Origin of the sequence: Tardibacter chloracetimidivorans (assembly GCF_001890385.1) — a bacterium.
Taxonomy (GTDB): Bacteria; Pseudomonadota; Alphaproteobacteria; order Sphingomonadales; family Sphingomonadaceae; genus Tardibacter; species Tardibacter chloracetimidivorans.
Genome location: NZ_CP018221.1, coordinates 3,289,950 through 3,347,031, shown reverse-complemented (window position 1 = coordinate 3,347,031; position 57,082 = coordinate 3,289,950). Strand labels below are relative to the sequence as shown.

Sequence of the window (57,082 nt, the reverse complement as noted above, 5' to 3'; positions counted from 1 at the left end):
CCTTCCCGCCAGAAATGGTTGCACCCGCGATCGTATGGCTCGGGAGCGATGCCTGTGACGTCACCGGCCAGACGTTCGAGGTCTGGGGTGGTCTGGTCAACCGATATGTCGTCGGAGGCGGCCGAGGGTTCGTCGATCGCGCGCTGACGCCGGAGGCGATCGTCGCGCACATGAAGGAGATCACCGGGACCGACGAGCTCTACCAGCCGGTCGATGCGTTCGATGGTATGGCGCACTGGCAGGCGAACCTAGGCGTTGGCTAAGAGATATGCAGGCATTCTCCGTATGATTCTTCGCCTCGCGAAAACATCTACGAGAACGAGAGGATCGGCATGACGGATCGCGAGGCCATACAGCAGCTGATGTCTACATATGTCTTTTGCCTCGATGCCCGGGACTATTCCGGGATTAAGAGCTGCTTGCACGAGGATGCGATCTTCGAGCATTCCGGCAGTGATCGATCGTATGAAGGCGATGCCGCGATCGCAGACCTGCTTAAGGCTGTTCTCGATCCGCTGGACGCCACGCAGCACATGCTGGCCAATTTCATTATCGAGATCATTGACGACTGTGCGTCGCTCACATGCGATATAGTGGCACACCATGTGCGGTTGGATTCGGGAGTCCCCCGGCGGTATACGGCCGGCGGCAAATATGCCGTCAGACTGAAGCGAGGCGGTGGCGATTGGCGGATTGCACGCCTGACCGCGCGGCCCATTTGGAGTGATGGCGATGCGCGTGTCGTCTCGCCGGACTCCTAGAGTGCAACGTAACGCCGCGGTCGGGGATCATCCGCTCGATCGCTCGGTCGCCGGCCGTCTCGGTCGTAAGCAGCGCTGCCAGATGCTTGCCGGGGCATGCTCATGACACCGCAGGTCAACAACGGGCCGCTCGCCGGGCTGCGCGTAATCGAATTCGCCGGCCTGGGACCAGGGCCTTTTTGTGCGATGATGCTCGCCGACCACGGCGCCGAGGTTATTCGCGTCGACCGACCCGGCCCGTTTACCTCGGTCGGCCTGGTACCGGCGCCTGAACTGGACTTCGTCACGCGATCGCGCCGTTCCATCGCCATCGACCTCAAGCAACCCGAGGGTGTGCGACTCGCGAGGCAGTTGGCGAGCGGTGCCGATGCCATCATTGAGGGCTTCCGGCCGGGCACGATGGAGCGTCTCGGACTTGGGCCGGAAGATCTCTTCGCCGAAAATGCCAGGCTGGTCTACGGTCGCATGACGGGGTGGGGACAGCATGGCCCATATGCAGCCGTGGCTGGCCATGACATCAATTACATCGCCCTCTCCGGCGTGCTGAACGGGATCGGAAGGGCAGGCGAGAAGCCCGTCCTGCCCATGAATCTGGTCGGCGACTATGGCGGCGGCGCGATGATGCTCGGGTTTGGCATGCTGGCCGCAATCCTTCATGCGCGCACGACCGGCGACGGGCAGGTCGTCGATTGCTCGATGGTCAAAGGCAGCGCCCTTCTGATGACCGCCATCTATTCCAAGCGCGCCGCAGATCAGTGGTCGGATGAGCGTGGCGTCAATCTGTTCGACTCCGGCGCCCCCTTTTACGATGTCTACGAGACGTCAGACGGGCGCCATGTCGCTGTCGGGGCTCTCGAACCAGCTTTTTTCAGGGAATTGGTCCGCCTTCTTGCCCTGGATCGGCATCCGGCGTTCGCGCAGCAATATGACAGGGAGTCCTGGGATGCGCAACGCGAAGCCCTGACTGCGGTCTTCCGGTCGCGCACGCGGGCCGAGTGGGACGAACTTCTGATGCAGACTGACGCTTGCTACGCGCCAGTGCTTTCGATGGCTGAAGCGACCCATGACCCCCATAATCGCGCGATCGAGACTTTTGTCGACGTCGCCGGCCGCTCCCAGCCGGCGCCGGCTCCAACCTACTCACGCTCGGTTCTCGGCAGACCGTTCGACATGGAGTCCGGAACCTCTACCACGCACGCCGTGCTCAGCGATGTCGGCTTTGATCCGGTTGAGATTGCTGCGCTTGAGGCGCGTAGGATCGTCGTCTAGCCCACACAACATATGGACGAGGCTCGGCTTGGCGAGTGCGGTGAACGCGCGTCTGGCGTCCTCATTTCGTGAGCATCAATTCGACTGATAGGCGGCATTGAAACACGGTATTTGTTCCGTCCTCTGCCTCGTGCTTGCTTCGCGGCATGATTCTTCACCGACTTCTTCGCGATCTATCGTCCCTGACATCTGGCGCGCGCGATGATTGACGAGGCGGTGCGGCAGGAGATCGGGCGCCTGGAGGGGCTACGCTGCGAGGCGCTGATGGCAGGCGACGTTGGCACGCTCGGCGGCTTGATGGCCGACGACCTCGTGCACATTCATGGAACCGGGGATATCGAGGACAAGGCCACCTATCTGTTGGGTGTACAGGATAAATATTGCTTCCATCGGGTCGAGCGCGGCGCTCTCCAGATGCGCGCTTATGGCGACGTCGTCGTCGTGAACGGGCCGCTTCGTCAGACTATATCGCTACGCGGGACCAACCAGCGTCGTGAGGTGGACGCGGTCGTGATGCAGCTTTGGATTCGCGTCGAGGATGGCTGGAGGCAGAACACCTGCCACAACGCCTTCCTCGCGAAACCCTGATTGCGCTCGGAGGACACATGCCGCTGGTATCCTTTCAGCTCGACGGCCGGCCGCATCTCGGCAAGCTGTTCGGTGATCATGTGGTGGATTTGGCGGCGCTGGGTCCCCAGATGCCCAGCACGGTCATAGACTTTCTTGCGGCTGGATCCTCTGCGCTGACGGCGTTCCAGGCGCTGGAAGACGCCGGGCTGCCTCATGTCGCCCTACGGGATCTCCACTTGCTGCCGCCCGTCCCGAACCCGGAGAAATATCTCGGCATTGGCCTGAATTACCGCGACCATGCGTCCGAGGCCGCAAAAGCCGGGCTTCAGGCGCCATCGTCGCAGCTCTGGTTCAACAAGCAGGTCTCCTGCATCATCGGGCCATTTGATGGGGTCGTAAAACCCGCCGTCTCGCAGCAGCTGGATTACGAGGTCGAGTTGGCTGTCGTGATCGGGCGCCGCTGCCGCAATGTATCCAGCGCGGCGGCCCGCGACGTGATCGGCGGCTATATGGTGGCAAACGACGTGTCGGCCCGCGACTGGCAGTTCCGGAGCGCGACCATCACGCTCGGCAAGTCCTTCGACACGCACGGCCCGACGGGCCCATGGCTGACGCTCGCTCACGAGATCGATGATCCCCATACGCTCGACATCCGGATGTTCGTCAATGGCGAGCAGCGGCAAAGCAGTAATACACGTCACATGATCCATAACATCTTCGAACAGATCTCCTATCTTTCGACGGTCATGACCCTGAAGCCCGGCGATATCCTCGCGACCGGGACCCCGGCCGGGGTCGGAATGGCATCCGATCCGCCTCGTTTTCTGAGCATAGGCGACGTCATGCGGGCGGAAATCTCCGCTATAGGGTTCATCGAAAACATCGTGGTGGCAGATGAAAACGCCGAGCAATCCGCAGACTAGGTCGGATCGACGCCGGGCGTGGTTTCAAAGGAATTCAAGAAGACATGAAGAATAAGGTCATCATTTCTTGCGCCGTCACCGGTTCGGCACACACGCCGACCATGTCGGAAGCATTGCCCGTCACGCCACAGGAGATCGCGGACCAGTCGATCGCGGCGGCGGAGGCGGGTGCCGCCATTCTCCATCTGCATGCGCGCAACCCGGAGACCGGAGAGCCTACCGGTGATCCAGGCGTAAATGCGCGGTTCCTCCAGCAAATTCACGGCGCGACCGACGCCGTCATCAACATCACCACCGGTGGAAGCACCCAGATGACCGTCGAGCAGCGACTGATGGCGGCCGAACGGTTCCGGCCCGAAATGTGCTCGCTGAACATGGGAAGCATCAACTTCGCGTTCTTCAATGCAGGCAAGCGTATCTCGCAATGGAAGCACGAATGGGAGGAACCCTATGTCCGAAATTCGGATTCATACATCTTCCGCAACACCTTTCGCGATATCGCTTATATCCTCGAGAAAATGAGCGAACACGGGACAAAATTCGAGCATGAATGCTACGATGTCGGTCACCTCTACAATCTTGCTCACTTCGTCGAGCGAGGTCTGGTAAAGCCCCCATTCTTCATTCAGCATATCTTCGGGATTCTCGGCGGGATCGGCGCTGATCTCGAAAACTTGATGTTCATGAAGCAGACGGCCGATCGGCTGTTCGGCGCGGAAACCTATTCCTGGTCGGTCCTTGCTGCCGGGCGCCATCAAATGCCCTTCATCACGCAGGCCGCATTGCTTGGTGGCAATGTTAGGGTCGGCTTGGAGGACAGCCTGTTCATCGAGCCGAGCAAACTTGCGCGCTCCAACGCCGAGCAAGTCGCAAAGGCGGTACGCATCCTTGCCGAGATGGGCCTCGAGCCAGCGACGCCGGCCGAGGCCAGGGAAATGCTAGGCCTAAAGGGAAGGGCCGGAATCTCGGTCTGATCGGGGAGCGCTCGCCTCGGCTGACCGACGTTTCGCGACCACGTCGCCTCAGAGGCCTTGAGGCTCGAGGATGCCTATGGTGCGACCTTGGCCAGCAGTGGCGTGGAGGTCCATCGCGGCCGAGCGGTCATCGCTGGACCACATCTGGTTCTCGTCGGAGAGCGCGAACTAACCGCCCGAGTCATCCTCGTTGCGACAGGCGCGACGCCCACATGAAGAATGTCCTCGCCGGTCGCGAAGAGCGCGCTTTGTACAAAATGGTCATTCATCCCTAAAATGACGTGGTTCTTGGCGTGCATATGATCGGTCCCGACGCTCCCGAGATGCTCCAGCTGGCGGCGATTGCCGTCAAAGCGGGTCTCACCGAGCAGGATTTCGACGACACCATCGCCCTTCATCCGACGATGGCAGAAGAGATGGCGCTTATGCGTTAGGGCCGCCGCAGGCTTTGCGACTCGCCGAAGAATAAATCCGCCTGATGCACCGCATAGAACATAAAGATTTGTCTGATCGAGGCTCAAGGTGAAAACAGGCATCGTAGCTTGATTGGTCAGCAATGCTCGTTTTCGCGAGCCCGGCGTGACCGAAGCGCAAATGGAAGAGGACCATAGCAGCCTGGATCGTGCGGGAAGTGCAACCACCGCGCCGCAGCTGCGAGGCGGCCATCGCGACCGCGCCGCGGATTTATGGTCGCTCTTGAGATTTATCGAAGGCAGGCCGCTGCCGCCTGGTTGACAGCGACCGGCTCGGAACAGTCATCGCGCCATAAGCGCGGGAAAATTGGGAGGGAATACGATGAAAATGATGTTCGCCTGTACGACTGCAGCTTTGGCCCTCTCAGTGCCCAGCCTCGCAGAGGCTCAAACAACGCCAGCCTCCTCAACGGAAACTGGGCCGACGTCGTCGCCTGCCAACTCGGCGTCGACCACCGACGTCGGACTCCAGGAAATCATCGTCACCGCGCAGAAGCGCTCCGAAAATCTGCAGACGGTGCCGATTGCGATCACCGCGGTGTCGGGCGAGAGCCTCGCATCGCGCGGCGTTTCGAACACGATGCAGTTAGGTGCTGCCTCGCCCGGTCTCAACATCAACGAGACGGCTGGTGCTTTTCAACCATCCATCAGAGGCATCGGCACGTCGAGCTCGCTTGCGGAGAATCCTGTCGCCCTCTATGTCGATGGCGTCTACATCCCGCAGCAGAGGGATGGCCTGCGCGAGTTCGAGGACATCGAGCAGATTTCGGTGCTTTATGGTCCGCAAGGCACATTGTTCGGCCGCAACGCCACTGCGGGCGTGATTCAGATTACAACCAAAGCGCCAAGTTTCGACTTTAGCGGCAGGGTCCATGCTGGCATCGACAGTTATCTGACGGCAAAGCTCGGTGGTTACGTGACCGGCGGATTGAGCAACAATGTCGCCGCGAGTCTTTCGGGTAGTTTCACCAAGCAAGGCAAGGGTTGGGGAAAAAACTTGGTCACAGGCCTCGATACCTACCGTATCGAGCATGACTGGCAGGTGCGCGGAAAGCTTCTCTTTCGCCTCGGTGAAAATACGAACGTGACCCTCGCCGGCGATTACATCGACTGGCGTCGCCGCATGGCCGAACTCAGTCCGACGCCGGGCACTGGACTGGGCGTGCCAAATCCCTACACTGCGAATCCGCTGAAATCGGTTTACGATTCCTACTCGGCGGTCGAGAACTTTGTTGCTCTGAAGGGCGGTGGGGCCAGCCTGACGATCGATCACGACGGCGGCGGGGTGAAACTCGTGTCGATCACCGCTTATCGCCGCGTAAAGAGCACCTACCAATCAGATGGGCTACCGATCGGGCAATTTGTTCTTGTGCCAAATTCGCCGAACTCACCAAGCCGAAGCATCAGTCAGGAATTTCAGGTCCTGTCCGATAATTCGGGACCGCTGAGTTGGGTTTTCGGTCTTTATTATTTCAACTACCGCAACGGTGTAGAGCCACTCAATCGCAATTTCGGCGGCTTTTTTGCCCCGTTGCCGACCAGCGTCGTTCAGCGGCAGACGTTTGCGACTGAGAAAACCGAATCTGTTGCGCCATTTGGTGAGTTCAAATGGGAATTCATGCCCGATACCCATCTCATCGGGGGCGTCCGTTATACATATGAGCGTCGGTCGCTCGAAAATGCCAGGAACGTCTTTGTCACGGCCGCAGGCACGTCGACGACGACGTTTCATCAGGGCTCCGTATCCTATAGTGAACCGACCTTCCGGATCGGTCTGGATCATCAAATCGCCGATGAAATTATGGGCTATGTGACATTCAATAAAGGCTTCAAGAGCGGCGGATTCAACATCGGCTCTCCGCAAACTGCCCCTTATCTGCCCGAGAAGCTCAACGCTTACGAGGTCGGATTGAAGTCGCAATTGTTCGATCGCAACGTACGCCTCAACCTTTCGGCCTTCTATTATAATTATTCGAACCTTCAGGTGACACAGTTTGTCAATTTGATCCAGACGGTCACCAATGGACCAAAGGCAAGGATATATGGCCTCAATGCCGACCTCGAAGCACGGATTTCCAGTTCGCTGAGATTGAGCGGTGGTTTCGAGCTGAAGCATGCGACGTTCACAAGCTATCCCAATGCGGTCTTCGGTCAGGTCGGGCCCGGGGGAGTTGGTGCGACCTTGGTCCCGGGTGACGCTACCGGCAATCGGCTGCCGCAGGCGCAGAACTTCAGCGGCACCCTGGCTGTCGACTATCATCATGAGATGTCGGCCGGTTCGATCGATTTCAACGCCACCGCAAGCTACAACGGCGACTTCTATTTCACGGCCGACAACCGGATCCGTCAAGCACCCTATACGATCCTGAATTCCTCGGTTACGTGGACCTTGCCCGGCGACCGCGTGACCCTGAAAATCTGGGGCACAAACCTGGCAAACGAACGTTACGCCACCACCGCGCTGGAAACGACTTTGGGCTTCGTGAGCGGCTACAATTCGGCACCTCGGACAGTGGGCGGCACCGTCAGCTATAAATTCTGAATCAAGCGCTCGCCACTAAAGCACTGGCATGCGTCAAGGAGGATACTAATGTTCGAAGCAATGGAAGCGATTGAGTTGGAGCACGGAGGCACATTGTTGCGAGGATATGTGGCCAAACCCGAAGGAGAGGGTCCGTTCCCGACCGTTCTGGTAATGCACAGCGCGCTGGGCATGAACCATAAAGTTATCGAACCGACGGCGAAAAAACTAGCCCAGCTCGGCTATATGGCCATATGTACCGATATGTTCGGTGCTCATCTCGAAGGTGCGTCCCAGGCCGAGTGCGGCGCGGCCCTTGGCGAGTTGATGATTGAAAATCCCGCAAAGCAGCGCGCGCGGACGGTTGCGTGGTTCGATCAAGTTGCGGCACGGTCCGACGTCGATGCCGGCCGCATTGCCGCGATTGGATTTTGTTACGGAGGAACCACCGTCCTCGAGCTTGCGCGTAGCGGCGCAGATCTGAGAGCCTTCATCAGCTATCATGGCGGTCTCGCCACCCATGTAAAAGCCAGCCCAGGTGCTTTCAAGGGGCACGTCGTCGCCTATTGCGGGGGAAGCGATCCGTTCGTGCCGCAGGAGCATGTCGAAGCTCTCCATCAGGAAATGATCGATGCTGGGCACAGAGACTATCAGATCACCGTCTACGGCGCCGCCGACCACGGCTTTACCGACCCCGATTCAGCGGCGCTAAATATGGAAGGCGTCGCCTTTCATAAATTGTCAAACGACCTTTCGTGGGGGGGGACGCTGATCTTGCTGGAACATGTGTTCGAACGCTGAGAGTATGCGGAACGCTCACGATGATCGTTCTGCTCCACTGAGGGAGGAGCACAGCATCTCAAACGCGAACCCTCCCGGCAGCGCGCCGGCGCCTTGCGCACTTGGTGCTATGGTGAACGGGTCGCCAATGGCACTACGTGGAAGTTACGTTCGCCTGATATTGCAGGAGTGGCGGCAAGGCTGGCGGCCGGGACTTGCGGCGGTGATCGGCTACTCGCTCGGCTATGGGTTCTGGGTAACCATTTCGAGCATCTTCGTCGAACCGCTACAGAACGAATTCGGATGGTCCCGCGGCGAAATCGCCCTGGCCAATTCTGCGGGTCTGGTTACCGCCTTCGCCGCGCCGCTTGTCGGCCGGCTGGTGGATAGGGTGGGCGTGAAGCCGGTCTTGATCGTTGGTCTGATCCTGATCTCCCTGAGTCATGTGGCGTTGTCGCAGCTAAACGGTTCGCTTTTCTACTATTATACAGCTTACTTCCTGCTGATCGCCTTCAGCACGACGACGTCGAGCATGACCTTCAGTCGAATCATCGTAGGGGCATTCTCAAGGACGCGCGGTACGGCCCTCGCCCTCCTGCGCATAGGGAGCGCGCTGTCTTATTCCGCAATGCCGCCGCTGCTCTATCTCGTGATCGGCCTGTTCGGCTCGACGGGCGGGTTTCTGATGCTTGCCGCCTTAAACGTCTTTGTGTCCCTGCCGGTTATCTGGTGGCTCGTTCCGGGAAAAACTCTCCCGCCCAAAGGGGATGCGGGCACGATCGTGCAGGAAGTGCCAAAACCTTGGCGGCTTCTCGTCTTGGAGCCAAAGATCATCGTCCTTTGCCTGGCGGCGGTGCTCCATATCGTGCCGATCGTTGCGATCGTAAGCCAGCTCCAGCCGCTCGGTGTGTCGATCGGGCTGAGTCCGGCGGCGGCGGTGGGCGCGGTTTCCACGCTTGGCTTCGCCAACGTGATCGGGGCCCTTATCGCCGGTGCGTTTGTCGACCGATTCTGGGCGCCCGCCGTCGCATTCACAATGTGTGTCGGACCGATGATAGGTTGCCTCGTGCTCGTGCTGCTCGGCAACGACGTCTCGGTCGCCCTGTTCTACGTGTCGGTGGTCCTGCTTGGCATCGGCCTGGGGGCCGAGGGCGATATCATCGCGTTCATGGTCGCACGCTATTTCGGGCTTCGCAACTATGCCACGATCGCCGGATTGGTGACGCTCTGGACCGTCATCGGCATTGCGATCGGGTCTTCTCTCATCGGCCAAGTGTACGATGCGTTCGGAAATTACCGAATCGCCCTGATCGCGGCGGCGGCAAGCTTTACGTGCGCCGGATTCGCATATCTGATGATGGGCAAATATCCGGAAGAGGCAATCTCTGATTGATTCGCTGAATGCGCTGACGATGTCAGGCCGATACCCCCGCGGACGATCGGCGCGAGGTCACTCCGATCAGTCCCCGTCAGGGTGGTATTCCAACTTTGTCTGCCAGATCGGTCCGCTGGATCGCAACTGTGACGTGGCAGTCGTGCATAGATTCAACTGATACTGAGCATCGATAGTCGGTATTTGAATCGATGAGGCCGCTGTGGTTGCGTGAGCTACCGGATGGCACCCGTAAAGGCCGAGATTCAGAAAGATATTCGGCACGCAGTGGCGCCGAAGCTGTCGCCGATCAAGGCTGCAGCTGCTTCATTTTCAGATTGGGAGAGGTCCAAGATGTCGCAACGATCCAAGCTTAACCAGCCACGCATTGACATCCATTCTCATGTGATGCCCGCGGCGGTCATGGGGAAGGCTGGGAGCCACGGCCCGGAACTTCTCTTCGAGGACGATGGCACGATGGTCATCCGTGTCGGCAAATATCGCCTGCGGGCCGATATCGTTGGCAAAGAGGCGGAGGCCGCGGCATTGGGGCCAAAGGCTTGGCGCGAGCAGCAGTTGGCGGCCTTTGGCGATCCCACGCGACGAGTGGCGGAACTCGATGCGCTGGACATCGACGTGATGGGCGTGACCAGCCCCCCACTCTTCTACATGTACACTGTCGAGCGCGATACCGCCGTCGCGTTCGCGCGCGCTGCCAATGACGCGCTCGCCGATTATTGTGCCATCGCGCCGAAGCGGCTGTTTTATATGGCGTCGGTCCCACTCCAGGACATCGGCGCGTCGATCGAAGAAGTCCGGCACAGTGTGGGGAGAGGCGCCCGCGGCGTGAACATGGGCGGCCGCGACCTAGCGGGCAAGCAGATCTATAGCGAAGAAATGTGGCCGCTTTTCGAGGAGATCGAAAAGAACGACCTCCCGCTCTTTATCCACCCTTATCCCAGTGAAATCGAGGATGGAAAGGTTCCAGACTTCTACACACCACTCATTCTCGATTATCCCTTTGAATGCACGCGCGCTGTGAACAACATGATCCTTGGGGGCGTGTTTGACGCGTTCCCCGACCTCAAGGTGTATGTCAGCCATGGCGGCGGCTTCATCCCCTATCAGTTCGGCCGTATCGAGACGTTCGCGACGCTCAACAAGCATGTCCGGTGCAAAAAGCCGCCGCGCGAATATCTCAAGAACTTCTATTTCGACACGCTGATCCACGATCTGGCCGCGCGCAAATATCTCGTGGAGTGGATGGGCGCGGACAACCTCGTCGTGGGTGACAATCATGGCGGCATGGATTCGGTCGATGGTTTCGCTTATGTTGACGAGCTCGGTCTCGATGAGGCGGAGGCCGGCAAGATCAAGGGTCATAATGCCCGAAAGCTCTTCAAGCTCGACGATCACCTTGCCTGATCGCGAACGCAGCCTGTTTGGAGAGAAGCGGTGACCGCGATCGTCAACCAGCTCGCTTTCGTCGATATCGACGTGGTCGACCTCGACGCCTGGGCAGGATTCGCGCGCGACATTCTCGGCTTCGGGACCGTCCGGGAGGGGGGCGTTCTGGATCTTCGAATGGATGAGCGCCCGTTTCGCTATCGGTTGCGCGAAAGCACTCACGACGGGCTTCCCACCCTTGGATGGCAGGCGCCGGATGAGGCTGCGATCGAGCTTCTTGGGCAGCGGCTGACGGGCCGGGGCCTGAGCTTTTCGCCTCTCGACGTAACGCGCCTGCGCGATCGGGGGGCCGACGCTGGCTTGGGTTTTGAGTGCCGCAATGGCATCCGGCACGAAGTCGTATCCGGGCTGAAACCCGGTCCGGCCTTCGAGCCGGCGCCGGCTGTTTCCGGCTTCGTGACGGGGTCTGGTGGTCTTGGCCATGTCGTGTGGTCAATTCCCGATGTCGCGGCAATGGACGAGCTGCTCCTCGATGTCTTCGGGATGGATCTGCGTGAAGATATCGCTACCCCGGCCGGCCCAGGTCATTTCTATGGCTGCAATCCGCGCCACCATAGCCTTGCAGTCTTCTGTGCCCCCTCGCTGCGCCTTGAGCATCTCATGGTGGAAATGGGAGAGATCGACGATGTGGGATGCGCCATGGACCGCGCCGAGGACGAAGGGGACATTCTCATGCAGCCACTCGGGCGGCATCGCACCGATCAGATGATATCCTTCTATGTGCGATCGCCGAGCGGCTTCGGGATGGAAGTCGGTTGCAACGGCTTGCTGTGCGGTGATGATTGGGAAGAGGTCCGGGACAGCAGCAGAAAGCGCCCATGGGGGCATGGGGCCGCGATGCGCGGGCATCACAAGGCGCGGCCAAACGCATCATCGGCGACCAGGAAGAAAGATGCGTAACCAACCCTTTGGAGATACTCCCCTGCAGCCGCCCACTTAGCTGTAGTAGCGGATGAAATATCTTCTGCTTAAGCCCGAGTACCAAGGAAGACGTCATGAGCCAGGACACACTGGGGAATATCCGCCGCGCGATGGACGAGCAACTTGCTCGCAGGCGCTATCCTGAAGGCTTTCCGGCGCTGCCGGGCGTTCCGACCGCCCGCTTTTACGACCCAGGTTTTGCTGCTGCGGAAATGGAGCATCTCTGGAAAAAGACGTGGCTCATGGTCGGCGTCGAAAGCGAGCTGGCGCGGGACGGATCCTATTTTCTGTTCGAGCAGCTCGGCCTGTCGGTGATCGTAAGGCGGGACAAGGATGGCGGCATCGGTGCCTTCTATAACACGTGTCGGCATCGCGCATCCGCTCTGCTGCGGGAGCCAACAGGCCGGGTCGCCCGCTTCATCTGCCCGTATCACTCCTGGGGCTATTCGCTTAGCGGCGATCTCGTCTCGGTTCCGGAAGCGCATGATTTCGCGTGTCTCAACAAAGCTGACTTTGGCTTATCGCCCGTCCGTTGCGATGTTTGGCGTGGGCTCATCTTCATCAACCTCTCCCCGGAGGGCGAATCCCTGGCCGATTTCATGGCACCGGTGGTAGGCCCGATGACCGGCTTTCCCTTCGAGAATCTGGTCGTCAAGGACCACTATTTCATCGAAATGGATTGTAACTGGAAGCTTGCTTATCACAACTTCATCGAAGGTTATCATACCACAACCGTGCATCCGCAGTCATTGGCGCCTCATCTTCAACCGCAGACCTTGACGGTTGCGCTGCTCGACCATGGACATGCGCGCATAACGGTCGCGCGTCGCGACAATAGCTCCATTTACAGCTCGGCGGCGGCTATCGCAGACGAAATCAGTCCGGTGTTCAAGGAACTGAGCAATGTTCTGTCGACCTTCCCCAATTGCTACGCGGCGCTTGATCCTGGGGGGTTTGCGTTTCAGAATTTCTGGCCTGCTGGAGACAAGAAGTCAGTCCTTGAGATCAGGTTGGTTGGCTGGGAGTCGAGCCCCTCCGATGAAGCCTATTGGAACGTGATGCGAACCAGCTTTCAGGCGATATTGGCTGAAGATCTCCGGCTCTTTCCGGGCATGCAGCATGGCGTCGAGAAGGGTGCCCTTTCGCATGTTTTGATGGGATTCAAGGAGCGCGCGCTCTATTGGATGGAGGAAGAAATCGACCGCAGGATCGGCGTGAAAAATGTTCCCGAGCCATTGCGGGTCGCTCAGGTACTCAGCGGTCAGGTCGACCGCTGAACGCCGTTTCCCAGTCAGAACCCTTGCACCTTCGGCCCCTGACCTCGCTGTTGATCTCCCAAAGAGTCGGGAACGCTGGCTAGGCATATCGACGGCCTTGGAGGCCAAGGATGCTCCAACCAACGCGGGACACAACGTGGGGCAACGCGAAGATTATCCGATTATCTTCGCCTCCCAGATGCCGGCTCAGCTTGATACACGCAGCTAACAGACGAGCCGGATCGGATTTTCCAACAGGTCGCGCAAAGCGGCCATGAAACGCGCGGCCGTCGCACCATCGATCGCACGATGATCGAAACTTGCAGTCGCGGTAATCATCGTTGCAAGCGCGATCACGCCGTCGACTTTCCATGGCTTTTCGATCCCCGATCCGATTCCCAGGATCAGCGCCTGCGGGGGATTGATGACTGGGAACATCTCGTCGAGCCCATACATGCCGAGGTTCGAGATGGATGCGGTGCCACCCTGATAATCCTCCGGCATCAGCTTGCCGTCGCGCGCCCGCGCGGCGAGTTGCTTGCTCTGCATCGCGATCGCCGAGAGCGACAGGCTCGCCGCGTCGCGGATCACCGGCGTGATCAGGCCGCCATCGATCGCCACCGCCATCGATATGTCGACCCGGCCGAAACGGTGCATCTCATCGCCGGCGAACTGAACGTTGACGTCGGGCTGCCGCGCCATCGCCAGCGCCATTGCCTTGATCACCAGATCATTGACCGACAGCTTGATGCCGCGCGCCGACAGGCTCTCGTTCAGCGTGGTGCGCAGCTTAAGCAGCGCATCGATATTGCAATGCGCGGTGAGGTAGAAATGCGGCACCGTCTGCTTGGATTCGGTCAGGCGGCGGGCGATCGTCTTGCGCATACCCGACAGTTTGATCGTCTCGACCGGCACACCCGCCGGCGGCGCATGGACGGGCGCGGTGGCGACCGCAGCGCCCGCTACGGGGGCGGCGATCGCCGTCGGGGCCAGCGGCCTCAGACCCAGGTCGGCCTTGACGATCCGCCCCCGCGCACCGGTGCCGGTGACGTCGAGCAGCGACAGCCCCTTCACCGTCGCGATACGGCGCGCCAGCGGGGTCGCACTGACACCCGCATCGTCGACCAGCGGAACGGGAGGCTTGGTGGCGGGTGGCGGCGCGATGTCGGCCTTGGGCGCAGGCGACGACGATGCCTCGGCGGCCGCCGGAGCGGCATCCGCCATCTCCAGTCGGGTCGCCGCCACGACTTCCCCCAACTCCGCCATCAGCGCGATCACGGTCCCGACCGGAACATCCTCCGTCCCGGCTGCGATAACGAGCGATGCGATGCGGCCCTCGTCGATGGCTTCATACTCCATCGTGGCCTTGTCGGTCTCGATCTCGGCGAGCAGGTCGCCAATTTTTACCAGATCGCCCTCGTTCACCAGCCATTTGGCAAGTGTGCCCTTCTCCATCGTTGGCGACAGAGCGGGCATCTTCAGTTCGATCGACATTCTATTCCCCCAGGAAAAGTTCGGCGGCGGCTTCGATGATGGCCTCGGCATCCAGGCGATAATTGCGGTAGAGGTCGATGAGGTCGCCGGTCTGGCCGAACCGGTCGGTGCCGAGCGGGCTGACGCGCATGCCCTTCACACTGCCCAGCCAGGACAAAGCCGAGGGCGAACCGTCGATGATCGTCACCAGCCCCGCATGCGGCGACAGCGCGGACAACAGCGTCTCCGCGTGGCTGATCTCGGTCTTCCCGGTCCAGCGCCCCGCCTGTTTAGCGGACCAGCCGCGATGCAGCAGATCAGGCGAGGTCACGTTCAGCAGGCCGAGGCCGGGAATATCCTCGACCAAGCCGTCGAACGCTGTCAGCACTTCGGGCGCGATCGCGCCGGTGAAGACGATCGCGGCTTCGGCTTCGCCGGACGGGCGCTTCAGCCAGTAACCTCCCTTCAGCATATCCGCTTCCCAGCCGTCATCCACGCGTTCGATCTGCGGGATCGAGCGCGTGGTGAGGCGGAGATAGACGGAACCGCCTTTCTCCGCCTGCAAATGCTCGAACGACCAACGCATCAGCGCGGCGAGTTCGTCGGCATAGGCCGGCTCGAAATAGGTGAGGCCGGGCTGGCCCATGCCGATCAGCGGCGAGTTGATCGACTGATGCGCGCCGCCTTCCGGTCCGAGCGTCAGGCCGGCCGGGGTCGCGACCAGCAGGAAGCGCGAATCCTGGTAACAGCCATAGTTGAGCGCATCGAGACCTCGGGCGATGAACGGATCGTACACGGTGCCGATCGGCATCAGCCGGCTGCCGAACAGCGGCGCCGCGAGCCCGAGCGCCGTAAGCATTAGAAACAGGTTGTTCTCCGCGATCCCCAGTTCGATATGCTGGCCGGCCGCATGACCCGACCATTTCTGCGCCGACGGGATCTTCGCGCCGGCGAACACATCCTTGAGTTCCTGCCGCCGGAAAAGTCCGCGCTGGTTCACGAACGCTCCCAGATTGGTCGAGACGGTAACGTCGGGCGAGGTTGTCACAATTCTATCCGCGAGCGGGTGACCCGATTTCGACAGATCGAGCAATATCCGTCCGAATGCGGCCTGCGTCGATTGTTCGTCGCCGTCCGGGACGGGCAGCCGATCCGGCACCGGCACCCCCTCCGCAACTGGCTCGGTATTCGTCTTTGCCAGCGGACTCTGCTCGACAAAGGCCTTGAGCTTGGCGGCCATATTGTCGCCGAGACCGGCATAGGGCTCCCATTCCTGCCCCTCCGCGATGCCCAGGCTGTCGCGCAGGCCGTGGATCTGGGTCGGGTTCATCAGGCCGGCATGATTGTCCTTATGCCCCGCGAACGGCAGGCCATTGCCCTTGATCGTATAGGCAATGAACATCGTCGGCACGTCGTCCGCAGCCTTGTCGAAGGCTTCGACCAGAGTGTCGACGCAATGGCCGCCCAGATTGGTCATGAGCGCGGCCAGCGCCTCGTCGTCAAAGCCGTCGAGCAGCTTCTTCACATTGAGCTTGCCGCCGATATCGGCCATCAGCCGCGCGCGCCACGCGGCTCCGCCCTGATAGGTGAGCGCAGCATAGTCCGCGTTCGGGCAGTTATCGATCCAGTCTTCCAGCGTCTTCCCGCCGGGCTTCTTGAACGCGGCCTTCTGAAGCTTGCCGTGCTTCATGGTGATCACGCGCCAGCCGCAGGTCTCGAAGATATCGTCGAAGCGGCGGAACATGCGGTCGGCTGTCGTCGCGTCCAGCGACTGGCGATTATAGTCGACGATCCACCAGCAATTCCTGAGATCGTGCTTATAGCCTTCGATCAGGCACTCATAGATATTGCCTTCGTCAAGCTCGGCATCGCCCATCAGCGCGATCATGCGACCGGCGTCGGCTTCCTTCATCTGGCCGTGCGCGATCAGATAGTCCTGCACCAGCGAGGTGAAGGCCGTGACGGCGACGCCCAGCCCGACCGACCCCGTCGAGAAATCGACCGGAATCGCATCCTTGGTCCGCGACGGATAGCTTTGCGCGCCACCGAGGCCACGGAAGCGCTGCAACTGGTCGAGCGACTGATTACCGAGCAGATAATGGATCGCATGGAGGACCGGGCCGGCATGCGGCTTCACCGCCACCTTGTCCTGCGGCCGCAGCGCATGGAAATAGAGCGCCGCCATGATCGCGGTCATCGACGCGCAGCTGGCCTGATGACCGCCGACCTTCAGGCCGTCACGACTGCCGCGAATGTGATTGGCATTATGGATCGTCCAGGCCGACAGCCAGCGTAGGCGCGTGTCGAGTGCCTCCAGAGCAGCCAGCATATCCTGATTCAGATCCGAAACGGCCATCTTCGTCATAACGCCTCCATGTGCGTAACCGCATATAGAGTGACGGCGCCTGTCGCGTCCTTGCGAAATGGCTGGATATTTCACAAAAAATGGCATTTAATTGCCATATTTTCATTGTATTGGGCAACATATGCCAAAATTCGAATTGAATGAGATCGATCGTAAAATCCTGGACAGCCTTCAGCGAGATGGCCGGATGACCAACCAGAATCTGTCTGAGGAGATCGGCCTGTCGCCCAGCCCGTGCCTTCGACGGGTCCGGTCGCTGGAGGATAACGGCGTCATCAGCGGCTACGTCGCGATCGTGAATCCCGATGCGGTCGGATTGCAGGTGACCGCCTTTATTCGCATCCGGCTCGACCAGCAGGACGACAGCCACCTGGCCTCATTTGAGACGGCGGTCGCCAGTTTGCCCGAAGTGATGGAATGTTATCTTATGACCGGCGAATCCGATTACCAACTCCGCGTCCTGGTTGGCTCGCTCGTTGAATTCGAGGATTTTCTTCGCCATAAACTTACCAGGATCAAAGGTGTGTCCCAGGTCACGACCAGCTTCGCACTCCGCCCGATCGTGTATCGGACGGCTCTGCCGGTCATGGCCAAGCGTTAGGGCGCCATCACGCTCACGGTTCCTTGCGCTGAATCTCCGGCTTTCTTTATCCCAGTTGTACGAGGCGGGAGCCCACGGCACTCCTTCAGCGACGCTAAGGTCCAAGGCATTGAGAACCCGGCTCGCTATATCGCGGAGCAGTGCATTACTGGCGGCGGCGAAAAAGGATGATCACCTAAGCCCGAAGCGCAAGCGAGGTAACGTTAGGGGCACCGGCGCCAGCGCGGACTCGCGCTTCGCAAGGACCATATCGCGGAGAGCCGAACTAGGCGCTCGAAGAACGGGCCGCGCTCGATCGGCTGAGGCGGCTGGTCGCGGGCTTACGCGGCGAGGAAATGGCCGGGAGCGCCAGCCGCGTAGCCGAATTCCTGGGGTTGGCCGAGCGCCGATTGGCCTCGCGCGAAGCGGCGCTTTCGGCGGACGGTCTTGAGCAGCGTTTCGAGAAAAATAAGCTGTTTGGCGACGATGATGATCACGCCTTTCGCCCGCCCTATGGCTACTACTAAGCGGCTGTCGAACGGCGTAGTTTACCCCTGTCCGGGGACATCCAGCCTTTTCCAGACGATGTGTTGGTGCTATTGATGGTGCCGGTGATTTTCCACTGCCAATTTGCAGGGAAAATCAGCTCCTTGGGTGCCCGATGGGAGTGTTCTTCTGGCACCAGTCAAATGTTCGCCGATGAACGCGAACGGTTGAAAAACCCTCAGAAAACTGTCAAAAACTGATCCGACATTGTTCGGGAAGGTTTGCCTATGTTCGCCTGCAACCGCGCCTTCTTTGGGGCGAGCGGCGGGGCGTGGCCGCGTGGATCAAAGCTGAGCGGACGGGACTATCACAGAGCGCCAGACGAACACCTCCACCAGGACCCAGGGCGCGACCGCAAGAAATCCCAGAATGCCGATGATGACGAGCCGGGCCACCGGACCAGGCCCCGAGTGCCCGCCCGAATGCCCGTCTCCAACATGTCTGCTCGCTGCCATGTTCACGCTCCCTAAAATGGGGAAACGTGACAAGCGGCGGAAAGTGCCCCTCTCCCGCCCCGGCCGGTCAGCCGATCACACCGCGAGCGGTCAGATCGGCATGGAGCCGCGCGGCGTCGACAAAGTGATGGCCGTGGAACCCGGCCGCGATGGCGCCGGCGACATTGTCCTCGCGGTCGTCGATGAACAGCGCGGTGCCGGGCGCGATTCCGAAGCGGCGGGCCGCGAGATGATAGATCGCCGCATCGGGCTTCACCATCCGCTCGACTCCTGACACGACGATATCGCGAAAGCGGTCGAACACCGGCTGGGTGTTGCGGAAGAGCGGCCAGAGATCGGCCGAGAAATTGGTGATGGCGTAAAGCGGCACCTGCCGCGCGTGCAGTTGCTCCACCAGCTCCGCCATGCCGGATACGGGATGTTCCAGCGTCTCGTTGAAGCGGTGGAGCCACGCCTCGATCAGCGGGCGCTCGTCGGGGAACAGGGCGGTCAGCTCTTCGGCGCATTCGGCGAAGCTGCGTCCCGCGTCGAGCTGGAAATGCCAGTCGAGCGTCACGACATTGGCCAGGAACCAGTCGAGCCGGTCCCTGTCCTCTATCAGACGCTCATAGAGATGACGCGGGTTCCAGTGGAACAGGACGTTGCCGACGTCGAAGACGACTGCTTCGATGCCCGACACGGAACCGCGACTGAAATCAGCCCTGGCGGGCCTTGAACCGCCGGTTCGTCTTGTTGATCACATAGGTGCGGCCGCGGCGGCGGATGACCCGGCAGTCGCGGTGACGCGACTTGAGCGACTTGAGCGAGTTGCGAATCTTCATGGCCGGGTATCTCTAATGCAAAATCTGGTTGTGTTCGAAGGCGCGGCTCTTATGTCCGGGGGCGCGTTAAGTCAAGCTGCGAGGCCGGTCGATGTCAGGAAACAGCCCGATCATCACCCCCGACCCTCCATCCATACCGGAAGGGCGGCGGGTTTACGCGATCGGCGATGTCCACGGACGGATGGACCTGCTGGACCGGCTGATTCGCATGATCGGCGACGATGACACTCGGCGGCCGCAGCTGGAAACCGAGATCATCCTGCTGGGCGACCTTGTGGATCGCGGGCCTGATTCGGCCGGTGTCGTCGCAAGGGCGATGACCGGAAGCGCCGGTTTCGCGCCGCTTCACACGCTGATGGGCAATCATGAGGAACAGCTTGTCGACAGCGTGGCGGGCGATGGCGAGATGATTTCCGCCTGGCTGTTCTACGGCGGCAGGGAAACGCTCCAGAGCTTTGGCGTGCCGGAGCAGATCATCGCGTCGGGCGATGAGACTGCGATGATGCGTGCGGCCCGCGCCGTCATTCCCAGCGACGTGATCCGCTGGTTGCGCGCGCTGCCGATGAGCAGGCGGATCGGCGACTATCTGTTCGTCCACGCGGGCGTCAGGCCCGGCGTGCCGCTGGACGAGCAGGACCCGGTGGACATGCGCTGGATCCGCCGCGAGTTTCTGGAAAGCGAGGCGGATCATGGCGCTGTCGTGGTTCACGGCCATTCAATCAGGCCAGAAGTGCAGATGTGCCCCAATCGCATCGGCATCGACACCGGGGCCTATGCATCGGACCGGCTGACCGCGATTGGGCTGGAAGGCGCGCGGCGTTGGGTTCTTCAAACCTGATCTTGCTCGACCCTGCCACCAAAATGCAGCACATTCGTTCCGTTACTGGTGTTTTGCCGCCGATTGCCGTGGCGGCGGCTCGCCCATCAGGGCAACGGGTGGAGGATTGATCCATGACTGATCGCATGTTTCGCGCCGCAGCGCTGGCGCTTTGCGCCGCAGCCGCCGCCTGCACCACATCGGCCCCACCTGCGCAGGTGACCCGGTTCCATCTGAACCAGCCGATCGCGCGCGGCAACGTGTTCGTCACCCCGCTGGACCGCACCGCACCGCCCACGCTGGAACAGCAGAGCTATGTCAACGCGGTTGCGGCCGCGCTCAACCTGCAGGGCTTCACGACACGCGACAACATCAAGGCGGCCGAGCAGATCGCCACGGTGGACGTCCAGCGCGGCGTCCAGCCATCCGCCCTGCCCGCGCGCTCGCCGGTGACGATCGGAGTCGGCGGCGGCACCTATGGCGGCGGACTGGGCATCGGCCTTGGCACCAGCTTTGGCCTGGGCAAGGGCAAGTCGCGCGACATCACCGTCACCACCCTTGCCGTGCAGTTGAAGCGGGCGTCGGACGAAGCCGTGATTTGGGAAGGCCGGGCGATCGGGCGGACGGAAAGCGACGCCGCGCCCGCCGATGAGATCGGCCGTCTGGCCGATGCACTGTTCCGTGATTTTCCCGGCCCGTCGGGGCAGACCGTGGAGGTGAAGTGACATTATCGATTTCGTCCGCGTTCGATGCGGGCAATATCCGTCTCCTGGGGGTGGACGGGCAGCGCGCCGACCTGGAGATCGTCCGCGACCGGGAGTCCGACTTTTACCAGTGGTTCCATTTCCGGGTGACGGGTGCCGCCGGAGGCCCCGTGACGCTGCGAATCCTGAACTGCGCCGGCTCCGCCTATCCGGACGGCTGGCCCGGCTATGCCGCCTGCGTGTCGGAAGACCGGCAGACCTGGGTGAGGGCCGCCACCCGCTATGCCGACGGCGTTCTCACCATCACCCACGCACCCGCGGGCGATGCACTGTGGGTCGCCTATTTCGCGCCCTATTCGCTGGAGCGGCACCATGATTTCGTCGCCCGCATCGCGCAGCGCGAAGGCGTGTCGCTGGAATCGCTGGGCAACACGCTGGACGGCCGCGACATCGACCTGCTGTCGATCGGCGACGGCCCGTTGCAGGTCTGGCTCTATGCCCGCCAGCATCCGGGGGAGACCATGGCCGAATGGTGGATGGAAGGCGCGCTGGAGCGGCTGACCGATGTCGCCGATCCGGTCGCCCGCAGCCTCCGTCGCAAGGCGCGTTTCCATATCGTCCCCAATATGAACCCGGACGGCAGCTTTCGCGGGCATCTGCGTACCAATGCGGCGGGAGTGAACCTCAATCGGGAATGGCACGCCCCTTCGCTGGAACGCAGCCCGGAAGTGCATCATGTGCTGGAGCGGATGAAGCGGACGGGCGTCGATTTCGCCATGGACGTGCATGGCGATGAATCGATCCCCCATGTCTTCCTCGCCGGGTTTGAAGGCATTCCCGAGCGGAACGACGCGCAGGGGCGGCGCTACCGCCGCTATGTGGAAACGCTTGAGCGGCTGTCGCCCGATTTCCAGACCAGGCACGGCTATCCGGCCGCCCCGCCGGGCAAGGCCAATCTGTCGATGAGCACCAATCAGCTCGCCAACCGTTTCGGCTGCATCGCCATGACGCTGGAAATGCCGTTCAAGGACAATCTCGACCTGCCCGATCCGGTGGAAGGCTGGTCGCCGGGGCGATCAAAGGCCCTCGCGCGCGATTGCCTGGCCGCCCTGCACGAACTGATCGACGATCTGAGATAGCGCAAACCCGCCCTTTATTCCCCTCAAGTCTGGCGGCGGAGCCGGGCTTGCGTTAAGCCATGGGCGTAACAGTCGGCCTGGAGGAGCGCCCATGCAATTTGTCAGGACGATAATCTGGATCGCGGTCGCGGTGACCGTCGCCCTGTTCGCCATTCGCAACGGCGCTCCGGTTACGGTCAACCTCTGGAGCGACCTTCAGATGGTGACGCCGCTCTGGGTCATCGTGGTGCTGTCGTTCCTCACCGGGCTGCTTCCGCTGCTTGCAATGCATCGCGCGGCGCGGTGGCGGTGGCGGCGCAGGCTGGAGCAGAGCGAGCGAGCGCTTGCCGACGCGCGTGCGGCCGCTTCTCCGTCGCTTGTCGGCGAATCCTCCCCCACCCCAGCCGAAAACATGGCCGCGACGCCTGAACTGGCGTCGCCGCCCCCCGGAAACTGACATCATGTCCAGCCCCGTCTATGTCGCGCTCGACACCATTGATCTTGACCATGCGAAGGCGGTGGCCACGGCCGTCCGCAACCATGTGGGCGGGATCAAGCTGGGGCTGGAGTTTTTCACCGCCAATGGCCGCGCCGGGGTGCGGGAGATGGCCAAGCTGGACCTGCCGATCTTCCTGGACCTGAAGCTGCACGACATCCCCAACACCGTCGCCAAGGCGATACAGGCGCTGCGTCCGCTCGATCCAGCGATCATCACCATCCATGCAAGCGGCGGCCGGGCGATGATGGAAGACGCGAAGGCCGCCGCCCCTTCGGGCACCAAGGTTGTCGCGGTCACGGTGCTGACCTCGCTTGACGGCGAGGATCTGAAATCGGTCGGCCTCAACGGCAACGCCCATGACCAGGTGGAACGGCTGGCGGACCTCGCCCAGGCCGCCGGGCTGGACGGAATCGTCTGCTCGGGCAATGAGGTGGCCGCCGCGAAAGCGCGCTGGCACAACGGCTTTTTCGTGGTTCCCGGCCTCCGCCCCGGCGGCAAGGCCACTGCCGACCAGAAGCGGGTGATGACGCCCCGCGCCGCGCTGGACAATGGCGCGTCGATCCTCGTCATCGGCCGGCCGATCACCCAGGCCGATGATCCCGATGCCGCCGCGAGGGCCATTGCGGCGACGCTGTAGAAGACACGCAAACCACCAGTTGCAATTTACCGTCATCCCCGCATAGGCGAGGCATGACGAAAGGGATGGAATGTGACCACCCATGCCAAGATCTGCGGCCTGTCGGAACCCGCCACGCTTGACGCGGCGGTGCGGGGCGGCGCGTCTTATGTGGGCTTCGTCTTCTTTTCCAAAAGCCCGCGCAATGTGACGGGCGAACAGGCGGCAATGCTCGCCTCCCGCGTGGCGGACCATGTCGGGCGGGTGGGGGTGTTCGTCGACCCCGACGATGCGCAGGTGAAGGAGACGGCTGCGGCTGCAAGGCTGACGGCGATCCAGCTTCATGGCGATGAAAGCCCGGCCAGGGTGGCGGCGATCAAGGCGCTGACCGGGCTGGATGTGTGGAAGGCCGTCCCCGTCCGCACCGCCGCCGACATTGCGGATGCCCGCGCCTATGCGGGCGCGGCCGACCTGTTGCTGTTCGACGCCAAGCCGCCTAAGGGAGCGGACCTGCCGGGCGGGCTTGGCCTGCGCTTCGACTGGCGGCTGCTTTCGGGCTATCGCGCGCCGCTGCGCTGGGGCGTATCGGGCGGGCTTGATGCGGCCAATGTGCGCGAGGCGATCGGCGTGACGGCGACCGGCCTGGTGGACGTGTCGTCGGGGGTGGAGGACAGGCCGGGCGTGAAGTCCATGGCGAAGATAGAGGCGTTCTTGAAGGCGGTGAGCAAGGCATGAGCACCCAGCCCAACAGTTTCCGGACCATGCCGGACGAGCGCGGCCACTTCGGCCAGTTCGGCGGCCGCTATGTCGCGGAAACGCTGATGCCGCTGATCCTGGACCTTGAGCGGGAATATCGCGCCGCCACGGCCGACCCGGCGTTCAAGGCGGAAATTGACTATCTGCTCAAGCATTTCGTCGGCCGCGAAAGCCCGCTCTATTTCGCGCCGCGCCTGACCGAAGCGCTGGGCGGGGCAAAGGTCTATCTGAAGCGCGAGGACCTGAATCACACCGGCGCGCACAAGATCAACAACTGCATCGGCCAGATCCTGCTTGCAAAGCGCATGGGCAAGACCCGGATCATCGCGGAAACGGGCGCCGGCCAGCACGGCGTCGCCACCGCGACCGTCGCCGCGCGCTTCGGCCTGCCCTGCACCATCTTCATGGGCGCGCTCGACATCGCCCGGCAGCAGCCCAACGTCTTCCGCATGCGGTTGCTCGGCGCCGAGGTCCGCCCCGTCGAATCCGGCGCGAAGACGCTGAAGGATGCGATGAACGAGGCGCTTCGGGACTGGGTCACCAACGTCCACGACACCTTCTACATCATCGGCACGGCCGCCGGGCCGCACCCCTATCCCGAGATGGTGCGCGATTTCCAGTCCGTCATCGGCATCGAGACACGCGCGCAGATCATGGAGCAGGAGGGCCGCCTGCCCGACATGCTGATCGCCTGCGTCGGCGGCGGATCAAACGCCATCGGCATGTTCCACCCCTTTCTGGATGACGCCGGAGTGCGCATGGTGGGCGTGGAAGCGGCTGGCCACGGGCTTGAAACCGGGCAGCATGCAGCAAGCCTTGCGGGCGGGCGTCCGGGCGTGCTCCACGGCAACAAGACCTATCTGCTGCAGGACAAGGACGGCCAGATCACCGAGGCGCATTCGATCTCGGCAGGCCTCGACTATCCGGGCATCGGGCCGGAACACAGCTGGCTGCACGAGATCGGCCGGGTCGAATATGTGCCGGTGACGGACGACGAGGCGCTTGCCGCCTTCCAGAAGCTGTGCGCGCTGGAAGGAATCATCCCGGCGCTGGAATCCAGCCACGCGATTGCCGCCGCCGAAAAGATCGTGCCGAAGATGGACAGGGACCAGATCGTCGTCATCAATCTGTCCGGCCGGGGCGACAAGGACATCTTCACCGTCGCCGAGGCGCTGGGAGTGAAGCTGTGAGCGACCGCCTTTCCGCCCGTTTCGAGAAATGCCGCGAGGAGGGTCGGGCCGCGCTCGTCACCTTCGTCACCGGCGGCGATCCCACGCCCGCGCGCACCGGCGAAGTGCTGGATGCGCTGGTCGCCGGCGGGGCGGACATCATCGAGCTTGGCATGCCGTTTACCGATCCGATGGCGGACGGCCCCGCGATTCAGGAGGCGAACCTGCGCGCGCTTGCCGCCGGGATCACCACCGACGCGCTGTTTGCGATCGCAAGCGACTTCCGCGCGCGGCACCCGCAGGTGCCGCTGGTGCTGATGGGCTATTTCAACACCATCGACCAGCGCGGCCCGGAGCGTTTCGCGGCGGAGGCGAAGGCGGCGGGCGTGGACGGGGTGATATGCGTGGACGTGCCGCCGGAAGAGGATGACGTGCTTGGCCCGCAGCTTCGCGCCGAGGGACTGCACCTGATCCGCCTTGCGACACCGACGAGTGACGACAAGCGCCTGCCCGCGATCCTGAACGGGGCGAGCGGCTTTCTCTATTATGTCGCGGTGGCGGGGATAACCGGCACCCGCTCCGCCGCCGAAGGGGAAGTCGCCGCAGCCGTCGCGCGGATCAAGCAGGCGACCGCGCTTCCGGTCGCGGTCGGCTTCGGCGTCCGCACGCCCGATCAGGCCGCCTCGATGGCCCGCCTCGCCGACGGGGTCGTGGTCGGATCGGCCATCGTCGAACTGGTCGGCAAGGCGGGCGGCAATCTGGCCCGCGAGGTCGAAACGCTGGTCGGCGGCCTGTCCAGGGCCGTCCGCGACGCAAGGAAACAGGAGGCCGCATGAGCTGGCTCACCCGCGTCCGTCAACGCCTGCCCTTTCTCCCGAAGCGGGAGACGCCCGATAATCTCTGGCACAAATGCCGGGGCTGCGGACAGATGCTGTTCACCCGCGAGTTCGAGGAAAATCTGTCGGTCTGCCCGAAGTGCGACTTTCACGAGCGGATCGGCCCCGAGGCGCGCTTTGCTCAGATTTTCGACGATGGATGGGTCCGCCTCCCCTCGCCCGCCGTCAGCGAAGACCCGCTGAAGTTCCGGGATTCCAAACGGTACAGCGACCGGATGAAAGCGGCCCGCGCTTCCACCAGGGAGCAGGACGCCTTCGTCAACGCGGTGGGCGAGATCGACCATCAGACGATTGTCGTGGGCGTGCAGAACTTTGCCTTCATGGGCGGATCGATGGGACAGGCGGTGGGGTCGGCCTTCATCGCGGGCGCGCGCGCGGCCATAGAGCGGAGCGCACCCTATGTCGTCTTCACCGCTGCGGGCGGGGCGCGGATGCAGGAAGGCATATTGTCGCTGATGCAGATGCCCCGGACCACCGTCGCCATCGCCGAACTGCGCGAGGCGCGGCTGCCCTATATCGTGGTGCTGACGGACCCGACGACCGGGGGCGTCACCGCGTCCTATGCGATGCTTGGCGACATCCAGATATCCGAGCCGAACGCGCTCATCGGCTTTGCGGGGCAGCGCGTGATCGAAAGCACGATCCGCGAGAAGCTGCCGCAGGGCTTCCAGCGCGCGGAATATCTGCTTGCGCACGGCATGCTGGACATGGTCGTCGACCGGCGGCAGCTTCGCGACACTCTGGGCCGGGTCATTGGCCTGTTGATGCCGCAACAGCAACACGCCTGAAGGAAGCGCCAGCCATGGCGGACGGCGCGAGATCGGATCACCCGCCGCTGCAAACGCAGCTGGACCGGCTGGCGGCCTTGTCGCCGGGCAGCGACGTGCTGGGGCTTGGCCGGATCGGGCGGCTGCTCGACAGGCTGGGCAATCCGCATGAAGACCTGCCGCCCGTCTTCCATGTCGCGGGAACCAACGGCAAGGGATCGACCTGCGCCTATCTGCGCGCCTGTCTGGAGGCGGCGGGCCACAAGGTCCATGTCTACACCAGCCCGCACCTTGTCCGGTTCAACGAGCGTATCCGACTTGCCGGACGCCTGATCGAGGATCAGCCGCTCGCCGCGCTGCTCGCCGAGGTGCTCGACGCGAACGGCGACGACGAGATCAGCTTTTTCGAAGCGACGACCGCGGCCGCATTTCTGGCGTTTTCCCGCACGCCCGCCGATGCCTGCGTCATCGAGGTGGGCCTGGGCGGGCGGCTGGACGCGACCAACGTCATTCCCGCGCCCGCCGCATGCGGAATCTCCCAGCTGGGCGTCGACCATCAGGCGTTTCTCGGCGCAACGATAGAGCAGATCGCGGCCGAAAAAGCCGGGATCGCCAAGCCCGGCGTGCCGATCATCATGTCGCGCTACGCCGAGCGGGTGCAGAAGGTGGTCAGCGAGGAGGTCAGGTCCAGAGGCGGCGCGCAGGTCATCCGCGGCGTCGCCTGGGACGCGGCGGTTTATGAAGGCCACCTCCATTATCGCGACGGAAAGGGTCTGCTGGAACTGCCGCTGCCCCGGCTGCCGGGAGCGCACCAGGCCGACAATGCCGCGCTGGCGGTGGCGATGATCCGCCATCAAAGCGACGTCAACGTTCCTCCCTCCGCGCTTCGCGCCGGGCTGGGCTGGACGGAGTGGCCCGCCCGCATGCAGCGGCTCGCGCCCGGGCCATTGTCCGACCTCTTGCCAAAAGGATCGGAACTCTGGCTGGACGGCGGCCACAATCCCGCCGCCGCGCGGGTGGTCGCCGATGCGCTTCGTGAGCTTGCGCATGACGACGCGCCGCTGCTGATGGTGCTCGGCATGCTCGCCAACAAGGATGCGGCCGGCTTCCTCAAGCCATTCGCCGGACTGTTGACGGCCGTCTATCCGGTGCCGGTGCCCGGCCACGACCATCATTCGCCGCAGGAACTCGCCCGGGCGGCCAAGGCGCACCGCATATCGGCCGTTCCTTCCGCCGATGGGGCGGATGCGCTGAAGCGCATAGCGCGCGCGGCGGACAACGAACGGCCGCCGATCGTGCTGATCGCAGGCTCGCTCTATCTTGCCGGCGAAATGTTACATGCGAATGACCAGGATCCGGAGTAGCTTCGATACGGTGACGTTTCGAAAAAAATTTAATGGTTTACGGGAATTACGAATACCCGGTATTTTTTCGTTAACCATTTTCCCGGTAACAAGTTCGCACAGGCGATGTAACGCCGATCCGGGGGGACACATGGGACAGACTGCGCGGACCGACCGCGAAATTGATGCTGATTTCGCTACTGTAACAACATCCCTCCCCTCTATCGAATCACTGCTCATCGGCCGCAGCCGCAAGATGGCCGAGGTGCGCCGTCTGATCGCGCGGGTCGCCCGCTCCCAGGCTTCTGTGCTGGTGACCGGCCCATCCGGCAGCGGCAAGGAAGTGGTCGCACGCTGCCTTCACGAAGCGTCGTCGAGGCGGGGCGCCAGCTTCGTCGCCGTCAACTGCGGGGCCATTCCGCGCGAGCTTCTGGAATCGGAGCTGTTCGGTCATGAGAAGGGCGCGTTCACCGGTGCGCTCCAGACTCGCAAGGGCCGGTTCGAGGCGGCCGATGGCGGCACGATCTTCCTCGACGAAATCGGCGACATGCCGGCCGACATGCAGGTGAAGCTGCTTCGTGTGCTGGAGGAACGCCAGATCGAGCGCGTCGGCAGCAACAAGACGCAGGCGGTCAACGTCCGGGTCATTTCCGCCACGCACAAGAATCTGGAACAGGCGATCATCGACGGCCGGTTCCGCGAAGACCTGTTCTACCGCCTGAACATCTTTCCGCTGCGGCTTCCAGCGCTTGCCGAACGCCGCGAGGACCTGCCGGAGCTGATCGCGCACTTCCTAGGGCAGATGGACGCCGAAACCCGTTTCTCACCCGCCGCGATGCGCATGCTGGCCGCCTATGACTGGCCCGGCAATGTACGCGAGCTTCGCAACGTCATCGAACGCGCGACCATCCTGCATCCCGATGCAGAGGTGAGCGCGGAGGACATCGAGCTGCTGATCGGCGCGACGATTTCCGTTCCGCACGACATGGACGAATCGGTGGCCGTCTGGGAAGCCGCAAGCCCTGACTGCATCGAGGACGAACCGGCCGAAATCGCCGACATCAGCGCCGTCGCAACGCCGCTTCGGCCCTATGGGGCGGGCTTCAACATCGACCCGCGTGCGCTGGTGGGGGCTGGCAGCTTCGACATGCGCGCAATGGTGGCCGAACTGGAACAGTCGCTGATCCGGGCCGCGCTCGATTCAAGCGGCGAAGTGATCGCCGACGCCGCCCGCATGCTGGGCCTGCAGCGCACCTCGCTGATTGAGAAGATGCGCAAATACCAGATCAGCCGTTCCGAACGTCCCGCCGCCGCCTGATCGGGCGGCCGGGATCAGACCCGGTTTATCGAAGCATAGGCCCGCGCCGCCCTGTCCTGCCGCAGCGCCTCGCCCGAGCCGGCGTTGTGCCGCAGCCGCGCCGCTTCCACGGCCGTCGCTATCGTCCGCCCCTGATCGGCCGCGCGATAAAGCGCGGTCACCACCGCGCCGCGCCGGGACGCCTCCTCGCGCGCCAGCGCCCCCAATGACATGACGAGTTGGAGCCGCGCGACCTCATAGCGCTCGAACCCTTCCCAATCTCCGGCCGAGACGGACGACAATGCGGCGCTGCCCACGGTTTCCAGATCCTGCGAAAGGGTCGCGACGTCGCTCACGGGCGGATCTGCTTCCAGGCATCGGCGATCCCCTCGATCGCGTCCGCCGCTTCCGCCAGTCCGGCCGGATCCATATCGGAACCGGCGGCGATCACCTTGCGGCGCACCGATGCATAGACATCGCCCAGCGTGCGCGCCACCTCGCCGCCGCGCGTGAAATCAAGGCCGGATTCCAGGCCATGAACGATCGACAGCGCCTTGCTGAGCCTGCCGCTTTTCATTTCCAGATCGCCGTTGGCGATGGCGATGCCCGCCTGCCGCAGGCACGAGAGCAGCTCGTCATAAAGCAGCTCGATCAGCCGGTGTGGGCTGGCCTGTTCCGTCCTTGTACTGCTGTCGACCGTGGCATAGCTCTGCCGCGCGCGTTGCGCCGTCATCATATCTGTATCAAGTCCCTAGTTCTCTGCATTGGTCCACATGTCGATCTGCTGCTGCATGTAGCTTTGCGTCGCCTTGAACGCCGACACCGCCCGCTCCATCGCCGTGAACTGCTTGACCAGCCGTTCCTTCAGCGCATCGCTGCGAAGATCGAGCGCTTCCTGTTCCTCCGCGATACGCTTCGCCTCGGCCGATAGCCGCGCGGACGCAGTGGTGAACGCGCCGCTGGTGGAGGTGAGCTGCTTTTCGATATCCGCCAGCATGCCGCTGATCGTGTCGCGCACCGTGATGGTGGCGGACGTGACATTGCCGAACACGCTGATCGCAAGCCCCTTGGCGGCGCTGGTATAGGAGGCGGTCAGCACATTGCCGCTGCCGAAGGCGGCCTGCCCCGCGATGGTTCCCGACGCATTGGTTCCGGCGGTCGATGTCATCGCATCTAGGCCGAGCACCGCCGCAAGCGTGCCGTCGAGCCCGCCAAGCGTAACGGCAGAGGCCATGCCGAGGCTCTTGGAGGTAAAGGTGAAGGCCGAGCCATCCCATCCCGCCGTCACGCCGACACCGAACGAGGCGAGCACCGGATCGCTGTTGATCGCGGCCTGGAATGCCGACGCAAGCGCATCGCCCGAGGCATAGCTTCCTTCGGGCAGGTAGATCGTCAGCGAGGTGCGGCCGTCCACCGTGGCGGTGAAGCTCTTGTTCGATGCATCGATCACCACCGGCGTATCGAACGCGGTTGGCACCGACGACCCGACCGCAGTGCTGGCGGTGGCCGCGACCACATTCGTCACTTCATAGCTGCCGGTCTTGATGGCGCCGATTGCGCTTGCGACCTCCAGCAGCGGCGAGCTGCTCGTCTGGCCCGGCACGAACATGTCATGCACCCGGCCCGGATGCTGGGCGACGGCGGCCGATAACCTTGCGTCGTCGATGGAAAGCGTGCCGTCGCGATTGGTCTTGATGCCGATCTCGGCAAGGCTCTTCGGCCCGTCGCCCGCAAGCAGCGTCTTGCTGGTGAGCCCGCCCAGCATGCGCTTCAGGTCGCGCATGGTGGAATCGCCCGCAAGCGGCCCCGCCACCGCTCCATTGATGCCCGGCTGGGTCGCCTCGGCGAACATCGCCATCAGTTCGTTATAGGCCGCGACATAATTGCCGACCGAGTCCTTCAGCGTCTGCTGATCATAGTCGCTCGTCACGGTCAGCGGCGCGCCGGTGTTGGTCCGGAGCAGGTCCAGCTTCACGCCGGGCACAAGATCGCTGACGCTGTTGGTGGTGCGCTCCACGGTCACGCCGTCCGCCACGATCACCGCGTTGGCGGCCTGGGTGGACCAGGTCATGCCCGATGCGCCGGGGCCGAACTCGAAGGCCTCCAGCCCAGCGCTGCCATCGATGGTGAAGCCCTGGGCCGCGCCCGTCTCCCCTTTTATGACCAGCCTTGCGCCGCCCGAATCCTGAATAATCGACGCGGTAAGGCCGCTGTCGGAGGCATTGATCGCCTGCTGCAAACCGACGAGGCTGTTGTTGTCGGGACCGATGGTGATGGTAACCGACTTGCCGTTGGGCGAAAAGCCGCCGGGCGTCGGAAAAGCGCCGGTCACGGTGCCGAAACTGATCGTGAGCGTACCCTCGCCCACCGGGGCGTTCCTGTCGGCCACCGGCGCGGAGGCGACGGTCTGCCGCTGCGCGAGTTGCTGCACCTCGATGGTGGTGGAGATGTTGGTCGGCTCGCCCGTGCCCGATGCGCTTGCGGCCACGGTCGCGCTGTCGCTGCTCACCGTCTGGCGGCCAAGCGAACCGCTTGAGACCAGTGCGTTGAGCGCCGTGGAGAAGGAGGAAAGCGCCGACTTGATCTGCGACAGGGTGGATATCCGGGCGTCCACCTTCTCCTGCCGCGACTGAAGCAGGGCGTCCGCACCGGCGCGCTGTGCAGCGACAAGGTCCGACACAAGCTGCGCGGTGTCGATGCCCGATCCGCCGCCCAGGGTTGTCAGGATCGACATTGTTGGAACCGCCCCCTTCCATCGGCCGCAGGTCCGCCGACAGCCTCTCGTTCTAATACGGCAGGATTTACCGTTCGTTTAATTGCCGAAACTGTCACAGCTCCCTCCCGTTTTCATCGAAGCGCGCGCCTTCCGGCACGTCGATCGCCGGTTGCGTCAGCCGGTCGTTCTCCACGCTGAACACGAACGCCAGCACCGATGCGACGGCGACATACAGATCGTCGCGGATTTCCTGCCCCGCGCGCGAGGTGAAATAGACGGCGCGGGCGAGCAGCGGATAGCTGAGCACCGGCACCTTGTTTTCCGCAGCAAGCTCGCGGATCACCTCGGCGACGAGGCCCTTGCCCTTGGCGACCACCACCGGCGCGCGGTCGGTCGCGCGGTCATAGCGAAGCGCGACGGCGAAATGCGTCGGGTTGGTCAGGATGACATGCGCCTGCTGCACACCGGCGCGGACATTGTTGCGCGTCGCCTCGCGCTGCTTGCGGCGCAGCGCCATCTTCACTTCGGGCGAGCCTTCGGTCTGCTTCAGCTCGTCCTTCACTTCCTTGCGCGACATGCGCAGCTTCTGCATCAGCTGGATGATCTGAAGCGGCACGTCGACCCCAGCCACCACCATCAGCCCGGCCGAAAGCACCAGCAGGAAGATGACGGCGAGATGACCGGTGTGGGCGATGGCCCGGCCTACATCCTGCGCGCCAAGCGCTGCGATCTCGCGCGCATAGCCCGACAGCATCCACCAGCCGATGACTCCGACGAGGATGACCTTGAGCAGCGACTTGCCAAGCTCCGAAAGGCCCTGGATGCCGAAGATGCGCTTGGCGTAGTTGACCGGGTTCATCCGCGACGCCTTGGGCGCGATCAGCGACATGTTGAACTGGAAGGACCCAAGCACCACCGAACTTGCGATCGCCGCCACCGTGCAGACGAGGAACAGCCCGCCAAGGGGCACGGCGACGATCTCGCCCAGCGCCCAGGCCGCGCGGCCCGGCTGGAAATCCACGCCGCCCCGCCGGATGCCGAGCAGGCCGACGCGCATCACATTCTTCAGGCTTTCGGCCATCCACGCCCCGGCGAGCGCGAGATAGACCGCGCCCGACATCATCACCAGCGCCGTGGCAAGCTCGCGCGAGCGAAGGACATTGCCCTTTTCCCGCGCTTCCCTTTTGCGCTTCTCGGTCGGGGCTTCTGTCTGATCGTCCTTTTCGGGCTTGTCGGACATGCTATCCCCCGATGAAGGATCGGGCCTGATCCAGCCCGGTCGCGGCGGCCGACTGCATGAGCTGGCTCATCGCCGGAAAGGCGATTGCAAGCACGACAAAGCCGGTCATCAGTGTCAGCGGCAGGCCGACGGCGAAGATGTTCAATTGCGGCGCGGCGCGGGTCAGCACGCCCACCAGAAGGTTGAGGCCGAAGAGCGCAAAGCCCACCGGCAGCGCGATGGCGAGGCCACCGGCGAACACATAGGCGCCGAACGTCACGATGTCCCACATATGGTCGCGGGTGAGCCACCCGCCGCCGAGCGGCATGGTCTCATAGCTTTTGACGATCAGCTCGACGAGGACGAGATGCCCGTTCACCGCAAGGAAGAGCAGGGTCATCAGGATCATCAGGAACTGGCCGACGACCGCGCTGTGCCCGCCGCTATGCGGATCGACCATATTGGCAAAGCCAAGGCCGATGGAGTTCGACAGATACTCGCCCGCCAAAAGCGGAGCCGCGAAGGCGACCTGAAGGATGAAGCCCACCGACAGCCCGATCAGCGCCTCCTGCGCGATGGTGGCAAAGCCCTGAAGCGACAGCGGATCGGCCGGCACCTCCAGCGGATAAAGCCCAAGCACCAGCACGCCGACCGCGCCCGCCAGGATCACGCGCACCTGGAGCGGCACGCCGAGCGCCGAGAAGATGGGCGCCGAAACCAGCGTCGCCCCGATCCGCGCCATCGCGAAGATCATCTGCACGAGCCACGCCTCGATCGCGAGGGAGGGAATGGCCGTCAACGCACGAGGTCCGGAATGCGGGCGTAGATGTCGATCGTGAAGTCCATCAGCAGGCCCATCATCAGCCCGCCGAAAATGCCGAGGCAGACGAGAACGCCCAGAAGCTTCGGCACGAAGCTGAGCGTCGCCTCGTTGATCGAGGTCGCGGCCTGCACCATGCCCAGCAGCACGCCGATGGCGAGCGCGGGGATGATGACCGGGGCCGAGACCAGCACCAGTATCCAGAGCGCCTGTCCCGCGACGGAAGTGAAATATGCTGCGTCCACCGTCCGTCCCCTCAGGTCGTGAAGAAGCTGCCGGCGAGCGAGCCCATGGTGAGCGCCCAGCCATCGACCAGCACGAACAAGAGCAGCTTGAACGGCAGCGAGATCAGCGTCGGCGACAGCATCATCATGCCAAGCGACATCAGCACCGCCGCGACGACAAGGTCGATCACGAGAAACGGCAGGAAGATGAGGAAGCCGATCTGGAACGCGGTCTTCAACTCGCTGGTGACGAATGCAGGCAGCAGGACGGAGAAGGGCACGTCCGCCGGAGAGGCATAGGGCTGGTCCTTCTTCAGATTGGCGAAGAGCTGGATGTCCTTCTCGCGCGTCTGCCCCATCATGAAGGTGTGGAGCACCGCCCCGCCCTTTTCGACCGCCTGGTCGATCGGCATGGTGTTGGCGGCATAGGGCTTGAAAGCGGTCTCGTTGATCTGGTTGAGCGCCGGGCTCATCACGAAGAAGGTGAGGAACAGCGAAAGCCCGATCAGCACCTGATTGGGCGGGGTCTGCGCAAGGCCCAGCGCCTGCCGCAATATCGACAGGACGATGATGATGCGGGTGAAGGAGGTCATCATCAGGATGACGGCCGGCAGCACCGACAGCAAGGTCATCAGGACGAGGACCTGCAGCGACAGCGACAAGGGTTGGCGCGCGCCGGGGACCGCGCTTCCGCTCAACGCATCGGCCGCGAACTGCACCGCCGACGGCCCGGCGGGTGCTGCAGGCACCGCCGCCTGTGCATGGGCGAGCGTGGGGAGGAAAAGCGCTATGCAAACTGCGATCGTCATCCCGGCGCAGGCCGGGATCCATGAACGTCGAAGCCGACGGTTATGCGGGAAGGCCGTGTTCATGGATTCCCGCCTTCGCGGGAATGACAGAAAGGACGATTCACCGCGCATCGCCGCCCTCCTCCATGCGAAAGGCGGGGGCGGCGGTCTCGCTCAACAGATTCGCGCCCTGCTTGGTGACGGCGAGCAGCAGCCGCTTGTCGGCGAAATCGACCACGGCAAGGCGGATGCCGGGGGAAAGCACGATCGTTTCGGTGAGCCGCGCGACCGAGCGGGCGTTCCCCGCCCGTGCGCCGAGCGCGCCCAGATTATAGCGCTTGGCGAGCCACAGCCCGGCCACGATCATCGCGCAGATGAGCGGCAGCATGATCGCCAGCCGCAGCAAATAGTCCCAGATCAAGGTCCACCCCCGTCAAAAAGCTGACGCGTCAGATGTCCTTGACGCGCTCTCCCGGCGCCACGATGTCGGTAACCCGTACGCCGAAGCGCCCGCCGACCGTGACGACCTCTCCCTTTGCAATGAGTGTGCCATTCGCGAACACGTCGAGCGGCGCACCCGCCTGACGGTCCAGTTCGACGACGCTGCCCTCGTTCAGGTTCAGAAGATCGCGTATCCTCAGCTGCGCGCTGCCGACCTCCACCGAAAGGCGAACGTCGATTTCCTGAAGCAGCCGCAGATTGGGGCTGCCGTTCTTCCACAGCTCTTCGCCGCCGGGTTCGGCGGTTGCGGTGAGATTGTCTTCCATCTGGGTCATGGCTCCTGTGTCAACGGTTGGTCGCAGCGCTCGGCAGCGCGATGGACTTGATCTGGATGGCGGCGTTGCCATTGGCCTCGCCGGGCGTGCCGACGCCGAAAGTCGTCCGCTCCACCAGCAGATGCAGTTCTTCCGGCAGGCTGATGGGGATGACGTCGCCCGGCTTCAGCGCGACGATCGCGCGCAGCGGCATCGACGGTTCGGCAAGGATCGAGCGCACCGGCAGCTCGATGTCGAGCAAGGCCGCGCGCAGCCTCCTGTCCCAAAGCGCGTCGGGCTCTCCCTGTTCGGTGATGACGCGCATGCGGAGCAGCGGCAGCAGCGGCTTCAGCGACTGGAGCGGATAGACGAGGTCGACGGGCGAGCTTGTGCCGCGCGGGAGGGTGACGAGGAACCGGGTCACCACCACCACATCGTCCGGGTCGAGGAACGACAGGAACTGCGGATGGCTTTCGCTGCTGATCCGGCTGAACTGGAGGTCGAACACATCGGCCCATGCCGCGTTGAGCGCAGCGAACATGCGTTCGAGCAGCGCCTGGATCACGCGGTCTTCGGCCGGGGTAAAATCCGGCAGGCGGTGGACGGGCGGTTCACCCTTGCCGCCATAATAGGCGTCCACCAGCGCGCCGATCAGGTCCGGCTTCAGCACGGCAAGGCCCTGGCCCCTGAGCGGCTCCATGCGAATGATGTTGAGGCTCAGGAAATCATCGAAGCCGTCCGAATAATTCTCGAAGCTGTCGAGAAGCACCGGCGCGGCCGATACCTTGGGCTGCACCCGCAGCATTGGCTGGAACACCTGCCGCATTCCGCGCGCCAGCCGTTCGTTCAGCAGGTGGAGCGCGTGAAGCTCGCCGAAGCTGCGCTCCTCGTCCGATCCAAAGGCATAGGGCGCGACCTCGCCGTCCGGCATCACGCCCGCGTTCGATGCGATGCTGCCGTCGGCGATGCCCTGGCGCAGCGCCTCCAGTTCTTCCTGGCTGAGGTTGAGATCGGAGCTCATCGGTCGTCCTATTGGATCACGAAGCTGGTGAAATAGACCTGGCTGATGCCGCCGAAGCCTGTCTTTGCTTCCAGGGTCTCGTTGATGACGCCGCGCAGCCTGCGTTGCAGCGCTTCCTTGCCCTTGATGGTGGCGACATCGGCGGCGGTCTGTTCGGCAAGCACGCCGAGGATTGCGGAACGGATGGCGGGATCGTTCTTTTCGACCGCCTCGGTCACCTTGGAATCATAGGTGGTGGCGACGCCAAGCCCCACCTGGATATAGCGATTGGGGTCCATCAGATTGGAGGTGAACTCCTTCTTCAGCTCGAAATAGCTGGTCTCGTACTGGCCGTCGCCGTCGCTATCCACCTGATGCGGCGTCTCGCCCGCCGGTCTTTCCACCCGCTGCGGCCCGTCATGGGCGGGTTTGTGTGCGCCGCCGCCCAGCATGCCGCTGGAGGCTGCGAAATAGCCGCCGCCCGCGCCAGCGCCGATCAGCACCACGCCGCCGATCACGGGGATCAGCAGCTTCATCAGTCCGCCCTTCTTCCTGGGTTGGGGAGTGTCGCTCATATGCCTGTTCTCTGCCTGGTTCTGGTGATGGTCATGCGTAGCGTTCAAATGCGGTCAGCCGGGCCGTGCGGCGAACGGCGGCCGCCAGCGCCGATGGCGGCGCCTTGGCCATGAAGGGCGGCGCGTCCTGCTGCCTGCCCTGTCCCTCCCGGTCGGAGCCGCCGCCGACATCGACCGACGCCTGCTCCAGCTTCACGCCCCGATTTTCGAGCATCGCCTGAAGGCGCGGCGTGGCGTCGCCGATCAGCGACTGGGCAGCGGCCGTCTCCACCGTGAAATGCACCTTCGCCTGCCCGTCCTGCATCTCGAGCTTGATCGAGAGGTCACCCAGTTCGCGCGGGCGCAGATGGAGCCGCGCCTCGCGGTTGTCGCTTGCGATCAGCGCCTGCACATCATGGGACAGCCGGTCGACCCACTGGTCTTCCACCGCATTGCCGACCAGCAGATCGTCCATCACCTGCTGATGCGACGCCTGCTGGGGCGTGACGGACGGAGCCGGAGCCGCCACCGACGGGGTCTGCCCCGAAGGCGTCGTCAAAAGATGGCGCTCCGCCCCGGCGACAGTCGCGTGACTGCGGCCCTGATCGGGCGCGGGCGGGACCGGAGTCGCGGCCGCCTCATCGGCCTTCGCGCTTTCCGCGCGATTGCCTTCGCCCCGCGCAAGCTGCGCCTGATCGGATGCGGCTTCGGGAAGTTCCGGCAAAATCCTTCCGCCAGCCGGCTCCCCATGCACGGGATGGGCAGCGTCCGGCGCTTTCGCCGCTGGTCGTCCCTCGCCCTTCTGCACCGGCATGGCCGTGGGAAGGGACGACGCGACGGGCGGCACGACAGCCTCCCCTGCGTCGGCCGGGGGCAGATCGGCGGCAGTGTCGGTACGGACCGCCGGAACCGGCTGCGGAGAGGACGGTTCGTCCGCAGGAGCGGCGGCGGCCTGCATCGGCGGCGCGACGCCGATCACCGGCGCGGCCTGACCTGTATCCGGCGCAATCGCACTGATGTTCGCATCCGGCGCGGGCTTCTGATCCGTCTCTGTATCGGCGTCCGGCGCGGCTTCACCGTCCGTAATCTCGGGCGCGGCGGCGCTCGCTTCCGGCGGGAACGGAAGGGCGGCGGCCTTTTGCGGCTTCGCCTCCCCGCCCCTGACGGCCACGGCAAGCTGCTCGGCAATCTTCACGAACATCGGCGGCTCCCCGTCGCTTTCATCGAGTGCGGGCGTTGGGGGAATGGCGTCGCCGCTTTCCGCCTCAGGCGTCGGCTTGCCGACTGCCGCCGTCGGCTCCCCGACATGGGGTTGCGGGAACACGCCCAGCGCCTTCAAAAAGCTTGAGAAATCCTGCCCCGCTGCACGACTGGCGGTTTCGGAAGACAGCTCGGGCGTCGTGAAAATATCGCCCAGACCAGTCGCTTCGATGCCCATAATGCCTCCGTGAGCCTTGCTGTCAGCTAATCAGCAATAACCGTGCCAGTCCGGGACCAGCTCCGATCGGACTGGCGTCAGGGCTTGACGCGCCGCGGCACGGCGTTGCGCTCGGCGCGGCGATCCGCCTCGACCAGTTCCCCGGCCTCCGCGCGCGCCGCGAGTTCGTCGGCGGCGCGTTTGCGCATGTGCGCGGCGAGCGTTTCCGCCCGGGTTTCGGCAAGCGCCCGGTTCGCGCGGTCTTCGCGGTCGAGGGTCGCCGCCAGCGCCTTGCCGAGCCGTTCATATTGATGCGCGAGCGATTTCAGCGAAAAGCTCTCCGCCTCCGCTTCCACCGGCGTATAGGCGCGGCGCAGCGTTGCGATGCGGTTTGCCATCTGCCTGATCTGGTCGCGCTCGGTCAGCACCCGTGCTTCCTCGGCCAGCGCCTGCCGCTTCTGGAGCGATCGGATGCGTGCCACCCGCGCCAGCCGGTCGGCCTTGCCCCGCATCTCAGGCCCCGAACACTGCCGTCAGTTCGGCCACAGACGTCGCCATGTCGACGGGCTCGTCCTCTGGCTGCAACAGATATCCGGTTACATGCGGCTGGGCGGTAATCGCCTGGTCGAGCGCCTGATCGCTGCCGCGCGCATAGGCGCCCATCAGGATCAGGTCGCGATTTTCGTCGTAGAGCGCGGCTGCCCGCTTCAGAGCGCGCGCCGCCGCCACATGCTCGCGGGTTGCCACATCGGTCATCACCCGGCTGATCGAGGCGGCGATGTCCACCGCCGGATAGACGCCGCGCTCCGCCTGCGCGCGGGAAAGCACGATATGCCCGTCCAATATGGCGCGCGCAGTGTCGACCACCGGATCGCCGACCGTGTCGTCACCATCGGCGAGCACGGTGTAGAAGGCGGTGATCGACCCGCCGGTCTTTGCGTCATTGCCCGCCCGCTCGATCAGATTGGGCAGCAGCGAGATGACCGACGGCGGATAGCCTCGGGCGGTCGGCTGCTCGCCAAGCGCAAGGCCGATCTCGCGCTGCGCATGGGCGACACGGGTCAGGCTATCCAAAATCAGCAGCACATTCTTGCCCTGGTCGCGAAAATATTCGGCGATTGCAGTCGCGCGATGGGCCGCCCTGATCCGCATGATCGGCGAATGATTGGCGGGCACGGCGACCACCACCGAGCGGTCGCGCGCCGGGCCGCTGAGCTTGGTCGCAACGAAATCGGTCACTTCGCGGCTGCGTTCGCCGATCAGCCCCACCACCACGACATCGGCCATGGAATAGCGCGTCATCATGCCGAGCAGCACCGATTTGCCGACGCCCGAACCGGCGATAATGCCGACACGCTGCCCGCGTCCGAACGTGAAAAGCCCGTTGAGGGCGCGCACGCCCACGTCGAACGGCTCGGTCACCCGCGCGCGTTCCAGCGGGTTCTGGAGCCTGCCCGCAAGCGGCCATTCGGCCGATGTCTCCACCCGCCCCAGTCCATCCAGCGGCAGACCCGCGCCGTCGATCACCCGGCCAAGCAGGCCCGGCCCCACATCGACGCGCGACTGGTTGCTCACCGCCCGCACCCGTGCATCCGGAAGAAGTTCGGGGCGCTGGCCAAGCGCCATCAATATGCACCGCCCATTGCGAAAGCCGATGACCTCGGCCTCGGCCGAGTCCCCTGCGGTTTCGATGCTGCACACCGTCCCGACCGGAGCGGAAAGGCCGGACGCCTCCAGCAGCAGGCCGTCATAGCTTGTCAGCCGCCCGATCTGCTCGGGCGCGGTGTCGATGGTCAGCCTGCCCAATCCCGCCAGCATTCCGGCAAGATCGTCGGTCGCGGTCGTCACGCGGCAAGGCCCGCCGCGCGCAGTGCCTGTTCAAGCCGCGCGATGCGGGGCCGCACCCCGTCCTCGATCTCGCCGCCGCCAGCCTCCAGCCGGACGCTGCCGCGCGGCAACAGCGGATCGGCGGCGATGGTCAGATTGCGATAGCCGTCGGTCGCATCCTCGCCCACCGTCGCAATGTCGTCGGGATGGAGGTAGAGCCGCGCCGCTTCATGCGCTTCCTTCAAGGTTGAAAGCGCGCGGCCGATGCAGCCGTTGACGAAGGCCGGATCGGCGGCGACGTGCGCCTCGACGATCTGCGCGGTCAGATCCAGCACCGCCTTTTTCATCATCGGGCCAAGCGCGGCCTTGTCGATGGTGCGCGCCTCATCGAGGCTCTGCATCAGCGCCCGGCATTCGGCGATGATCATCTCGACCGCTTCCAGATTTTCCGCCTGGCCCGCCTCGAGCCCGGCCTGAAAGGATTCCGCGCGCGCGGCGGCAAGCTCTTCCTCGCGCGCAAGCGCGGGATCGATCTCGGGTTCCTCCGCTTGCGTCTCGCCATCCAGGCTGGTGACCGGCATCCGCGCGCGAAATCCCGCCATTCCGGCACCTACGAGCGAGGGGACGAACTCCCTCCGCTCCAGCGCGAACAGTTCGGTCAGCGACAGCGCCCGCGCGCCTGCCATGTCCATCGCCGCATCAGACATAATCGTCACCGGAACCTCCAAGCATGATCTGGCCGCTCTCACCCAGCTGGCGGGCGATGGCGAGGATGCGCTTCTGCGCGTCCTGCACCTCGCTCACTCGCATCGGGCCGGTCGCCTCAAGTTCGTCCTGCACGGTCTGGGCCGCGCGCTGCGACATGCAGCCGAGGAACTTGGCGCGCATTCGTTCGTCGGCGCCCTTCAGCGCGGGCACGAGCAGCGTGTTGTCGACCGAGCGCAGCAGCGTCTGCATGCTGCGGTCGTCAAGCGAGAGCAGATTGTCGAAGATGAACATCTGGTCCTGAATGGTCTGGCCGATGTCCTCGTCGATCCCGGTCAGTTCGCCGATGATCCGCCGGTCGGCCCCGCCGCGCACATGATTCATGATCCTGGCGGCGGCACTCGCCCCGCCGATGGTGGCGGAACGGACGGCTGCATTCGCCTTGATCTGCTTTTGCATCACCCGCTCAAGCTCGGCCAGCGCGTCGGGCTGGATCGAATCCAGCGTCGCCACCCGGTACATCATGTCGGCCTGCATATCCTCGGGCATCAGTTGCAGCACTTCGGCCGCAAGCCCGGCGTCGAGGTGCGACAGCACCGCCGCGATCACCTGCGGATGTTCGCCCTGAATGGTGGCGCTGATCGAGCGTGCGTCCATCCAGTCCAGCAGCTCGATGCCCTTTTGCGGAGTCGTCGCGCTCATCCGGCCAAGCACGCTGCCGGCCTTCTCCTCGCCCAGCGCCTTGACGAAGACGTTCTTCACATAGGGGCCGGTGCCAAGGCCGAGGCTGGTCTGCTCGCGGGCTGCAAGGATGAACTCGTCCAGCACATTGTTGACCGTGCCTTGATCGACATCGGCGATGGAATACATCGCCTGCCCCAGATTCTGCACTTCGCGCGGGTTCAGATGCTTCAGCAGATCGGCCGCCTCATCCTCGCCCAGCAGCATCATCAATATCGCGCTTTTCTGCGTGCCGGAGAGATGGCGCGGCAGCGCTGCGACTGCTTCCTCACTCATTGCTTGCCCCCTGTGGCGCTTCGCTGCGCAGAAGCTGGCGGACGACGTTGGACGCGCGCGCAGTGTCTTCCGCCACGAACATGCGGACCACGGCCACCTTGTCGTCATAGCTGTTGGTGGTGGTCAAAAGCTCCGGCGGAAGGCCGCCGCGCGGACGCAGCTTCTGGCGGATCGCCTCCATCGCCTGATCGTCGCCGGGGTTCAGCAGGATCGGCTGGCCCAGCGCGCCCGGAATGCGCGGGGTGTGCGCGGGGACTTCCATCGCCTTTTTCATGAAGGGCCGCAGCACCATGAAGAACACCAGCGCGAAGACGGCAAGCGCCGCGCCGATCTTCGCGACATCGGGAATCCAGGTATTTTCCTGAACGTCGATCTCGTACCAGGGCTGTTCGGGCGGGGTCGTGTCCGTGAACGGTCGGGCGGTGACGGTCACCACGTCGCCGCGCGCCGCGTCAAAGCCCAGCGTGCTCTGCACCAGCTTTTCGATCGCCTGAATGTCCTTCGGCTTCATGCCCTTGCCGTTTTCGCGCAGCACGATGGCGGCCGACACGCGCTTCACCTGCCCCATCGGCGCTCTGGTGACGGACACCTGCTTCCCGATTTCGTAATTGCGGGTGTAGCTTTCGTTGCGCGGGCCTGCGGAGGGTACGGCGGGCGCGGCCTCTTCCTCTCCCGGCGCGGGCTGGGCAGCGGCGGGCTGGGCAGCGGCGGCCTGCGGCGGCTGGACCGTGGCGGGCGGCGGCGCAATATTGCTGAGCGCGCCCGGCACGCCGCGCGGCGGAGCGCCTGGGCCGTCGCTGGCCTGCAGCGTACCCTGCTCGCTGCGGATGACGGCGTTTTCCTTGTCAAAGGCTTCGCTGGTCTGCTGGCTCTCGGTGAAATCGAGGTCCAGATGCACCTCGGCGCTGAAGTTTTCCGCGCCAAGCAGCGGAGTCAGCAACGACACCAGCCGCTGGCGATAGCTGTCTTCCATCTTGGTCTGGAAACCCAGCCGCTTGCGGCTTTCGCCAAACTCGTCGTCCGCGCTGTCGGGCGTCAGGAGCGTGCCGGACTGGTCCACCACTGAAACGCGATCGGCCGGAAGGCCCGGCACCGAGGAGGCGACAAGGTTCACGATCGATCGCACCTGCGCCTCACCAAGCACGCGGCCGGGTGCAAGCTTCAGGAAAACCGACGCGGTGGGCGAAGTGCGGTCGCGGACGAAGACCGATTGTTCGGGCAGGGCGAGATGGACGCGGGCCGATTCCACGCTGGCGATTTCGGCGACGCTTCGCGCAAGCTCGCTTTCCTGGCTCTGCTTCAGTCGCGCCTGCTCCAGCGCGCGGCTGGCGCCGAGCGGCATGTCGTTCAGCAGCTCATAGCCTTCGGGCGCTGAATGGGGCAGGCCTTGGCCCGCCAGCATCATCCGCGCCTTGTGATAATCGCCTGCGGGCACCTGAACGCTTCCGGTCAGGCTGTCGACGGCGGGATCGAAATTGGCCGCCTGCAACGCCTCCACCACCGCCGCCTTGTCTGCTTCGGGAAGGTTCGCGAACAGCGTGCGCATTTCAGGCGTGCGCGTCATGATATAGATGATCGCGACCAGCGCGAGCGCGAGCGTGCCAAGCACCATGGGCAGGCTGCGACGGATGGCCGGCTGGGCGAGGATCGCGCCTGCCTGCGCCTGAAACCGGCCCAGCGCCGGACCAAAAGGCTGCGGCGTTGAAACGGAGGCGGCCATGTTCGTCGTCTGGGCTGCGGCGTCGCTCATCTAATATGCTCGTTCATTGGCTGGTTTCCGGCTGGCATGCGGGCGGCGTCAGACCGGCATGTTCATGATGTCCTTGTAGGCGCTGAGCAGGCGGTTCCTGACCTGCAGCGTCGCCTCGAACGAGATCGACGCCTTCTGCCGCTGCATCATCACTGCGGCGATATCGGTGGTGTCACCGCGCTCATAAGCGGCGGACAAGGCGGACGAGCGCGATTGCTGCTCGTTCACCGCGCCCAATGCCTGCTGCATCGTCGCGCCGAAATCGGCGGGCTGCGCGGCGGCGGGCGCCGAAGCGCGGGCAAGCACGGCGTTGCGCTCCAGTATCTGGGAGCGGATGGCGAGCAGGCTCTTTGCGTCGATCGTGGTCATGGCAGGAGCATGAATGCAACTGCCGTGCCAAGCGTGAAAGGCGCGGTTTTGCGCGATCTTCGGAAGGCGGCAGCAGAAAACCGACGCGCTTCCCGTCGGTTTTCCGACTGCCTGCCGAGGATCAGATCGCCAGTCTCAACCCGGCATAGACCGCCCGCCCGTCGAGCGGCGAATAGACGGCCGAAGCAGGCGTCACGAGCGTCGCCGCCGATATGTCGGCCACGCCTTTCCTGTCGAACAGGTTACGCGCGTCAAGGAACACACTCGCGCGCTCATTGAGCCTCGCGGTCGCGCCGAGGTTTGCCACGGCATAGCCGCCCGCCCTTGTGGTGTTCGCATAATCGGCGCACGCCCCTTGCGGAATCCACTCGACCGAAGGCGTGACGCTGAACCCGCCCGCATCGAGGCGCAGTTCGGACCTGATCTGGTGGCGCGGCACCACCGGCAGGCGGTTATTCCCGTATTGGCTGTCGTTCCTGAAGCGGAAGTCGCTGTAATTGTAGATCTGGCGGAAGCGCAGCCCCTCGGCCGGCCGCAGTTCAAGCAATGCCTCGACGCCCTGATGCAGCGTCTTGCGCGCGTTGAACGTGCTTGCCGGAACGTCGGGATTGACGGTGTAGGCCAGAAGCTCGCCCCGCACCCATGCGCGATATGCCGACACGTCCCACGAAACCGGCCCGGCGCTGCCGCGCGAACCGACTTCGGCCGTCCAGCTTCGTTGGACATCCAGCGGCACGAACTGCTGCACCGTGCCCTGAACCAGCTCGGAAAAGGTCGGCACTTCGGCCGCACGGCTGACATTGGCGTAGAATTGCAGCGCCTCGGCCGGTTCGTAGAGCAGCCCCAGCTTTGGCGACCATTCGTCATAGGTGCGGCTGTCACCGCGGGCCGGGTTCAGCAGATCATCGGCCTTTCGCCTGCCGCTGGTGAACTGGATCCCGCCGACGGCGGTCAGCCCTTCGGCGATCGCCAGCCGCCCTTCGCCATAGGCCGCGATGCTATTGGCCGTGAGATCGGCCTTTGCCCGCAAATCGCCGCGCCTGCCGCCCATGTTCACATATTGCCGGGCGTCGACCGTGCCGAACTGCGCCTGCGCGCCAAGCGTCCATGCGAACGATCCGGCCCCGCCGGTCAACCGGGTGAACCCGCCCCAGTCGACCGTCTCATAGTCGATGACCTGAAAGATCGGATGGTAAAGGCTTTTCACATTCAGGAAGCCGCCGAACTCAAGCGCGGTCGCCCCGCCAAGCGAAATGACCGTCCTGTTCAGCGCCCGTGCGGAGCGTATGTTGCGCACATGGTCGTTCAGCCGGCTGTTGAGCGGTGCGGAACGCGGATTGGCCTTCACATCGGCAAGCGTCAGCGTGCCCGGCACCTCCTGATCCAGGTGGTTGAGCGTCAGGTAGAAGCGCGTCTCGGCGGCGTCCGACAGCCTGTAGCCGTAATTGGCGTTGAGCCGCACCTTGAACCCGCCGCTCTGCTGGCGATAACCGTCCGTGCCGCTGCCGGTCACGGCGATCAAGAGGTCGCCGCGCTCGCCGACATGGCCCGCCTTGGCATGGCCGCGCCATGTGCCGAAGCTGCCGCCTTCGACCCGCGCCTCAAAGCCGTGACCCAGCGTCCGCGCCGACGGAGTGACCGCATTGATCGCGCCGCCAAGGCTCGATGCGCCGAACCTGAGTCCATTGGCCCCGCGATAGACCTCCAGATGCGAGAGCATCAGCGGGTCGATCTCCTGAAAGTCGCCCGATCCGTCGGCGGTGTTCACCGGTGCGCCGTCGATCAGCAGCGTCACGCCGCGAAGGTGGAAGCCGCGGCCGATGCCCGATCCCCGGATCGAGAGCCGCGCCTCCTCGCCATAGCGGCCCTGCGCGAACACGCCCGGCGAGAAGGCGAGCATGTCGTGCAGGTTGACGGCGTGACCGTCGAGATAATCGGTGGCGGGCACCAGATCGACGCCCCCCGGCGTGCGCCGGATCGCGGCGGCGGCCACCTCGGGCGGCGGCACGGTCGCAAGCTCGGTCGCGTCAACGATGATCGGGGCGGCTTCAATTGCATTGGCGGCAGGGGCGCAAAAGCCCGCGAGGCACGCGCAGGAAAGCGCGGCGGAACGCATGTTCATTCTCTATTCCTCTGTACTGAAACGATAGACGCCGGGCAGCAGCCCGGTCGCAAGGCGTCAGGACAGGGTGGGCGGTCCAGTGGACGGCGGCGGCGGCGCGGGCGCGCCGACATGCGGGCGCGCTTCGGCCGGGACGCCGGACAGAAGCGTCGCCGCCTCGAACACCAGGGGCGCGACGGCGACGGCAAGTTCGGGCAGCAGCGGCATGGCCGCCAGCGCGCCATAGGGGCAGGGATCGTGCGCCGCCGGCTCCGGCTGCGCCTTGTGGAGATCAAGCCTGTATTCGACCGGCCCCTGCGCGGTGCAGAGCGTCAGCGTCAGCCCTTCGGGCGACGCCTGCGGCATCAGGCCGGGCGCGATGAGGATGCGGAAGGCAAGGCCGAGCGCAATCAGCGCCAGACCCAGTTTCCGCCCCCCGGCGGACATGCCCCCCTGCATCGTCATGGCAGGCGCGTTACGCCCGCGCCCACGTTTAGGCAAGCGGCAAGGTCATGCCGCCTTGCGCTTGCGCCGCCACGCGGTGAGCAGGAACTCGGTATAGCCATTGGCCTGTTCGCAGCCCTTGAAGACCAGATCGCAGGCGGCGTTGAAGGCCGCTCCGTCAAAGCCGGGCGCCATGGGCTGATAGAGCGGATCGCCCGCGTTCTGCCGGTCGACCACCTCGGCCATGCGCCTGAACGCGGCGCGCACCTCATCCTCCGTCACTACGCCGTGACGCAGCCAGTTGGCGACATGCTGGCTGGAGATGCGCAGGGTCGCGCGGTCTTCCATCAGGCCCACGTCGCGGATGTCCGGCACCTTGGAACAGCCGACCCCCTGGTCGATCCAGCGGACGACATAGCCGAGGATGCCCTGCAAATTATTGTCCAGCTCCTCGCGGATTTCCTCGGGCGACCAGTTCTTGCCCTCGGCGAGCGGCGGCTGGAGCAAGGGGCCAAGCCCGGTCTTGGGCCGCCCTGCCAGTTCCGCCTGCACCTGCGCGACATTCACCTGATGATAGTGGAGCGCGTGGAGCGTCGCGGCCGTTGGCGAGGGAACCCAGGCGGTCGACGCCCCCGCCTTGGGATGTCCGATCTTCTGCTCCATCATGCCCGCCATAAGATCGGGCATCGCCCACATGCCCTTGCCGATCTGGGCGTGGCCCTGAAGGCCGCACGCAAGGCCGATATCGACGTTCCGGTCCTCATAGGACTTGATCCATCCAGCCGCCTTGATCGCATCCTTGCGGATGACGGGGCCTGCCTCCATCGAGGTGTGGATTTCGTCGCCCGTCCGGTCGAGAAAGCCGGTGTTGATGAAGAACACCCGGTCGCGCGCGGCCGCGATGCAGGCCGCCAGATTGGCGCTGGTCCGCCGCTCTTCGTCCATGATGCCCATCTTCAGCGTGTTGGGGGCCATGCCCAGCATCGCCTCCACCCGCGCAAAGGCTTCCGACGTGAACGCCACCTCTTCCGGCCCGTGCATCTTCGGACGCACGATATAGACCGATCCGGCGCGGCTGTTCCGCAGCTTCCCCAGGCCTTTCAGATCATGCAGCGCGATCGCCGAAGTGATCGCCAGATCAACGAGGCTTTCGGGCATTTCATTGCCCTGAAGGTCGGTGACGGCGTCGGTCGTCAGATGGAGGCCGACGTTGCGGATCAGCATCAGGCTGCGGCCCGGAAGCGTCAGCGTTCCGCCGCCCGCCGTGCTGTAGCTGCGGTCGCCCTCCAGCGTCCGCTCCAGCTCCCGGCCCTGCTTTCCGAAGCTGGCGGAAAGCGTGCCCCGCATCAGGCCCAGCCAGTTTCCGTAAAGCAGCAGCTTGTCCTCAGCGTCGACCACGGCGACCGAATCCTCGCCGTCCATGATCGTGCTGAGCGCGGCTTCCACCTGCACATCGGCGACACCGGCGGGGTCGGTTCGTCCGATCGAATGATCGCGGTCTATCCGGATTTCTATGTGGAGCCCGTTGTCGACCAGAAGGATCGCGTCGGGCGCGCCCGCATCGCCGCGCCAGCCCGCCAGCTTCGAAGGATCGGCAAGCCCGGTCTTCGCGCCGCCGCCGAGAGTCACTGCAAGCACGCCGTCGTCAATCGCATAGCCCGCCGCGTCCGCATGACTCCCCTCGCGCAAGCCGACGGCCTGATCGAGGAAGCGCCTGGCATAGGCAATCACCTTCGCGCCGCGCGCGGGATTATAGCCGCCCCCCTTTTCCGCGCCGTCCGCCTCGGAAATGACATCGGCGCCATAGAGCGCGTCATAGAGGCTGCCCCAGCGCGCATTCGCCGCGTTCAGCGCATAGCGGGCGTTGGTGAGCGGCACGACGAGCTGAGGCCCGGCGAGAGTCGCGATTTCAGGATCGACACTGGCGGTGCCGACGGAAAAGGCGTCCGGTTCCGGCTGGAGATAGCCGATCTCGCGAAGGAAGGCCTCATAGGCGGCCGCATCGAACGGCCAGGGATTCGTGCGATGCCATTCGTCGATGCGCGCCTGAAGCATGTCGCGCTTGTCCAGCAGCGCGCGGTTGCGCGGCGCAAAGGCGGTCAGATAATCGGACAGGCCTTTCCAGAAGGCGTCCGCCTCCACGCCTGTGCCGGGCAGCACCTGATCGTTGACGAATTGATAGAGCGGCTCTGCAACCGCGATCTCACCGGAGCGGACATGGGTCATGGCGATACTCGAATGTTGGATGGTGTCCCGCGCAGGATAGGGCCTCGCGAACCTTTTCAAAAGGTCACATATTTCAAATCACCTGATCCATTGTATTGAAAATGGCGACCCGTTAAAGCGCGGCTCATGGCACTGGACGATCTGGAAATACTGGTGCGCGTGGTGGATGCCGGCAGCCTGTCGGCGGCGGGGCGGGCGCTTGGCTTCACGCCCGCCATGGTCTCCAAGCGGATCGCCCGGCTGGAGCAAAGGCTGGGCGCGCGCCTTTTGCAGCGCACCACGCGCAAACTTGCGCCCACCGAGACGGGGCGCGCCTTTTATGAACGGGCGGTGGCGATCCTTTCCGCCGTCGAAGATGCCGAGGCGATGGTCGCCGGCAGGTCCGAGCGCGCGCGCGGCCCGCTCAAGGTCACGGCCCCCACGTCCTTCGGCCGGCTTCACATCGCCCCCCATCTGAAGCCGTTTCTGGACGCCAATCCGGAAATAGAGCTTGAGCTGGACCTGACCGACGATTTCGTCGATCTGGTATCCTCGGGAATCGACATCGCCGTCCGGATCGGCACGCTTCCCGATTCCAGCTTCATCGCGCAGCGCCTCGCGCCCAACCGGCGGATGCTGTGCGCGACGCCCGGCTATATCGCCGATCATGGGGAGCCGCTTGAGCTGGCCGGTCTGGCAAGTCACCGCCTGCTCGCCGCCTCGCATCAGACGCCCTGGCGGCTGCACGGGCCGGAGGGGGCGGTGGTCTTGCCGGTCGAAAGCGTGATACGAACCAATTCAAGCGAAGTGGTGCGCGAGGCCATGCTTGCCGGGATCGGAATCGCGCTCCGTTCAAGCTGGGACGTGGCGGCAGAACTCAAATCCGGCGCGTTACGGGTGGTTCTGCCCGATTATGGCGGGGCAAGGGACGCCGCGATATTCGCGGTCTATCCCAGCCGCAGGTTGATGCCGCCCGCCGTGCAGCACTTCATCCGCTTCCTGACCGGCCTCTACGGCCCGTCGCCCTATTGGGAGCGCGGCTGAACGCCGCCTCAGGCAGCCTTGGCGGGTATAAGCGACTTTCCGCCCGCGACTTCGAGCAGGCTCTTTTCCAGCGTCTTCAGCCGCTGCTGGCTGGTGATCTTCTCGCCGATAAGGTCGGTCAGATAGAAAACGTCCACCGCCCGCTCGCCATAGGTGGCGATATGCGCGCTATGGATCGTGACCTTGGCCTGGAACAGCGCATAGGTGAGGCTGCCGAGCAGCGCCGGGCGATCGCGGGCGTTGACCTCGATCACGGTATAGCGATTGGACGCGCGGTTATCGATCAGCACATTGGGCTCCACCGTGAAGGCGTCGGCCCTGAGCCTCGGCAGCGGCCGCTGCGACAGCCGCTGGGCCATGCGGTGCCGATTGGTGAAAGCCTCCTCGATCGCGCTCACCAGCCGCCGCAGCCGCTCCGGATCGTCCAACGGACCGCCGAGCGGGTCCTGAACCAGAAGATTATCCAGCGCCATGCCGTCGCGCGTGGTGTGGATGCGCGCGTCAATGATGTTGCCGCCGGCGACGCCGATCGCGCCCGCCAGCCGGTAGAACAGCCCCGGATGATCGGCGGCGTAGACCGTCACCATCGTCGCCCCCCGGTCGGGATCGACATGGGTGGCGATGTTGAGCGATTTGCCCGCTGCATCGGCGTCCGCGACAAGCTGCGCGTTGCGAAGCAGGACATCGGGCGTCTCGGCAATCCAATAGGCGTCGACAAAGCGCTTGCGATAGGCCTGAAAGGCCTTTGCGGACCAGCCGAGTTCGCCCGCCAGATTGCGCTGCTTCACCTCGATCCGGACGCTGCGGCCGGTCTGCTTGTGGCCCAGCCGGAGCACCTCCTCCGCCGCCTCGTACAGGTCGCTGAGGAGTTGGCGCTTCCATCCGTTCCACACGGCCGGCCCGACCGCGCGGATATCCACCACCGTCAGCACCAGCAGCAGACGCAGCCGCTCCGGGCTCTGCACTATTTCGGCGAAATCGAGGATCGTCTTGAAGTCCGCAAGGTCGCGCCGAAAGGCGGTCGACGACATCAGCAGATGATATTCGACAAGCCAGGCGACGGTTTCCGTCTCCGCCGGAGTCAGGCCCAGGCGGGGGCAGAGGTGCCGCGCGACATCCGCGCCAAGCACGCTGTGATCGCCCCCCCGTCCCTTTGCAATGTCGTGAAGCAGGACCGAGACATAAAGCGCGCGGCGGGACACCACCTTGCGCATGATGGCGGACGATAAAGGATGGTCGTCGTCAAGCTCGCCGCGCTCGATCTTTCCAAGCAGCCCGATCGCGCGGATCGAATGTTCGTCCACCGTATAATGATGGTACATGTCATATTGCATCTGGGCCACGACGCGCCCGAAATCGGGTATGAAGCGGCCGAATACGCCCGCCTCGTTCATCCAGCGCAGCACCGTTTCCGCGTCGCGCGTGCTCGTCAGCACATCGAGGAACAGGGCGTTTGCCCGCGGATCGCGCCGGACGCGGGCGTCGATCAGCCCGATATCCCTGCCCGCCTGACGCATCGTCAGCGGATGGATCGCAAGCCCGTGCAGGTCGGCGAGGTGAAACAACTCGATCAGCCGCACCGGGTCTTCGGAAAAGAAATCGTCGCTGGGTGCTGCAAGCTTTCCCCGGTCCAGCATGAAGCCGTTGAGCTTCTTGGGCGAGCGGCGGATCGACGGCAGGCCGAAGCGGCGGCTGCGCGCGGCGAACTTCTCGTCGAGATGGGCGAGGAACAGCCCGGTCAGATCGCCGACCTGCTTTGCGATGAGGAAATAGTGCCGCATGAAACGCTCGACGCCCGACATGCCGGGCCGGTCGGAATAGCGCATGCGCCGGGCGATTTCGGGCTGGACGTCGAAGGTCAGCCGTTCCTCCGGCCGCTTTGCGACGCAGTGCAGGTGGCAGCGGACCGCCCAGAGGAAGTTTTCGGCCTTCTGGAACTGTCGTAGCTCGGCGCGGGTCAGCAGCCCCTGCTCCACAAGATCGGGCACCGACTGGGTCTGATAAGCAAACTTGCCGATCCAGAAGAGCGTGTGCAGATCGCGCAGGCCGCCCTTCCCTTCCTTCAGATTCGGCTCGACGACATAGCGGCTGTCGCCCATGCGCCTGTGCCGTTCGTCACGCTCGGCCAGCTTGTCGGCGACGAAGCCGCGTGCATTTCCCGCCACTACTTCCTTCAGGAAGCGGGCGGTCGCCTCGTCATAAAGCGACTGATCGCCCCAGACATAGCGCGCCTCCAGCAAGGCGGTGCGGATGGTGAGATCGGACTTGGCCATGCGCACCATCTCGTCCAGCGAGCGGCTGGAATGGCCCACCTTCAGCCCCAGATCCCACAGGGTATAGAGGATCGATTCGATCACCTGCTCCCCCCATGGCGTCTGCTTCCAGGGCGTCAGGAACATGATGTCGACGTCGGAAAACGGCGCCATCTCGCCGCGCCCATAGCCGCCCACCGCCGCCAGCGCGAGCCGTTCGGCAGCCGTCGGGTTGTTCAGCGGATAGAGCCTGCCGGTCGTGAAATCGAACAGCAGGCGCAATATCTGGTCGGTGAGAAAGGCGTGGGATGCCGAAATCTCCGAGCCCCGGCCGGGATTCGCCTCCAGCCGCCGGTTGATCTCGGTGCGCCCCTTGTCCAGCGCCTCCTTCAGAATCTGCGTGGCCCGCTGGCGTCGTATCGAGGCGTCGCCATCGTCGCCAAGCTCGATCAGCGCATCGGAAAGGTCGCGCCGATCGATGATCGCGCGGCGATGCGGAATGGATTCGAAACGCCAGGACATTGTTGATAGTTAGTGGCGGCAGTCGTCCGCCGCCAGCCGTTTCAGTTCATAAATGAGGTCCAGCGCCTCGCGGGGCGTAACGGCGTCGGGCTGGATCGCGGCGATTCGCTCCCTCAACGCGTCCCGGTCATCGTCCTCCACCTTCACCTGCGCGGCAAACAGCGGCAACTCGTCGAGCCCTGCGGCAAGGCCGCCGCTCGCCTGACGGCCCGCCTCCAGCCGCTTCAACACCTCCCTCGCCCGCGCGACCACCTGCGGCGGCAGGCCCGCCAGCTTGGCGACGGCAAGGCCATAGCTGCGGTCCGCCGGGCCATCGGCAAGCTCGTGCAGGAAGACGAGGTCGCCCTTCCACTCGCGCGCCCTGACATGATGCAGGGACAGCGCGTCGAGCCGTTCGGCAAGCCGCGTCAGTTCATGATAATGGGTGGCGAACAGGCAGCGCGAGCGGCTCATGTCGTGGATCGCCTCAAGCACCGCCCAGGCGATCGCCAGCCCGTCATAGGTGGACGTGCCGCGCCCGACCTCGTCAAGGATCACGAACGATCGCGGAGTCGCCTGGGCGAGGATGGCGGCGGTTTCCACCATTTCCACCATGAAGGTGGACCGGCCCTGCGCGAGATTGTCCGACGCACCGACGCGGCTGAACAACCGGTCGACAATGCCGATGCGGGCGCTGTCGGCGGGAACGAAGCCGCCCGCCTGCGCCAGTATCGCGATCAGCGCGTTCTGGCGAAGGAAGGTCGATTTGCCGCCCATGTTGGGGCCGGTCACCAGCCACAAGCGCGAAGCCTCCTCAAGGCGGCAATCATTGGCGACGAAGGGCTGGCGATCTCGTTTCAACGCCTGTTCGACCACCGGATGCCGCCCGCCCTTCACGTCGAACAGCGGCTCGTCGGTCATCAGCGGCCGCGTCCATCCGCCCTCGGCCGCGCGTTCGGCAAGCGCGGCGGCGACGTCGATCCGCGCCAGCGCCGTCGCCGTTTGGGAAATGGCGGCCGCTTCGACGATCACCTGGCCACATAGTTCCTCGAAATGCGCGGCCTCGGCTGCAATCGCATGGTCGCCGGCCTGCGTGACCCTGAGCGCCTGTTCATGGAGATCCGCCGCGTTGAACCGGACCACCCCGGCCAATGTCTGGCGGTGGGTGAAGCCCGAGCCTTCCTTCATCAGCGCATCGGCGTGGCGGGCGGGCACTTCTATGTGAAAGCCGAGCACATTGTTGTGCCTGATCTTCAACGCCTGGATGCCGGTCGTCTCGCGGTAGCGCGCCTCCAGCGCGGCGATTGCCCGGCGGCCGTCGCCCGCAGTCGAGCGCAACTCGTCAAGCGCGGCGTCATAGCCCTGCGCGATGAACCCTCCGGCCGCGGAATCGACCGGCGGCTCCGCGACAAGCGCGCGCGACAACAGGTCGGTCAGCGTCCCATGCGCGCCGAAGCGGCCGAGCGTGTCGTCGAGCAGCGACGGGCGATCCGCCATTGCCTGAAGGCTTCGCTTCAGTTCCGCAGCGCCTTCGAGCCCTGCCCTCAACTGCGCCAGATCGCGCGGCCCGCCGCGCCCCGCCGCCACGCGCCCCAGCGCCCGCTCCACATCCGGCAGGCGTTTCAGCGTATCCCGCACCCGCTCGCGCAGCAGCGGGTCGCGCTCGAACCAGGCGACGAAATCCAGCCGCTCCTCGATGGTCTCCCGCCGGGTAAGCGGCGCGGACAGGTCCGTCCCCAGCAGCCGCGCGCCGCCGCCGGTCACCGTCCGGTCGATGCAGTCGAGCAGGCTGCCGCCGCGCGCACCCGCGCTGCTGCGGGCGATCTCAAGGCTTTCCCTTGTCGCCGGGTCGATCGCCATGACGTCCTGCGGCTCGATCTTTTGCGGCGGGGCCAGATGCGGAATGCTGCCCCTGCCCACCGCCTCCAGATAGGCGATAAGACCGCCCGCCGCCGCCAGGTCCGCCCGGCCGAAGCGCCCGAAGCCGTCGAGCGTCGCAACGCCGAAAAGCTGCTTCAGCTGTGCTTCGGCCCTGATGCTGTCGAAATCGGCCCGCGCCCTACGGGCAGCATCCACAGGCGCGCCGTCCCAATCTTCCGGCGACACAAGCTCGGCCGCGCCGATGCGGGCAAGCTCGGCCTCCAGCGCGGCTTCGGCAACGCTCGTCACACAAAATTGGCCGGTCGAAATGTCCGCCCAGGCAAGCCCGATCTCGCCGCCCGCCGGACAGGCCGCCGCCAGCCAATTCGCGCTGCGGGCGTCGAGCAGGCTTTCCTCCGTCAGCGTCCCGGCGGTGACGATCCGGACGATATCCCGCCGCACCAGCGACTTGCCGCCGCGCTTCTTCGCCTCGGCCGGGCTTTCCACCTGCTCGGCAATGGCCACCCGGTTCCCGGCGCGGATCAGCCGGGCGAGATAAGCGTCGGCCGCGTGAACGGGAACGCCGCACATCGGCACCTTTTCCCCGTCATGTTCGCCCCGGGCCGTCAGCGCGATGTCGAGGCAGGCCGCGGCGATCCGCGCATCATCGAAGAACAGCTCGTAGAAATCGCCCATCCGGTAGAACAGCAGGCAGCCGTCCGCCTGCCGTTTCAGCGACAGATATTGGGCCATCATCGGCGTCGCGCCCGCAACGGCGCCATCCTCGTCAGGTTCGTCTCGTGCCATCTTTACCCCTGCGGACGCATGCGAGGCTTGCGTGGAAGCGCGCCGGGCTTCAAGGGAGAAAATAGAGTAGGGAGGTATCTGGTAGATGAGCGAAGGCAGCAACGTCCAGTTTTCGGAACGCGAGGCACTGTTGTTTCATTCGGGCCGACGGCCGGGCAAGATCGAGATCGTCGCATCAAAGCCGATGGCGACGCAGCGCGACCTCTCGCTCGCCTATTCACCCGGCGTCGCCGTTCCCGTGCTGGCCATCGCCAAAGACCCCGCCACGGCCTATGACTATACGGTCAAGGGCAATCTCGTCGCCGTTATCTCCAACGGCACGGCCATTCTGGGCCTGGGCAATCTGGGCGCGCTTGCATCGAAGCCGGTGATGGAAGGCAAGGCCGTCCTTTTCAAACGCTTCGCCGACGTCGATTCAATCGACCTCGAACTGGACACCGAGGATACGGATGCTTTCGTCAATGCGGTCGCGCTGATGGAGCCGAGCTTTGGCGGAATCAACCTTGAAGATATCAAGGCGCCCGAATGCTTCATTATCGAGCAGGCGCTCAGGGAACGGATGAACATTCCCGTGTTCCATGATGATCAGCATGGCACCGCGATCATCTCCGCAGCCGGCCTCATCAACGCCGTCCACCTCACCGGACGCCGGATGGAAGACATCAAGATCGTCGTCAACGGCGCGGGCGCTGCATCCATCGCCTGTACCGAACTGGCGAAGGCGATGGGTGTAAAGCCCAACAACGTCGTGCTCTGCGATTCCAAGGGCGTGATCTACAAGGGCCGCACCGAAGGCATGAACCAGTGGAAATCCGCCCATGCAGCGGAGACCACCGACCGGACGCTCGCCGACGCGATGCGCGGCGCGGACGTGTTCTTCGGCCTGTCGGTGGCGGGCGCGGTCACGCAAGACATGGTCAAGTCGATGGCGGACAAGCCGATCATCTTCGCCATGGCCAATCCCGATCCGGAAATCCGGCCGGAAGACGTGAAGGCGGTGCGGTCGGACGCGATCATGGCGACGGGCCGCTCTGACTATCCGAACCAGGTCAACAATGTGCTGGGCTTTCCCTACATCTTCCGGGGTGCGCTGGACGTGCGCGCGACGACCATCAACGAGGAGATGAAGGTTGCCGCCGCCCGCGCGCTGGCCGAACTGGCCCGCCAGCAGGTGCCCGAGGAAGTCGCAGCCGCTTAT

55 protein-coding genes and 1 pseudogene (2 of these 56 only partly in view) are annotated in these 57,082 nt (G+C 64.2%); 27 read left to right on the top strand and 29 right to left on the bottom strand.

Going from position 1 to position 57,082, the window contains the following annotated elements; genetic code table 11:
• The 13 genes and pseudogenes from BSL82_RS17410 to BSL82_RS17345 form a co-directional block, all read left to right on the top strand.
• Positions 1–263: the end of an SDR family NAD(P)-dependent oxidoreductase gene (locus tag BSL82_RS17410; RefSeq protein ID WP_072598491.1), read on the top strand. Its footprint begins 733 nt before the window's first position; the window shows 263 of its 996 coding nt (coding positions 734–996); the start codon falls outside the window, past its left edge; its stop codon occupies positions 261–263.
• Positions 264–332: 69 nt separating this feature from the next.
• Complete coding sequence (locus tag BSL82_RS17405; protein WP_072598490.1) at positions 333–761, top strand: nuclear transport factor 2 family protein; 429 nt, start codon at positions 333–335, stop codon at positions 759–761.
• 102 nt (positions 762–863) lie between these two features.
• On the top strand, positions 864–2,030 hold the full coding sequence (locus BSL82_RS17400) for a CaiB/BaiF CoA transferase family protein (RefSeq protein ID WP_072598489.1): 1,167 nt from the start codon (positions 864–866) through the stop codon (positions 2,028–2,030).
• Between the two features lie 201 nt (positions 2,031–2,231).
• Positions 2,232–2,618: a nuclear transport factor 2 family protein gene (locus BSL82_RS17395; protein WP_072598488.1), complete on the top strand. Its 387-nt coding sequence runs from the start codon at positions 2,232–2,234 to the stop codon at positions 2,616–2,618.
• An 83-nt stretch (positions 2,619–2,701) separates the two neighbouring features.
• Positions 2,702–3,523, top strand: a complete 822-nt coding sequence (locus BSL82_RS17390; RefSeq protein WP_335743899.1) for a fumarylacetoacetate hydrolase family protein — start codon at positions 2,702–2,704, stop codon at positions 3,521–3,523.
• Positions 3,524–3,567: 44 nt separating this feature from the next.
• Positions 3,568–4,497 (top strand): 3,5-dioxohexanoate:acetyl-CoA acetone transferase, encoded by a 930-nt coding sequence (kce, locus tag BSL82_RS17385; protein WP_072598486.1) that lies wholly within the window; start codon positions 3,568–3,570, stop codon positions 4,495–4,497.
• 212 nt (positions 4,498–4,709) lie between these two features.
• Positions 4,710–4,931, top strand: a pseudogene (locus BSL82_RS17380) (oxidoreductase dimerization domain-containing protein); the annotation flags it as partial.
• Positions 4,932–5,292: 361 nt separating this feature from the next.
• Positions 5,293–7,512 (top strand): TonB-dependent receptor, encoded by a 2,220-nt coding sequence (locus tag BSL82_RS17370; RefSeq protein ID WP_072598484.1) that lies wholly within the window; start codon positions 5,293–5,295, stop codon positions 7,510–7,512.
• A gap of 48 nt (positions 7,513–7,560) precedes the next feature.
• Positions 7,561–8,292, top strand: a complete 732-nt coding sequence (locus BSL82_RS17365) for a dienelactone hydrolase family protein (RefSeq protein ID WP_072598483.1) — start codon at positions 7,561–7,563, stop codon at positions 8,290–8,292.
• Entirely contained in the window at positions 8,276–9,664 is a 1,389-nt protein-coding gene (locus BSL82_RS17360; RefSeq protein ID WP_335743898.1) for an MFS transporter, read from the top strand. Before BSL82_RS17365 ends, BSL82_RS17360 begins: the two co-directional genes overlap by 17 nt.
• 222 nt (positions 9,665–9,886) lie before the next feature.
• Positions 9,887–11,068, top strand: a complete 1,182-nt coding sequence (locus BSL82_RS17355; RefSeq protein ID WP_072598481.1) for an amidohydrolase family protein — start codon at positions 9,887–9,889, stop codon at positions 11,066–11,068.
• A gap of 30 nt (positions 11,069–11,098) precedes the next feature.
• Positions 11,099–12,010 (top strand): VOC family protein, encoded by a 912-nt coding sequence (locus tag BSL82_RS17350; RefSeq protein ID WP_072598480.1) that lies wholly within the window; start codon positions 11,099–11,101, stop codon positions 12,008–12,010.
• A 233-nt stretch (positions 12,011–12,243) separates the two neighbouring features.
• Complete coding sequence (locus tag BSL82_RS17345) at positions 12,244–13,308, top strand: aromatic ring-hydroxylating oxygenase subunit alpha (RefSeq protein ID WP_226998512.1); 1,065 nt, start codon at positions 12,244–12,246, stop codon at positions 13,306–13,308.
• A 204-nt stretch (positions 13,309–13,512) separates the two neighbouring features.
• Here the strand turns inward: BSL82_RS17345 and BSL82_RS17340 are convergent, their stop codons facing one another.
• Together BSL82_RS17340 and BSL82_RS17335 are read right to left on the bottom strand one after the other, a co-directional pair.
• Positions 13,513–14,781 carry a dihydrolipoamide acetyltransferase family protein gene (locus BSL82_RS17340; protein ID WP_072598478.1) on the bottom strand — a complete coding sequence of 423 codons (1,269 nt, stop codon included), beginning with the start codon at positions 14,779–14,781 and terminating at the stop codon, positions 13,513–13,515.
• A gap of 1 nt (position 14,782) precedes the next feature.
• Positions 14,783–17,116, bottom strand: coding sequence for a thiamine pyrophosphate-binding protein (locus tag BSL82_RS17335; protein ID WP_158011100.1), 2,334 nt, complete (start codon positions 17,114–17,116; stop codon positions 14,783–14,785).
• A gap of 130 nt (positions 17,117–17,246) precedes the next feature.
• Here BSL82_RS17335 and BSL82_RS17330 point away from each other — a divergent pair, with 130 nt between their 5' ends.
• Entirely contained in the window at positions 17,247–17,726 is a 480-nt protein-coding gene (locus BSL82_RS17330; protein ID WP_072598476.1) for an Lrp/AsnC family transcriptional regulator, read from the top strand.
• A gap of 320 nt (positions 17,727–18,046) precedes the next feature.
• Here BSL82_RS17330 and BSL82_RS20670 read toward each other — a convergent pair whose 3' ends face one another.
• The 4 genes from BSL82_RS20670 to ykgO all read right to left on the bottom strand — a co-directional run bounded on the left by BSL82_RS20670 (position 18,047) and on the right by ykgO (position 19,527).
• Positions 18,047–18,202: a hypothetical protein gene (locus BSL82_RS20670; protein WP_158010999.1), complete on the bottom strand. Its 156-nt coding sequence runs from the start codon at positions 18,200–18,202 to the stop codon at positions 18,047–18,049.
• A gap of 333 nt (positions 18,203–18,535) precedes the next feature.
• A complete protein-coding gene (locus tag BSL82_RS20665; RefSeq protein ID WP_158010997.1) occupies positions 18,536–18,706 on the bottom strand; it encodes a hypothetical protein in 171 nt (56 codons plus the stop codon).
• 67 nt (positions 18,707–18,773) lie between these two features.
• Positions 18,774–19,385 carry an HAD family hydrolase gene (locus BSL82_RS17325; protein WP_072598475.1) on the bottom strand — a complete coding sequence of 204 codons (612 nt, stop codon included), beginning with the start codon at positions 19,383–19,385 and terminating at the stop codon, positions 18,774–18,776.
• 16 nt (positions 19,386–19,401) lie between these two features.
• Positions 19,402–19,527, bottom strand: coding sequence for a type B 50S ribosomal protein L36 (ykgO, locus tag BSL82_RS17320; RefSeq protein ID WP_006833921.1), 126 nt, complete (start codon positions 19,525–19,527; stop codon positions 19,402–19,404).
• Positions 19,528–19,618: 91 nt separating this feature from the next.
• On the opposite strand from ykgO, the gene BSL82_RS17315 reads away from it, so the two are divergent.
• The 11 genes from BSL82_RS17315 to BSL82_RS17265 all read left to right on the top strand — a co-directional run bounded on the left by BSL82_RS17315 (position 19,619) and on the right by BSL82_RS17265 (position 29,530).
• Positions 19,619–20,365 carry a metallophosphoesterase family protein gene (locus BSL82_RS17315; RefSeq protein ID WP_072598474.1) on the top strand — a complete coding sequence of 249 codons (747 nt, stop codon included), beginning with the start codon at positions 19,619–19,621 and terminating at the stop codon, positions 20,363–20,365.
• 113 nt (positions 20,366–20,478) lie between these two features.
• Positions 20,479–21,069 carry a DUF4136 domain-containing protein gene (locus BSL82_RS17310; protein ID WP_072598473.1) on the top strand — a complete coding sequence of 197 codons (591 nt, stop codon included), beginning with the start codon at positions 20,479–20,481 and terminating at the stop codon, positions 21,067–21,069.
• Positions 21,066–22,187, top strand: coding sequence for a M14 family metallopeptidase (locus BSL82_RS17305; RefSeq protein WP_072598472.1), 1,122 nt, complete (start codon positions 21,066–21,068; stop codon positions 22,185–22,187). The genes BSL82_RS17310 and BSL82_RS17305 overlap by 4 nt, the downstream gene beginning before the upstream one ends.
• 91 nt (positions 22,188–22,278) lie before the next feature.
• A complete protein-coding gene (locus BSL82_RS17300; protein ID WP_072598471.1) occupies positions 22,279–22,623 on the top strand; it encodes a lipopolysaccharide assembly protein LapA domain-containing protein in 345 nt (114 codons plus the stop codon).
• Between the two features lie 4 nt (positions 22,624–22,627).
• Positions 22,628–23,302 carry an orotidine-5'-phosphate decarboxylase gene (gene pyrF / locus BSL82_RS17295; protein WP_072598470.1) on the top strand — a complete coding sequence of 225 codons (675 nt, stop codon included), beginning with the start codon at positions 22,628–22,630 and terminating at the stop codon, positions 23,300–23,302.
• Positions 23,303–23,374: 72 nt separating this feature from the next.
• The gene (locus BSL82_RS17290) at positions 23,375–24,016 is read left to right on the top strand and encodes a phosphoribosylanthranilate isomerase (protein ID WP_072598469.1); all 642 of its coding nucleotides are present in this window, start codon (positions 23,375–23,377) and stop codon (positions 24,014–24,016) included.
• Positions 24,013–25,227 carry a tryptophan synthase subunit beta gene (gene trpB / locus BSL82_RS17285; protein ID WP_072598468.1) on the top strand — a complete coding sequence of 405 codons (1,215 nt, stop codon included), beginning with the start codon at positions 24,013–24,015 and terminating at the stop codon, positions 25,225–25,227. Before BSL82_RS17290 ends, trpB begins: the two co-directional genes overlap by 4 nt.
• Entirely contained in the window at positions 25,224–26,042 is an 819-nt protein-coding gene (gene trpA, locus BSL82_RS17280; protein WP_072598467.1) for a tryptophan synthase subunit alpha, read from the top strand. Before trpB ends, trpA begins: the two co-directional genes overlap by 4 nt.
• Complete coding sequence (gene accD, locus BSL82_RS17275; RefSeq protein ID WP_072598466.1) at positions 26,039–26,890, top strand: acetyl-CoA carboxylase, carboxyltransferase subunit beta; 852 nt, start codon at positions 26,039–26,041, stop codon at positions 26,888–26,890. The genes trpA and accD overlap by 4 nt, the downstream gene beginning before the upstream one ends.
• 14 nt (positions 26,891–26,904) lie before the next feature.
• Positions 26,905–28,233, top strand: a complete 1,329-nt coding sequence (locus BSL82_RS17270; RefSeq protein ID WP_072598465.1) for a bifunctional folylpolyglutamate synthase/dihydrofolate synthase — start codon at positions 26,905–26,907, stop codon at positions 28,231–28,233.
• A gap of 130 nt (positions 28,234–28,363) precedes the next feature.
• Positions 28,364–29,530 carry a sigma-54 interaction domain-containing protein gene (locus BSL82_RS17265; protein WP_083579280.1) on the top strand — a complete coding sequence of 389 codons (1,167 nt, stop codon included), beginning with the start codon at positions 28,364–28,366 and terminating at the stop codon, positions 29,528–29,530.
• A 14-nt stretch (positions 29,531–29,544) separates the two neighbouring features.
• On the opposite strand, the gene BSL82_RS17260 is transcribed toward BSL82_RS17265, so the two are convergent.
• From BSL82_RS17260 to BSL82_RS17160, 21 genes are all read right to left on the bottom strand, one after another.
• Positions 29,545–29,865 (bottom strand): hypothetical protein, encoded by a 321-nt coding sequence (locus BSL82_RS17260; protein WP_072598464.1) that lies wholly within the window; start codon positions 29,863–29,865, stop codon positions 29,545–29,547.
• Positions 29,862–30,242 (bottom strand): flagellar export chaperone FliS, encoded by a 381-nt coding sequence (gene fliS / locus BSL82_RS17255; RefSeq protein WP_072598878.1) that lies wholly within the window; start codon positions 30,240–30,242, stop codon positions 29,862–29,864. The genes BSL82_RS17260 and fliS overlap by 4 nt, the downstream gene beginning before the upstream one ends.
• Positions 30,243–30,260: 18 nt before the next feature.
• Positions 30,261–32,243, bottom strand: coding sequence for a flagellar filament capping protein FliD (gene fliD / locus BSL82_RS17250; protein ID WP_072598463.1), 1,983 nt, complete (start codon positions 32,241–32,243; stop codon positions 30,261–30,263).
• A gap of 94 nt (positions 32,244–32,337) precedes the next feature.
• Positions 32,338–33,465 carry an EscU/YscU/HrcU family type III secretion system export apparatus switch protein gene (locus BSL82_RS17245; protein ID WP_072598462.1) on the bottom strand — a complete coding sequence of 376 codons (1,128 nt, stop codon included), beginning with the start codon at positions 33,463–33,465 and terminating at the stop codon, positions 32,338–32,340.
• Position 33,466: 1 nt separating this feature from the next.
• Positions 33,467–34,243, bottom strand: coding sequence for a flagellar biosynthetic protein FliR (fliR, locus tag BSL82_RS17240; protein ID WP_083579278.1), 777 nt, complete (start codon positions 34,241–34,243; stop codon positions 33,467–33,469).
• Positions 34,240–34,509: a flagellar biosynthetic protein FliQ gene (locus BSL82_RS17235; protein ID WP_072598461.1), complete on the bottom strand. Its 270-nt coding sequence runs from the start codon at positions 34,507–34,509 to the stop codon at positions 34,240–34,242. The genes fliR and BSL82_RS17235 overlap by 4 nt, the downstream gene beginning before the upstream one ends.
• A gap of 11 nt (positions 34,510–34,520) precedes the next feature.
• Positions 34,521–35,297 (bottom strand): flagellar type III secretion system pore protein FliP, encoded by a 777-nt coding sequence (fliP, locus tag BSL82_RS17230; RefSeq protein ID WP_193408590.1) that lies wholly within the window; start codon positions 35,295–35,297, stop codon positions 34,521–34,523.
• Between the two features lie 100 nt (positions 35,298–35,397).
• Positions 35,398–35,697 (bottom strand): FliO/MopB family protein, encoded by a 300-nt coding sequence (locus BSL82_RS17225; protein ID WP_072598460.1) that lies wholly within the window; start codon positions 35,695–35,697, stop codon positions 35,398–35,400.
• Positions 35,698–35,725: 28 nt separating this feature from the next.
• The gene (gene fliN / locus BSL82_RS17220) at positions 35,726–36,052 is read right to left on the bottom strand and encodes a flagellar motor switch protein FliN (RefSeq protein WP_072598459.1); all 327 of its coding nucleotides are present in this window, start codon (positions 36,050–36,052) and stop codon (positions 35,726–35,728) included.
• A gap of 10 nt (positions 36,053–36,062) precedes the next feature.
• Complete coding sequence (gene fliM, locus BSL82_RS17215; protein ID WP_072598458.1) at positions 36,063–37,052, bottom strand: flagellar motor switch protein FliM; 990 nt, start codon at positions 37,050–37,052, stop codon at positions 36,063–36,065.
• A gap of 8 nt (positions 37,053–37,060) precedes the next feature.
• Entirely contained in the window at positions 37,061–37,606 is a 546-nt protein-coding gene (locus tag BSL82_RS17210) for a flagellar basal body-associated FliL family protein (protein WP_072598457.1), read from the bottom strand.
• Between the two features lie 31 nt (positions 37,607–37,637).
• Positions 37,638–39,023 (bottom strand): flagellar hook-length control protein FliK, encoded by a 1,386-nt coding sequence (locus BSL82_RS17205; protein WP_072598456.1) that lies wholly within the window; start codon positions 39,021–39,023, stop codon positions 37,638–37,640.
• A 77-nt stretch (positions 39,024–39,100) separates the two neighbouring features.
• The gene (locus BSL82_RS17200) at positions 39,101–39,514 is read right to left on the bottom strand and encodes a hypothetical protein (protein ID WP_072598455.1); all 414 of its coding nucleotides are present in this window, start codon (positions 39,512–39,514) and stop codon (positions 39,101–39,103) included.
• Between the two features lies 1 nt (position 39,515).
• Entirely contained in the window at positions 39,516–40,820 is a 1,305-nt protein-coding gene (locus BSL82_RS17195; protein WP_072598875.1) for a FliI/YscN family ATPase, read from the bottom strand.
• A gap of 26 nt (positions 40,821–40,846) precedes the next feature.
• Positions 40,847–41,536 (bottom strand): FliH/SctL family protein, encoded by a 690-nt coding sequence (locus BSL82_RS17190; RefSeq protein WP_072598454.1) that lies wholly within the window; start codon positions 41,534–41,536, stop codon positions 40,847–40,849.
• Positions 41,529–42,551: a flagellar motor switch protein FliG gene (fliG, locus tag BSL82_RS17185; protein WP_072598453.1), complete on the bottom strand. Its 1,023-nt coding sequence runs from the start codon at positions 42,549–42,551 to the stop codon at positions 41,529–41,531. The genes BSL82_RS17190 and fliG overlap by 8 nt, the downstream gene beginning before the upstream one ends.
• Positions 42,544–44,301, bottom strand: a complete 1,758-nt coding sequence (gene fliF / locus BSL82_RS17180; RefSeq protein WP_072598452.1) for a flagellar basal-body MS-ring/collar protein FliF — start codon at positions 44,299–44,301, stop codon at positions 42,544–42,546. The genes fliG and fliF overlap by 8 nt, the downstream gene beginning before the upstream one ends.
• Positions 44,302–44,349: 48 nt before the next feature.
• The gene (gene fliE, locus BSL82_RS17175; protein WP_072598451.1) at positions 44,350–44,670 is read right to left on the bottom strand and encodes a flagellar hook-basal body complex protein FliE; all 321 of its coding nucleotides are present in this window, start codon (positions 44,668–44,670) and stop codon (positions 44,350–44,352) included.
• Positions 44,671–44,791: 121 nt separating this feature from the next.
• Positions 44,792–46,792, bottom strand: a complete 2,001-nt coding sequence (locus tag BSL82_RS17170; RefSeq protein ID WP_072598450.1) for a TonB-dependent receptor family protein — start codon at positions 46,790–46,792, stop codon at positions 44,792–44,794.
• Between the two features lie 57 nt (positions 46,793–46,849).
• Positions 46,850–47,236: a hypothetical protein gene (locus BSL82_RS17165; protein WP_083579276.1), complete on the bottom strand. Its 387-nt coding sequence runs from the start codon at positions 47,234–47,236 to the stop codon at positions 46,850–46,852.
• Between the two features lie 45 nt (positions 47,237–47,281).
• The gene (locus BSL82_RS17160; protein WP_072598873.1) at positions 47,282–49,441 is read right to left on the bottom strand and encodes a malate synthase G; all 2,160 of its coding nucleotides are present in this window, start codon (positions 49,439–49,441) and stop codon (positions 47,282–47,284) included.
• 126 nt (positions 49,442–49,567) lie between these two features.
• Between BSL82_RS17160 and BSL82_RS17155 the strand changes: the two genes are divergently transcribed.
• Complete coding sequence (locus BSL82_RS17155) at positions 49,568–50,464, top strand: LysR family transcriptional regulator (RefSeq protein ID WP_072598449.1); 897 nt, start codon at positions 49,568–49,570, stop codon at positions 50,462–50,464.
• Between the two features lie 8 nt (positions 50,465–50,472).
• On the opposite strand, the gene BSL82_RS17150 is transcribed toward BSL82_RS17155, so the two are convergent.
• The gene (locus BSL82_RS17150; protein WP_072598448.1) at positions 50,473–53,238 is read right to left on the bottom strand and encodes a [protein-PII] uridylyltransferase; all 2,766 of its coding nucleotides are present in this window, start codon (positions 53,236–53,238) and stop codon (positions 50,473–50,475) included.
• A gap of 9 nt (positions 53,239–53,247) precedes the next feature.
• On the bottom strand, positions 53,248–55,884 hold the full coding sequence (gene mutS, locus BSL82_RS17145) for a DNA mismatch repair protein MutS (RefSeq protein ID WP_226998511.1): 2,637 nt from the start codon (positions 55,882–55,884) through the stop codon (positions 53,248–53,250).
• An 85-nt stretch (positions 55,885–55,969) separates the two neighbouring features.
• Between mutS and BSL82_RS17140 the strand changes: the two genes are divergently transcribed.
• Positions 55,970–57,082, top strand: the 5' end (the start) of a protein-coding gene (locus BSL82_RS17140) for an NADP-dependent malic enzyme (RefSeq protein ID WP_072598447.1). It continues 1,149 nt past the right edge of the window; only the first 1,113 of its 2,262 coding nucleotides appear in the window; the start codon lies at positions 55,970–55,972; the stop codon falls past the right edge of the window.

Bases quoted from the DNA above. Each gene is read 5' to 3' on its own strand.
- ykgO (WP_006833921.1), bottom strand. From the start codon at position 19,527: ATGAAGATTCGCAACTCGCTCAAGTCGCTCAAGTCGCGTCACCGCGAC.
- fliN (WP_072598459.1), bottom strand. From the start codon at position 36,052: ATGACCCAGATGGAAGACAATCTCACCGCAACCGCCGAACCCGGCGGC.
- BSL82_RS17330 (WP_072598476.1), top strand. From the start codon at position 17,247: ATGCCAAAATTCGAATTGAATGAGATCGATCGTAAAATCCTGGACAGC.
- BSL82_RS17370 (WP_072598484.1), top strand. From the start codon at position 5,293: ATGAAAATGATGTTCGCCTGTACGACTGCAGCTTTGGCCCTCTCAGTG.
- BSL82_RS17245 (WP_072598462.1), bottom strand. From the start codon at position 33,465: ATGTCCGACAAGCCCGAAAAGGACGATCAGACAGAAGCCCCGACCGAG.
- BSL82_RS17265 (WP_083579280.1), top strand. From the start codon at position 28,364: ATGGGACAGACTGCGCGGACCGACCGCGAAATTGATGCTGATTTCGCT.
- BSL82_RS17210 (WP_072598457.1), bottom strand. From the start codon at position 37,606: ATGAGCGACACTCCCCAACCCAGGAAGAAGGGCGGACTGATGAAGCTG.
- BSL82_RS17405 (WP_072598490.1), top strand. From the start codon at position 333: ATGACGGATCGCGAGGCCATACAGCAGCTGATGTCTACATATGTCTTT.
- fliF (WP_072598452.1), bottom strand. From the start codon at position 44,301: ATGAGCGACGCCGCAGCCCAGACGACGAACATGGCCGCCTCCGTTTCA.
- BSL82_RS17400 (WP_072598489.1), top strand. From the start codon at position 864: ATGACACCGCAGGTCAACAACGGGCCGCTCGCCGGGCTGCGCGTAATC.
- BSL82_RS17395 (WP_072598488.1), top strand. From the start codon at position 2,232: ATGATTGACGAGGCGGTGCGGCAGGAGATCGGGCGCCTGGAGGGGCTA.
- fliS (WP_072598878.1), bottom strand. From the start codon at position 30,242: ATGACGGCGCAACGCGCGCGGCAGAGCTATGCCACGGTCGACAGCAGT.
- BSL82_RS17155 (WP_072598449.1), top strand. From the start codon at position 49,568: ATGGCACTGGACGATCTGGAAATACTGGTGCGCGTGGTGGATGCCGGC.
- fliM (WP_072598458.1), bottom strand. From the start codon at position 37,052: ATGAGCTCCGATCTCAACCTCAGCCAGGAAGAACTGGAGGCGCTGCGC.
- fliD (WP_072598463.1), bottom strand. From the start codon at position 32,243: ATGTCGATCCTGACAACCCTGGGCGGCGGATCGGGCATCGACACCGCG.
- pyrF (WP_072598470.1), top strand. From the start codon at position 22,628: ATGTCCAGCCCCGTCTATGTCGCGCTCGACACCATTGATCTTGACCAT.
- BSL82_RS17160 (WP_072598873.1), bottom strand. From the start codon at position 49,441: ATGACCCATGTCCGCTCCGGTGAGATCGCGGTTGCAGAGCCGCTCTAT.
- mutS (WP_226998511.1), bottom strand. From the start codon at position 55,884: ATGGCACGAGACGAACCTGACGAGGATGGCGCCGTTGCGGGCGCGACG.
- BSL82_RS20665 (WP_158010997.1), bottom strand. From the start codon at position 18,706: ATGGCAGCGAGCAGACATGTTGGAGACGGGCATTCGGGCGGGCACTCG.
- BSL82_RS17270 (WP_072598465.1), top strand. From the start codon at position 26,905: ATGGCGGACGGCGCGAGATCGGATCACCCGCCGCTGCAAACGCAGCTG.
- BSL82_RS17150 (WP_072598448.1), bottom strand. From the start codon at position 53,238: ATGTCCTGGCGTTTCGAATCCATTCCGCATCGCCGCGCGATCATCGAT.
- fliE (WP_072598451.1), bottom strand. From the start codon at position 44,670: ATGACCACGATCGACGCAAAGAGCCTGCTCGCCATCCGCTCCCAGATA.
- BSL82_RS17200 (WP_072598455.1), bottom strand. From the start codon at position 39,514: ATGCGGGGCAAGGCCGACCGGCTGGCGCGGGTGGCACGCATCCGATCG.
- BSL82_RS17360 (WP_335743898.1), top strand. From the start codon at position 8,276: ATGTGTTCGAACGCTGAGAGTATGCGGAACGCTCACGATGATCGTTCT.
- BSL82_RS17335 (WP_158011100.1), bottom strand. From the start codon at position 17,116: ATGGCCGTTTCGGATCTGAATCAGGATATGCTGGCTGCTCTGGAGGCA.
- BSL82_RS17190 (WP_072598454.1), bottom strand. From the start codon at position 41,536: ATGTCTGATGCGGCGATGGACATGGCAGGCGCGCGGGCGCTGTCGCTG.
- BSL82_RS17315 (WP_072598474.1), top strand. From the start codon at position 19,619: ATGTCAGGAAACAGCCCGATCATCACCCCCGACCCTCCATCCATACCG.
- BSL82_RS17170 (WP_072598450.1), bottom strand. From the start codon at position 46,792: ATGAACATGCGTTCCGCCGCGCTTTCCTGCGCGTGCCTCGCGGGCTTT.
- fliG (WP_072598453.1), bottom strand. From the start codon at position 42,551: ATGAGTGAGGAAGCAGTCGCAGCGCTGCCGCGCCATCTCTCCGGCACG.
- BSL82_RS17355 (WP_072598481.1), top strand. From the start codon at position 9,887: ATGGCACCCGTAAAGGCCGAGATTCAGAAAGATATTCGGCACGCAGTG.
- BSL82_RS17165 (WP_083579276.1), bottom strand. From the start codon at position 47,236: ATGACGATGCAGGGGGGCATGTCCGCCGGGGGGCGGAAACTGGGTCTG.
- BSL82_RS17195 (WP_072598875.1), bottom strand. From the start codon at position 40,820: ATGCTGGCGGGATTGGGCAGGCTGACCATCGACACCGCGCCCGAGCAG.
- BSL82_RS17365 (WP_072598483.1), top strand. From the start codon at position 7,561: ATGTTCGAAGCAATGGAAGCGATTGAGTTGGAGCACGGAGGCACATTG.
- BSL82_RS17205 (WP_072598456.1), bottom strand. From the start codon at position 39,023: ATGGGCATCGAAGCGACTGGTCTGGGCGATATTTTCACGACGCCCGAG.
- kce (WP_072598486.1), top strand. From the start codon at position 3,568: ATGAAGAATAAGGTCATCATTTCTTGCGCCGTCACCGGTTCGGCACAC.
- BSL82_RS17310 (WP_072598473.1), top strand. From the start codon at position 20,479: ATGACTGATCGCATGTTTCGCGCCGCAGCGCTGGCGCTTTGCGCCGCA.
- BSL82_RS17345 (WP_226998512.1), top strand. From the start codon at position 12,244: ATGGAGCATCTCTGGAAAAAGACGTGGCTCATGGTCGGCGTCGAAAGC.
- BSL82_RS17300 (WP_072598471.1), top strand. From the start codon at position 22,279: ATGCAATTTGTCAGGACGATAATCTGGATCGCGGTCGCGGTGACCGTC.
- accD (WP_072598466.1), top strand. From the start codon at position 26,039: ATGAGCTGGCTCACCCGCGTCCGTCAACGCCTGCCCTTTCTCCCGAAG.
- trpB (WP_072598468.1), top strand. From the start codon at position 24,013: ATGAGCACCCAGCCCAACAGTTTCCGGACCATGCCGGACGAGCGCGGC.
- BSL82_RS17340 (WP_072598478.1), bottom strand. From the start codon at position 14,781: ATGTCGATCGAACTGAAGATGCCCGCTCTGTCGCCAACGATGGAGAAG.
- fliP (WP_193408590.1), bottom strand. From the start codon at position 35,297: ATGACGATCGCAGTTTGCATAGCGCTTTTCCTCCCCACGCTCGCCCAT.